Below are 57671 nucleotides of genomic sequence, written 5' to 3' on the forward strand. Positions count from 1 at the left end.
TGGTCGCCGTCGGGATTGTTGTCGGGGCCGGGGCTGCGGCAAAACTGGTGACGCTGGAAACCGTCGCGCGCTGCATGCCTGCGGGGATCCTGATCGGCGTCGGCGTTCTGTTCTTCTCCCTGCAACATGCCCTATTGCCTGCCTATGCCCTGCTGTTGCTGATCGGCATGTTAGGCGGTTTCTTTGTGGTGCCGCTAAACGCGCTGTTACAGGAGCGCGGCAAGCAAACCGTTGGGGCGGGCAACGCCATTGCGGTGCAAAACCTTGGTGAAAACATGGCGATGTTACTGATGCTGGGGATTTACTCGCTGGCGGTAAAAGCAGGTGCGCCGGTCGTGGCAATCGGGGTGGGATTCGGCGCGCTGTTCGCGCTGGCGATTACCGGGCTGTGGGTCTGGCAGCGTCGTCGTTGAATTGTGCGGCCTGATGCCCTCACCCCGGCCCTCTCCCACAGGGAGAGGGTGAAAACCCTAAAAACGGCAACGTGCGTTGCCGTTTTGCTTTTATTACGGTGCCGGGTAGGTGTATACCTGATGCACCGCTTCAATCTCCGCTAATACCTCTTCACTCAGGTTCAGATGGAAACTCTCAATATTGGTTTTCAACTGATCCATCGTCGTTGCGCCGAGCAGGGTACTCGCCACAAACGGCTGACGACGCACGAAGGCCAGCGCCATCTGCGCCGGATCGAGTCCGTGGCGTTTCGCGATATCCACGTAGGCCGCAACGGCTTTTTGCGTCTGCTCGCCGCTATAGCGGGTGAAGCGGCTGAAAAGGGTGTTACGCGCGCCAGCTGGTTTCGCGCCGTTCAGGTATTTGCCCGTCAGGGTACCGAAGCCCAGACAGGAGTAGGCGAGCAGCTCTACCTCTTCGTACTGCGTCACCTCCGCCAGACCCACTTCATAACTGCGGTTCAGCAGGCTGTACGGGTTCTGAATGGTCACGATGCGCGGCAGGTCGTGTTTATCGGCCAGATGCAGATAGCGCATCACGCCAAACGCCGTCTCGTTGGAAACGCCGATGTAGCGGATCTTACCCGCCCGCTGACACTCCGTGAGCGCTTCCAGCGTTTCCAGCAGGGTAACGGCCGGAGCACTTTCGTTCCAGGTGTAGCCAAGCTTACCGAAGCAGTTCGTCGGACGCTGCGGCCAGTGCACCTGATAAAGATCGAGATAGTCGGTTTGCAGGCGCTTGAGGCTCGCATCCAGCGCGGCACGGATATTCTTGCGATCGAGGATCTGGTTAGGGCGGATCCCGGCATCGTTATTACGGGAAGGGCCGCTGACTTTAGAGGCGATGACCAGCTTTTCGCGATTGCCGCGTTTCGCCAGCCAGTTGCCGACATAAGTTTCAGTAAGACCTTGTGTTTCCGGGCGGGGAGGAACGGGGTACATCTCCGCCACGTCAATCAGGTTAATGCCCTGGCTGACGGCGTAATCGAGTTGTGCATGGGCATCGGCTTCGCTGTTTTGTTCACCAAAAGTCATGGTGCCCAACCCCAGTTGGCTGATCTCCAGAGCGCTGTGGGGGATACGGTGATAATGCATAGCCGGTTTCCTTTTTTTGACATACAGACTGCGTCAGGAACCTCCCGACAAAGGAATATAAACATGGCAGAGGGAAGGCAAAAGGGGAAGGAAAAAATCAAAAAGGCCAGCAAGCTACTGACCTTTATCTGTTTAACGCTCGATGATCTGGGAGACTTCGTCGCGATTAATCTGCATTTGATTGCCTTCGCGATCGCGGTAACTCACCAGACCGGTATCGTCGTCGACTTCGGGTTTGCCATCGGTCAGGATCATACGACCATCTTTCGTTGACATGACATAGTCGCTGCTACAACCCGATACCGCAAACGCTAAACCGACTGCTGAGATAATTACTGCCCATTTTTTCATCGTTCTCATCCTCACCTGGCTCGTATCAAATCATAGTGTAGTAATAACCTGATATTACGACAGGTGAAAGGGGGGAAATCTTAAAAAGGAGGAGATTATGTTAGCCGGAGCGCAAAATTAGTAAAAAACTATGTTTTCAACAGGAAGTGGCGTGCCAGCAGCGCCCCGGTGAAATTCTTTTTAAGATAGAAACCGCGCGGCAGCGTCAGGATCGGTTCGCCCTGTGCGCCTACCGCTTCAGTGAGCGCTTTGCTGTTGGCGGCTTTAGGGCGAAGTTGCAGCACTTCGCCATGCCGGGCGGTGATCCGCTCAACCTGTCCCAGCACAATCATGTCCATCAGCTCTTCCCAGTCCTGGGAAAGCTGTCTCTCTTCTTCTTCATTCGGGCTCCAGAGCAGCGGGGCGCCAACGCGACGCTCTGCCAGCGGGATCTGCCTGTCGCCCTCAACGGGTACCCACAATACCCGCTTCAGCTTATGCCTGACGTGGCTGGTTTCCCAGGTCACTCCGCTGTTACCCGTGAGCGGCGCAACGCAGACAAAGGTGGTTTCCAGCGGCCGCCCCTGGCTATCGATGGGGATCGTCTTCAGTTCCACCCCCAGCGCCGCAAAATCTTGCTCGGGTTTACTGCCCGCGCTTGCGCCCAGCCAGCGTTCCAGCAATACGCCGATCCAGCCCTTATCACGCTTTAGATCGTTGGGTATCGTCAACCCCGCCATCACGGCCAGCTCGCCCAGTGAATAGCCTGCCAGACGTTGCGCCTGCTGGAACAACTGGGCTTCACTGACGGGAGGGGAGAGCAGTGGGGCGAGAGAATGCATGCTAACAACCTTTTGATTAAAAAATGAGCTGATATTTTATCCCTTGTGGACAGAGTTTACCTTTTTCTGAGTGAATATCCCATGCGTATGATTTATTTCATCTTTTTTAGACTACAACCTGTCGCGCGGCGGCTAAAAAACAGGTTGTGCAATTCTGGTCACTGACAATAAACAGGATCTTACACCATGTTATCCACAGAAAAATGGGATAACTGGGAATAACTGCCACTACTGTTTCAATTTACAGCCTTGACGTGCGATGAAAATCGAATTTTCACACAAATTGTGCCTAACTTATTGGCACAATCTGTGGATAAAACCGACGCTGTTCGATCTTTCATCAGCAGGAGGATCTTTGATGTGACGATCGTCACGTTAATCGCCTCTGGCACCCTTAATTCCAATATAATGTTTTGAATTTAAATGATTAATTATAAGCAGGGTAAATTGTCGTTTCGTCGTGTTACAAGGTTGTTCATCGGTAATTCCGTACTTCTTCACAACTATATCCACAGAAAAGGTGAATAAAAATGGTCTCTGTCGCCCCCATCTGTTTATAACTCCTCACTAAATTGTGAGTTATTCAAATGTTATTAGGTTGCAGGCCTGTAAGAGAGTGGTTTACCGCCTCCCTGTAGTGTGAAACAATCATTCATATATCAGATTTAGTTTGGGGTAGTCCGGTGATTGATGACGATGGCTACCGCCCAAACGTAGGAATAGTAATTTGTAATCGTCAGGGCCAGGTGATGTGGGCCCGGCGATATGGTCAGCACTCCTGGCAGTTCCCGCAAGGCGGGATCAATCCTGGAGAGTCCCCAGAACAAGCGATGTACCGGGAGCTGTTTGAAGAGGTTGGTTTAAGCCGAAAAGATGTTCGCATCCTGGCTTCGACCCGCAACTGGTTGCGTTACAAGTTACCGAAACGTTTGGTGCGTTGGGACACAAAGCCGGTTTGTATCGGCCAGAAACAGAAGTGGTTTCTTTTGCAGTTGGTGGGCAACGATTCAGATATCAATATGCAAACCAGCAGCACGCCAGAGTTTGATGGCTGGCGCTGGGTAAGCTACTGGTATCCGGTTCGTCAGGTCGTGTCATTTAAGCGCGATGTATATCGTAGGGTGATGAAAGAGTTCGCAAGTGTCGTGATGCAGCTTCAGGAGACGCCTCCGAAGCCACAGAGCGCACCTGCCTGGCGACGTAAAAGAGGTTAAGCTACGCAAATCATGCTCACCCGCTTGCGAGAAATAGTTGAAAAGGTTGCCAGTGCGCCTCGCCTCAACGAGGCGCTGAATATTCTGGTAACGGACATCTGTCTTGCGATGGAAACCGAGGTCTGTTCGGTCTACCTGGCCGACCATGACCGACGTTGCTACTACCTGATGGCAACCCGCGGTTTAAAAAAACCACGGGGACGCACCGTCACGCTCGCGTTTGATGAAGGTATTGTTGGCCTGGTCGGGCGACTGGCGGAGCCAATCAACCTTGCCGATGCGCAAAAACACCCCAGCTTCAAATATATCCCTTCCGTCAAAGAGGAGCGGTTCCGCGCTTTCCTTGGCGTGCCGATTATTCAGCGCCGTCAACTGCTTGGCGTGCTTGTTGTCCAGCAGCGAGAGTTGCGTCAGTACGACGAAAGCGAGGAGTCCTTCCTCGTCACGCTGGCAACGCAAATGGCTGCGATCCTCTCTCAGTCTCAGCTGGCAGCCCTTTTTGGGCAGTATCGTCATACCCGCATCCGCGCGCTTCCGGCCTCGCCGGGCGTCGCGATTGCCGAAGGCTGGATGGATGCCACGCTCCCGCTGATGGAGCAGGTCTACGAAGCCTCGACGCTGGATGAAGCGCTTGAGCGCGAACGGCTTACCGCTGCGCTGGAAGAGGCGGCGAATGAGTTTCGTCGCTACAGCAAACGCTTTGCCGCTGGCGCGCAAAAAGAGACGGCAGCCATTTTCGACCTCTACTCACACCTGCTTTCCGATGCGCGTTTGCGTCGTGAGTTATTTGCCGAGGTCGATAAAGGTTCGGTGGCAGAGTGGGCGGTTAAAAAGGTCATTGAAAAATTTGCCGAGCAGTTTGCGGTGCTGACTGACGGTTATCTGAAAGAGCGCGCCGGCGATTTACGCGCGCTTGGGCAACGTCTGCTGTTCCACCTTGATGATACTATTCAGGGGGCGAATGCCTGGCCGAGCCGGTTTGTACTGGTGGCCGATGAACTCTCAGCGACGACGCTGGCGGAATTACCGCAGGACAGGCTGGCGGGCGTAGTGGTGCGCGATGGCGCAGCTAACTCCCATGCCGCCATTATGGTGCGCGCGCTCGGTATTCCGACCGTGATGGGGGCGGATATTCAGCCCTCCGTACTGCATCGCCGTACGCTGGTGGTGGACGGATACCGCGGTGAGTTGCTGGTGGATCCTGAGCCGGTGCTCCTTCAGGAGTACCAGCGCCTTATCAGCGAAGAGAATGAATTAAGCAAGCTGGCGGAAGATGACGTCAACCTGCCCGCGCAGCTCAAGAGCGGTGAGCGGGTGAAGGTGATGCTCAATGCTGGCTTAAGCCCTGAGCATGAAGAGAAGCTCGGCAGCCGCATCGATGGCATCGGCCTCTACCGCACCGAAATACCGTTTATGCTGCAAAGCGGCTTCCCGTCAGAAGAGGAGCAGGTGGCGCAGTATCAGGGCATGTTGCAGATGTTTAACGACAAACCCGTCACGTTGCGCACCCTGGATGTCGGCGCGGATAAGCAACTGCCCTATATGCCCATTAGCGAAGAGAATCCCTGCCTCGGCTGGCGTGGGATCCGCATAACCCTCGATCAGCCGGAAATCTTCCTTATCCAGGTTCGTGCCATGCTGCGTGCCAACGCGGCCACGGGGAATCTCAGCATTTTGCTGCCGATGGTCACCAGTATTGACGAGATCGACGAAGCGCGGCGGTTGATAGAACGTGCAGGGCGCGAAGTGGAAGAGATGATCGGCTATGCGATCCCTAAACCCCGTATCGGCGTGATGCTTGAAGTGCCTTCGATGGTCTTTATGTTGCCGCAGCTGGCGACCCGCGTTGATTTTATCTCCGTTGGCACCAACGACTTAACGCAATACATTCTGGCGGTCGATCGCAACAATACGCGCGTTGCCAGCATCTACGATAGCCTGCATCCGGCGATGCTTCGTGCCCTGGCGATGATCGCCCGCGAAGCCGAGCAGCATAATATCGACCTGCGCCTGTGCGGTGAAATGGCCGGCGATCCGATGTGCGTGGCGATCCTGATTGGTCTCGGTTTCCGTCACCTGTCAATGAACGGACGTTCCGTTGCGCGTGTGAAATACCTGTTACGTCACATCGAACAAGATGAGGCGCGCGAACTGGCCGCGCGTAGCCTGGAAGCACAGCTGGCAGCCGAAGTGCGCCATCAGGTGGCTGCGTTTATGGAGCGACGCGGCATGGGCGGTTTGATCCGCGGCGGCCGCTGATCCCCACAAAATAATGACGGCTCGGACGACCCCCTCTCCCTTGAGGGAGAGGAATGGGGTGAGGGGGGAACAGCGCGCATGAAACCCTATACACATCTTTTACATCTCAGGCGCATCCTCCGCGCCTGCCTTATGCTATGATTCGCAACTTTGGAGCACCTGCCAACGGCGGGAATGCAATTCACCCGCTGTCCACTTTCAGCGGAATAACAACATCTTGTGGTGACAGATGAACAGTGGTTATCTGCATTTTCCGGAATTCGATCCGGTTATTTTCTCAATAGGACCTGTAGCGCTGCACTGGTACGGTCTGATGTACCTGGTGGGCTTCGTTTTTGCCATGTGGCTTGCTGGCCGTCGCGCCAGTCGTCCGGGCAGCGGCTGGACGAAGAACGAAGTGGAAAACCTGCTTTATGCCGGTTTCCTCGGCGTGTTCCTGGGTGGTCGCATCGGTTATGTCCTGTTCTATAATTTCCCGGTATTCCTGAACGACCCGCTCTATCTGTTCCGCGTCTGGGACGGCGGCATGTCCTTCCACGGCGGGCTGATTGGTGTGATCCTGGTCATGGTGATCTTCGCCAGACGCACTAAACGCAACTTCTTCCAGGTGGCTGATTTTATTGCGCCGTTAATCCCGTTTGGGCTGGGCGCAGGGCGTCTGGGCAACTTCATCAACGGTGAGCTGTGGGGGCGTGTCGATCCGAGCGTGCCGTTTACCATGCTGTTCCCGGGCTCCCGCGCGGAAGATATCGCGCTGCTGCCTTCGCATCCTGAGTGGCAGTCCATTTTCGATACCTACGGCGTTCTGCCGCGCCATATGTCACAGCTCTATGAGCTGGCGCTGGAAGGCGTAGTGCTGTTCATCATCCTGAATCTGTATATCCGCAAACCGCGCCCAATGGGGGCTGTCTCTGGTCTGTTCCTGATTGGCTACGGCGCGTTTCGTATCATCGTCGAGTTCTTCCGCCAGCCGGATGCGCAGTTTACCGGTGAATGGGTACAGTACATCAGCATGGGGCAGATCCTCTCCATCCCGATGATTGTCGCGGGTGCCATTATGATGATTTGGGCGTATCGTCGTCGTCCACAGCAACAACATTCCTGAGGAATCATGAAACAGTATCTTGAATTGATGAAAAAAGTGCTCGACGAGGGCACGCCGAAAAACGACCGCACCGGCACCGGTACGCTCTCCATTTTTGGCCACCAGATGCGCTTCAATCTGCAAGAAGGCTTTCCTCTGGTGACAACGAAGCGCTGCCATCTGCGCTCGATCATTCATGAACTGCTCTGGTTCCTGCAAGGCGATACCAACGTTGCTTATCTGCATGAAAACAATGTCTCCATCTGGGACGAGTGGGCAGATGAGAACGGCGACCTGGGGCCGGTCTACGGCAAGCAATGGCGTGCGTGGCCTACCCCGGACGGCCGCCATATTGACCAGATCACGACCGTCATGAACCAGCTGAAAAATGATCCGGACTCGCGCCGTATCATTGTTTCTGCCTGGAACGTGGGTGAACTGGATAAAATGGCGCTGGCGCCTTGCCACGCGTTTTTCCAGTTCTACGTGGCGGACGGCAAGCTCTCCTGCCAGCTTTATCAACGCTCATGCGACGTGTTCCTCGGCCTGCCGTTTAACATCGCCAGCTACGCGCTATTGGTGCACATGATGGCGCAGCAGTGCGATCTTGAAGTGGGCGATTTTGTCTGGACGGGCGGTGATACCCACCTCTACAGCAATCATATGGAACAGACGCATCTCCAGCTGACCCGCGAACCGCGTGCATTGCCGAAGCTGGTGATCAAACGTAAACCGGAATCGATCTTCGATTACCGTTTTGATGATTTCGAGATTGAGGGTTACGACCCGCATCCCGGCATTAAAGCTCCTGTCGCCATCTGATACGGCAAATCCTGACACAACCGGTGCTCTTTAGCGCCGGTTTTTTTTCATGTCCGTTTTGTTTTTCGAGCCTGTTTCCAGAGATGATGCAACACGTTGCAACGGGCGAAAATCTCCGGAAAGCGGCTCGTAAAGTTCTGGTTTGACGCTCGCACCGTTTCTGCTATTCCGCCACACTCCCGCCATGAAAAATGAACAAGGCTTTACGCTTATCGAAACCCTTATCGCCGTTTCGCTGACAGTGATCCTCAGCGCCACAGGGCTCTATGGCTGGGACAGCTGGCAGCAGCGGCAGCGGCTTTGGCAAACCGCCTGCCAGGTGCGGGATTACCTGGTGCTTTTGCGCAATGACGCCAACCGTCACAACAGCGAGCACAGGATCGCGCTGCATAAAGACGGTGAAAAGGAGTGTCTGGCCAGTTCAGCGGTGACCGGTTGTGACAGCGGCGGACCGTTCGTGATGAAGCCGATGTGGCCCGGGGTCACGATAAGCGACATAACGCCTGCGCTGGGATTTTACGGTTTAAGGGATACCGCGTGGGCCGGACATATCCGCGTGCAGAGCCGCGCCGGTGCGTGGTGGGTTATTGTCTCAAATGGCGGACGTATCAGGTTGTGTAATGCCGCAGGAGAAGGTGCATGCCAGTAAATCGAAGAGGGTTTTCCCTGCTGGAAGTGCTGATTGCAATGACGATAAGCAGCATTCTGTTACTCAGCACGTCACGTTTTTTACCGGGGCTACAGCGGGGTGTTTTACTGCAATCCGGGCAGCAGGAGCTGGAGGATGAGGTCTGGCAACGTCTGTTCGCGATCGGTAAACAGTTTCAGAGGGCAGGATACTGTGCCGGGCATTGCCAGGGGCAGGGGATGATCATCGGCAGGCAAGGACGATGTGCGATTGTGCAATGGGATGCAAACAGCAACGGCCAGTGGGATAGCACCGCGTCAGAAAATGACAGTACGGGATTCCGGCTTGAGTCCGGATCGCTCGAAACGCTGCGGGGCGCCACATCCTGTGACGGTAAGGGATGGGATAAGCTCACCGACCCGGATCGGGTCCTGATAGAGCAATTTATGGTCACTAAAACCGATCGTGCTGGCTTTGCGCCGGTCATCAGTATCGAGCTGCGTGCCCGCCGCAAAGGTGAACTGACCGCACCCTTTTCGGCTCGCCATACCGTAACGGGGTTTAATCTGTGAATCGTCAGTGGGGCATGTCATCGCTGGCGCTGGTCTTGCTATTGCTGGTGCTCGGCACGCTGATCCTCACCGGATTAAATCAGCAGCTGCAAACCTTTAGCACGCTGGTGAGTGGCGAGAGTTTGTCTGTTCGCCAGCAGGCTGTCGTGCAATCTGCACTGGAGTGGGGGCGCGTTCAGGAATGGGCTTTACAGCCAGAGGTTCAGTGCAAACAGACACAGCGTTTGCGGGTCTGTGTAAGGCTGTTTGGGGAGCGTGTGTTGCTTATTGCCGGCAATGACGATCTGTTGCTATGGCGAGGCGGGGACATCGCGGAAGGGCAGATACGCTTTTCCGCCCACGGCTGGAGTGATTTCTGCCCCCTTAAGGAAAGTACGCTATGTCAGTTACCCTGAGCAGACAAAAAGGATTTAGCATGGTTGAGGTTTTGCTGGCAATGATGTTGCTGGTTGTGGTTGTGACGGCGTTATCCGGCTATCATCGCGCGCTGGCAGCCCGGTATGCGGCGCTTAGCCAGTATCGTCAGCTATGGCATCATGCGTGGAATCAGTCGCAGATCTCAACATTAACGCTCCCGCCGGGCTGGCAGGTCAGTCGGGGGCAGACAACACAGTCCGGATGTGTCAGCATCACGGTCACACTAATTTCTCCTATGGGGCGGCAGGGCGCGTTGACGCGTCTGCACTGCCCGGTTAGCCGCTAGTCGGGAGCGTTTATGCTAAGGGTTTACCACTCAAATCGTCTGGATGTGCTGGAAGCACTGATGGAGTATATCGTTGAGCAAGAGCGTCTTGACGATCCGTTTGAGCCAGAAATGGTGCTGGTGCAGAGCACCGGTATGGCGCAGTGGCTGCAAATGTCCCTTTCGCAGAAATTTGGCATTGCGGCGAACATCGATTTTCCGCTGCCCGCGAGCTTTATCTGGGAGATGTTTGTTCGCGTCCTGCCGGATATCCCTGAGCAGAGCGCCTTCAACAAACAAAGCATGGCCTGGAAACTGATGACGCTGCTGCCGGACATGCTGGCGCATGATGAGTTTGCCATGCTGCGGCACTACCTGAATGACGACACCGATAAGCGTAAACTTTTCCAGCTGGCCTCACGCACTGCCGACCTCTATGACCAGTATCTGGTTTACCGTGCAGAATGGCTGATTCGCTGGGAAGCGGGAGAATTAGTCGATGGGTTACCGGAAGCGCAAATCTGGCAGGCGCCGCTCTGGAAAGCGCTGGTCGAGCATACCGGGAAACTCGGTCAGCCTAAGTGGCACCGTGCTAACCTGTACGATCGCTTTATCTCAATACTTGAGAACAGCGCAGAACGGCCAGCCCGTTTGCCGTCACGCGTGTTCATTTGCGGTATCTCCGCGCTGCCGCCTGTCTACCTGAACGCGCTAAAAGCGCTCGGTAAGCACACTGATATCCATATCCTCTTTACCAACCCGTGTCGACACTATTGGGGGGATATTCAGGATCCGCGCTGGCTATCACGGCTGGTCACCCGTCAGAGAAAACGCCTCTTTGAGGAACGCGCCGTGCCGCTGTTTAAAGACAGTGAAAATGCGGCGCAGCTTTTTGATGAAGAGGGGATTCAGAACCTGCCGAACCCGCTGCTTGCCTCGTGGGGCAAGCTCGGACGCGACTATATTTATCTGCTTTCTGAAATCACCTCCTCGGGAGAAGGGGATGTGGATGCGTTTGCGGATATTACGCCGGACAGCCTGCTGCACAATATTCAGCTTGATATTCTGGATTTGGAAAACCGTGCCGTTGCAGGGATCACTGCCGAAGAGTTTGCGCGAAGCGATAAGAAGCGAAAACTGGATCCTGACGATCGCAGTATCGCGATCCACGTTTGCCACAGCCCACAGCGTGAAGTTGAAATTCTTCATGACCGCCTGCTGGCCATGTTGCAGGACGATCCAACCCTGACGCCGCGCGATATCGTGGTGATGGTGGCGGATATCGACAGCTACAGCCCGTTTATTCAGGCGGTATTTGGCAGCGCAACGGGCGACCGCTATCTGCCCTACGCCATCTCTGACCGTCGCGCTCGTCAGTCACACCCGGCGCTACAGGCCTTTATCAGCCTGCTTTCGCTGCCTGATAGCCGGTTTATCTCTGAGGATGTGCTGGCACTGCTGGATGTGCCAGTTCTGGCCGCACGTTTCAATATTAACGAAGAGGGGTTGCGCTATCTGCGCCAGTGGGTCAACGAATCCGGTGTCCGCTGGGGTATCGACGATGATAACGTCCAGGAGTTCGAACTCCCTGCGACCGGCCAGCATACCTGGCAGTTTGGCCTGACGCGTATGCTGCTGGGGTATGCAATGGAGAGCATCCACGGCGAATGGAATGACGTGCTGCCGTACGATGAATCCAGTGGTTTGATCGCAGAACTGGTTGGTCACTTAGCCTCGCTGCTGATGCAGCTCAACCGCTGGCGCCGTGCGTTGATGCAGCCCCGCCCGCTCGAAGAGTGGCTGCCAGTTTGCCGCGAAATGCTGAATGACTTCTTCCTGCCGGACAGCGAAACTGAAGCCGCTATGGCGCTTATCGAGAAGCAGTGGCAGGCCATCGTTGATGAGGGGGTTAATTCGCACTATCACGAAGCGGTTCCCCTTTCGCTTCTGCGTGATGAGCTGACGCAACGTCTCGATCAGGAACGCATCAGCCAGCGCTTTCTTGCGGGGCCGGTGAATATTTGTACCCTGATGCCAATGCGTTCAATCCCGTTCAAAGTGGTCTGTCTGCTTGGCATGAACGACGGTATTTATCCGCGTGCGCTTCCACCTCTGGGTTTTGATCTCATGAGCGCACAACCGAAGCGGGGCGACCGCAGCCGCCGCGATGATGACCGTTATCTCTTCCTTGAGGCGCTGATGTCTGCGCAAAGCAGGCTGTATATCAGCTATATCGGACGTTCAATTCAGGATAACAGCGAGCGTTTCCCGTCTGTGTTGGTGCAGGAACTGGTGGACTACATTGGACAGAGCCACTATCTGCCGGGCGATGAAGCCTGCAACTGTGACGAAAGCGAACGTCGGGTGAAAGCGCATATCACCTGTCACCATAGCCGTATGCCGTTTGATCCTGTCAACTACGTTCCTGATGAACTGCAAAGCTATGCCCGCGAGTGGCTTCCCGCCGCGAAGAAAGCGGGGACACCGCAAACCGATTTTATTCAGGCGCTCGAACCGCTCGCCATAGACACCCTCACGTTTGAGCAGCTACAGCGCTTTTGGGCGCACCCGGTTCGGGCGTTTTTCCAGCAACGCTTGCAGGTGAATTTCCGCTCTGAAGAGAGCGAAATCCCCGATGCGGAACCGTTTATTCTTGATGGGCTGGAGCGTTTTAAGCTTAATTCCCAGCTTCTGAATGCGCTGGTTGACGAAGAAGACGCCAGTAAACTGTTCCGACGTTACAGGGCGTCGGGATTACTTCCGTATGGTGCATTCGGCGAAATCGTCTGGGATGCCCAGTGCGAGGAGATGCGAGCGCTTGCTGACCGCGTTATCGCGTGTCGGCAGCCGGCGAGCAGCATTGAAATCGATCTCGATTGTAACGGTATGCACCTCAGCGGCTGGCTCACGCACGTGCAGTCTGACGGGCTGCTGCGCTGGCGCCCATCCATGCTCAGCGTTTCACATGGCCTGCAACTCTGGCTCGAACATCTTGTCTACAGTGCGAGTGGTCACGAAGGTGAAAGCCGGTTGTTTGTCCGTAAGGACGGCGAATGGCGTTTCCCGCCGATGGAGCCTGAGCAGGCGTTGACGTATCTGTCGCTTTATATTGAAGGTTACCGTCAGGGCATGAACAAACCTCTGCTTTTGCTGCCTGAAAGTGGGGGTGCATGGATAAAAGCCTGTTATGACACGCAGAATGATGCCATGTTAACGGATGAGGCTTCGCTCCAGAAAGCGCGCAGCAAGTTTTTGCAGGCCTACGAAGGGAACATGATGGTACGTGGCGAAGGTGACGATGTCTGGTATCAACGTTTATGGCGAACGCTGGAGCCAGACTATTTCGACATTATCACCCAGGAGGCGCAACGCTACCTGTTACCGTTATACAAATTTAATCAGTCCTGAGCGTTGTATAAAAATTGCGCAGTATGAGGTGTTCATTTATGATGCACCTCTTATCACGGACTGATGTACCCAAAGAAAGAGATGCTGGCGTGTCCAGCACGCACGTTGTTAATGATGTAGCCGTGATAAAGAGGTCGTAATGCCAGGCAGCACCTTGTTCAAAGCGTTTGTTTTGTTTATCGCCCTTTGGGCTCCCGTCACTCAGGCCGATTCCGGTTGGCAACCTGTCAAGGAAACAATCCGTAAGAGCGATAAGGACACCCGTCAGTATCAGGCGATTCGTCTTGATAACGGGATGACCGTGCTGCTGGTTTCCGATCCTCAGGCGGTGAAATCGCTCTCCGCGCTGGTTGTGCCGGTGGGTTCGCTGGAAGATCCTGACGCCCATCCGGGACTGGCGCACTACCTTGAGCACATGACGCTGATGGGCTCTAAAAAATACCCACAGCCTGACAGCCTGTCCGAATTTCTGAAAATGCATGGCGGCAGCCACAACGCCAGCACTGCGCCGTATCGCACCGCGTTTTACCTGGAAGTGGAAAATGATGCGCTTGACGGGGCGGTGGATCGTCTGGCGGATGCCATCGCCGCACCGCTGCTGGATAAAAAATACGCTGACCGTGAACGCAATGCCGTGAACGCCGAACTGACGATGGCGCGCACGCGAGACGGTATGCGCATGGCGCAGGTTAGCGCTGAAACCATCAATCCGGCACACCCGGGTTCGCGCTTCTCAGGCGGCAACCTTGAAACGCTGAGCGACAAGCCAGGTAGCCCGGTGCTCGATGCGCTACATGCGTTTCGTGAAAAATACTATTCCGCCAATCTGATGAAAGCGGTTATCTACAGCAATAAACCGTTGCCGACACTGGCAAACATGGCCGCGCAGACCTACGGCAGGGTGCCAAATAAAAATATCGATCTGCCGCAGATTAACGTGCCGGTTGTCACGGACGCGCAAAAAGGCATTGTTATTCACTATGTGCCGGCCTTGCCGCGCAAGGTGTTACGCGTTGAATTCCGTATTGATAACAACACGGCACAGTTCCGCAGCAAAACCGACGAGCTGGTGACTTATCTTATCGGCAACCGCAGCCCGGGTACGCTCTCCGACTGGCTGCAAAAGCAGGGGCTGGTGGAAGGTATTCGCGCTGACTCCGATCCCGTCGTAAACGGGAATAGCGGCGTACTGGCCATCTCCGCGACGCTGACCGATAAAGGGCTGGCTCACCGGGACGACGTCGTTGCGGCCATTTTCAGTTATCTCTCTCTGCTGCGCGACAAAGGGGTCGATAAACGCTACTTTGACGAGCTGGCGCACGTGCTGGATCTCGATTTCCGCTATCCCTCTATCACGCGTGATATGGACTACGTTGAGTGGCTGGCAGATACCATGATCCGCGTGCCGGTGGAACATACGCTGGATGCGGTAAATATTGCCGACAAGTATGATGCCGGAGCGCTCAAAGCGCGTCTGGCGATGATGACTCCGCAAAATGCCCGCGTCTGGTATATCAGCCCGAACGAACCGCATAACAAAATGGCCTACTTCGTTGATGCCCCGTATCAGGTTGAAAAAATCAGCGAACAGACCTTCGCGGGCTGGCAGAAAAAGGCCGGGGAAATTGCGCTGAAGTTACCGGAGCTTAACCCCTACATCCCGGACGATTTCTCGCTGATCAAACCCGCAAAGGCGTATCCGCATCCGGAGCTGATTGTTGATGAGCCGACGCTGCGCGTGGTCTACACCCCAAGCCGCTATTTCGCCGACGAGCCAAAAGCGGATGTCAGCGTGGTGTTGCGTAACCCCAAAGCAATGGACAGCGCCAGAAATCAGGTGCTGTTTGCGCTTAACGATTATCTGGCCGGTATTGCCCTCGATCAGCTCAGCAATCAGGCTGCCGTTGGCGGTATTAGTTTCTCCACTAACGCCAATAACGGCCTGATGGTGAATGCCAACGGCTATACCCAGCGTTTGCCGCAGCTGTTCCAGGCACTGCTGGACGGTTATTTCAGCTATACGCCTACGGAAGAACAGCTTGATCAGGCTAAGTCCTGGTATGCCCAGATGATGGATTCTGCCGAGAAGGGTAAAGCCTACGATCAGGCGATTATGCCAGCACAGATGCTGTCGCAAATTCCGTACTTCCAGCGCGAAGATCGCCGCGCGTTATTGCCCTCAGTCACCTTAAAAGAGGTGCTGGCTTACCGTGATGCGCTGAAAACCAATACCCGTCCTGAGTTCCTGATTGTAGGGAATATGAGCGAAGATCAGGCTAAAACGCTGGCGCAAAACGTCCGGGCGCAACTGGGTTCAAAAGGCGATGAGTGGTGCCGTAACCAGGATGTGCTGGTCGAGAAAAAGCAGAACGTGATCTTCGAAAAAGCGGGAAGCAGCACGGATTCCGCGCTGGCCGCGGTGTTTGTCCCTGTCGGTTATGACGAATTTACCAGCTCTGCCCAGAGTGCGGTGCTTGGCCAAATTATTCAGCCGTGGTTTTACAACCAGCTGCGCACCGAAGAGCAGCTGGGCTATGCGGTGTTCGCTTTCTCTATGAATGTGGGCCGTCAGTGGGGGCTGGGCTTCCTTCTGCAAAGCAGCGACAAGCAACCCGCTTACCTGTGGCAACGTTATCAGGCATTCTTCCCGCAGGCGGAAGCAAAACTGCGCGCCATGAAGCCGGAAGAGTTTGCCCAGATCCAGCAGGCGGTTATCGCCCAGGTGATGCAGCCGCCGCAGACGCTGGGTGAAGAGGCCTCGCAGCTGAGCAAAGATTTTGATCGCGGTAATATGAAATTTGATTCGCGTGATAAAATAGTGGCCGAAATAAAACAGCTGACGCCACAAAAGGTTGCCGATTTCTTCCATCAGGCGGTGGTAAAACCGCAGGGTATGGCCATCCTGTCTCAGGTTTCTGGCAGCCAGAACGGGAAAACGGACTACGTAAAATCAAAAGAGTGGACCGTCTGGAAGAGCGTCAGCGCGCTGCAACAAACTATGCCCTGGAGTAAGAAAGAATGACCCATACCGCTGAGCCGCTTGATCCCCTAAGTTTACCTCTACAGGGTGAGCGACTGATTGAAGCCTCAGCGGGAACGGGAAAAACCTATACCATCGCCGCGCTCTATCTGCGTCTGCTGTTGGGGCTCGGCGGCAACGCCGCTTTTTCGCGCCCGTTAAGCGTGGAAGAGCTGCTGGTGGTAACCTTCACCGAAGCGGCCACTGCCGAGCTGCGTGGCCGTATTCGCAGCAACATTCATGAGCTGCGCATCGCCTGTCTGCGTCAGACGACGGATAACCCCCTCTACGCCAGCCTGCTGGACGAGATTGCGGATAAACAACAGGCTGCGCAATGGCTGCTGCTGGCCGAGCGGCAAATGGATGAAGCGTCCGTTTTCACCATTCACGGTTTTTGTCAGCGCATGCTGAGCCTGAATGCGTTTGAATCCGGCATGCTCTTTGAGCAGCAGCTTATTGAAGATGAATCCGAGCTTCGCTATCAGGCCTGTGCGGATTTCTGGCGTCGTCACTGTTATCCGTTGCAGCGCGACATTGCCGAAGCGGTTCACGCCCTGTGGAAAGGTCCGGAAGAGCTTCTTCGCGCCATCGACCGTTACCTGCAAGGCGAAGCGCCGGTCATTAAATCTCCGCCGCCTGCCGATGAAACGCTGGCCTCGCGCCATGAAAAGATCGTCGCCAAAATTGCCGCGCTTAAGCAGAAGTGGAATGAGTCGGTTGGTGAAATTGATGCAATCATCGAAAACTCAGGCATCGACAGACGCAAGTTCAACCGTGGGAACCAGGGGAAGTGGATCGAAAAGATCAGCGCCTGGGCCCAGGAGGAGACGCGGGGCTACCAGCTTCCGGACGCGCTGGAAAAATTTTCGCAGCGCTTTTTGACTGAGCGAACCAAAGCCGACGGCATTGTGCCTGAGCATCCCCTGTTTGTGGCGATTGAAGCGCTGCTAGCGGAGCCATTAACGCTCAATGACCTGATGATCACCCGCGCCATGACGGAGATCCGCCAGGCCGTCGCGCGCGAAAAACGTCGCCGGGGCGAGCTGGGGTTTGATGACATGCTAAGCCGCCTGGACGAGGCGCTGTCCAGCGAGAATGGTGAAGCGCTCGCCAGCGCGATCCGTACCCGTTTTCCGGTGGCGATGATTGACGAATTTCAGGACACCGACCCTCAGCAGTACCGCATTTTTCGCCGCATCTGGCGACAGCAGCCCGACACGGCCCTGTTGTTGATTGGCGACCCTAAACAGGCGATTTATGCCTTCCGTGGGGCAGATATCTTCACTTATATGAAAGCCCGTAGTGAGGTTGTCGCGCATTACACGTTAGACACCAACTGGCGTTCCGCGCCGGGGATGGTTGAGAGCGTCAATGCGCTGTTCAGCCGTATGGAGACGGCGTTCATGTTCAATGAAATCCCTTTCCTGCCGGTGAAATCCGCCCCAAAAAACGCATCCCTGCGCTTCGAAGTCAGTGGCGCGGTGCAACCCGCCATGACCTTCTGGCTGCTGGAAGGAGAAGGCTATGGCGTTGCCGACTATCAGGCGGCGATGGCGCAGCACTGCGCCGCGCAAATCCGTGACTGGCTGAGCGCAGGCGCGCGCGGCGAGGCGCTGCTGTGGAAGGGGGAACAGGCGAATCCTGTTAAAGCCTCTGATATTACCGTGCTGGTGCGCAGTCGTCAGGAAGCGGCGCTAATCCGCGATGCGCTAACGCTGCTGGATATTCCGTCAGTGTATCTCTCTAACCGCGACAGCGTGTTCGACACGCTGGAAGCCCAGGAAATGCTCTGGCTGCTTCAGGCGGTGCTGGCCCCCGAGCGCGAAAATACGCTTCGAAGCGCGCTGGCCAGCTCTATGCTGGGGTTGAACGCGCGCGATATTGATGAGCTCAACCATGACGAAAACGCATGGGATGCGGTGGTGGAAGAGTTTGTCCATTACCGTGAACGCTGGCAAAAACGCGGCGTCATGGCGATGCTGCGCGACTTGATGACGCGGCGCCAGATTGCCGAAAATATGCTGGCGTCATCCGGCGGTGAAAGACGTCTTACCGATATTTTGCACATCAGCGAACTGTTGCAGGAAGCTGGCACCCAGCTTGAAAGTGAACATGCCCTCGTGCGCTGGCTGGCGCAGCAAATCGCAGATCCAAACAGTAACGCCTCAAGCCAGCAGATGCGTCTTGAGAGCGATAAGCATCTGGTGCAAATCGTCACCATTCACAAATCGAAAGGTCTCGAGTATCCGCTGGTCTGGCTGCCCTTTATCGCCAACTACCGCGTTCAGGATCAGGCCTATTATCATGACCGCGAGACTTTCGATGCGGTGCTCGATCTCAGCAAGGCGGAAACCAGCGTTGAGCTGGCGGAAGCGGAGCGTCTGGCGGAGGATTTGCGCCTGCTTTACGTGGCGCTGACCCGTTCTGTCTGGCATTGCAGCCTGGGCGTCGCGCCGGTTTTCCGCCGTCGCGGGGAGAAAACAGGAGAGAGCGATTTCCATTTAAGCGCCTTAGGGCGGCTTATTCAGCGTGGTGAGCCTAAAGATGCGGCGGGGTTGCGCCTCTGTATTGAGTCGCTTTGCGGAGACGATATCGCCCTGCATATCCCTTCTCTGCCAGACAACAGCCGCTGGGAAATGGCGCAAGAGCCCGCGACCGATCTTAACGCGCGCCAGATCACACGGGTGCTTGCCGACGACTGGCGCGTCACCAGCTACTCTGGCCTGCAACAGCACGGGCAAAGTATTGCGCAGGATCTCATGCCGAAGCTGGACGTGGATGCCGCAGGGGTGGGCAATGTTCCGGTTGAACCGACGTTAACTCCGCATCAGTTCCCACGCGGCGCGTCGCCGGGCACCTTTTTGCACAGCCTTTTTGAAGAGCTTGATTTCACCCAGCCTGTCAGTGAGGAGTGGGTGCTGAAGATGTTGCAGAGCGGAGGCTATGACGCGCACTGGCAGCCCGTTCTCACTGGCTGGATCAACGCCATTTTGCAGGCGCCGCTGACGGCACAGGGCTTCTCGCTTCGCCAGTTAACGGCCAAAAATAAGCAGGTTGAGATGGAGTTTTATCTGCCCGTCGCAGGCCCGCTTAAGGCCGACGCGCTCGATGCGCTTATCCGTCAGTACGATCCGCTGTCAGCCGGTTGCCCGCCGCTGAACTTCCGTCAGGTGCAGGGCATGCTGAAAGGGTTTATCGACCTGGTCTTCCGTCACGAAGGACGGTACTACCTGCTGGATTACAAATCGAACTGGCTGGGCGAGAACAGCGAAGCCTATACCCAGCAGGCGATGGCGGCCGCTATGCAAATGCATCGCTACGATCTGCAATATCAGCTCTATACCCTGGCGCTGCACCGCTATTTGCGCCACCGTATTGCGGATTACCGCTACGACGATCATTTTGGCGGCGTCATCTACCTGTTCCTGCGCGGGGTCGACGCTGCCGATCCGCGCTCCGGGATCTTCAGCACCCGTCCGGATGCGGAATTGATTAATAAAATGGATAACCTGTTTGCAGCAAACGCGGAGGAGATGGCATGACGATGCAGGACTTATTGCTGGATGCGGTAGAGCAACGCGTGCTGCGTCAGCTGGACGTGCAGTTTGCCATGATGATTGCCGCTGACCAGCCCGCCGTGATGCTTGCCGCTGCCCTGTTGAGTAAAGACGCCGGAGAGGGGCATGTGTGTCTGCCGCTCTCGCGCCTGATGGTTGACGAGAAAATGCCGCCTGTCCTCCAGTCCTGCTTTGCGCTGCTGGGGGAAAGGGTGGACTGGCAGAAAATTTTGCGTGAATCGTCAGCCGTCGGGCCGGGAGACAACCAGGCACCGCTGATCCTCACGGGGGAGCGCTTATACCTGAACCGCCTGTGGCGAAACGAACTGACGGTAGCGCGTTTCTTTAGTGAGACCAATGCGCCGCTTCCCTGCGACGAAGCACAGCTTCGTCAGACGCTGGACAGGCTGTTTGACTCCGGTGAGGCCACTGACTGGCAGAAAGTGGCGGCAGCCGTCGCCCTGACGCGGCGGATCTCGGTGATATCCGGCGGCCCGGGAACGGGGAAAACAACGACCGTCGCAAAGCTGCTGGCAGCCCTGATACAGCTTTCAGGCGAGCAGCGATGCCGTATTCGTCTGGCGGCGCCCACCGGGAAGGCTGCGGCGCGTCTGACCGAATCACTGGGCGGCGCGATGCAACAGCTGCCGCTCACTCAGGAGCAGCTTGCGCTTTTCCCGGGTGAAGCGAGTACTCTGCACCGTCTGCTCGGCGCGCAGCCGGGTAGCCAGCGGCTGCGCTACCATGCGGGTAATCCGCTGCATCTGGACGTGCTGGTGGTGGATGAAGCCTCCATGATCGACCTGACTATGATGTCGCGCCTGATCGATGCGCTGCCACCCCATGCGCGCGTGGTTTTCCTGGGCGATCGCGACCAGCTCGCCTCTGTAGAAGCCGGGGCGGTGCTGGGAGATATCTGTACCTACGCCAGTTACGGTTATACCGCCGCGCGGGCGCAGGAGCTCGCCCGTCTGACCGGTTGCTCGCTTGAACCCGATCACACGCCGATCGCGGGCGCACTGCGTGACAGCCTGTGCCTGCTGCAAAAAAGCTACCGTTTCGGCAGCGACTCCGGCATCGGCCAGCTGGCTGCGGCGGTCAACCGTGGCGACAGGCACGCCACGCGTACGGTGTTTGACGGTTCCTTCACTGACATTGAAAAGAAATCGCTGCAAAGCGGGGAAGAGTATCAGGCTATGCTTGAGGAGGCTCTCCAGGGATACCAGCATTTTCTGAGCTGCGTGCAGCAACGCAGTCAGCCCGGGCAGGTCATCGCCGCATTTGGCGAATACCAGCTTCTGTGCGCATTGCGGGAAGGGCCGTTTGGCGTAACGGGCCTGAACGACAGGCTGGAGCAGCTGCTGGTGCAGAAGCGCAAAATTAACCGTCAGCTGCATTCGCGATGGTATGAGGGCCGGCCAGTGATGATCTCCCGCAACGACAGTGCGCTGGGGCTGTTCAACGGCGATATCGGCATTGCGCTCGATCGCGGTAACGGACTGCGCGTCTGGTTCCAGCTACCGGACGGCAGCGTGAAGTCCGTCCAGCCCAGCCGCCTGCCAGAGCATGAAACGGCATGGGCGATGACGGTACACAAATCTCAGGGCTCCGAGTTCAACCATGCGGCGCTGATCCTGCCGACCCAGCTGTCGCCGGTTGTGACCCGCGAGCTGGTCTACACCGCCATTACCCGTGCGCGCCAGCGTCTGTCGCTGTATGCGGATGAGCGCGTGTTGAGTCAGGCGATAGCCACCCGTACTGAGCGCAGAAGCGGATTAAGCGTGATATTTGAATCTGTCTGAGTGAACGCCCTCTCCAGCAGGAGAGGGTGACTGTTATCCCAGGTCCGCCATTAACACTTTCGAGCGGCGCTGGTAGTTGTACATCTCTTTCTTACTTTCCGGCAGGGAATCAATATCCACCGGCGTGAAGCCGCGCTCCTGGAACCAGTGAATGCTGCGCGTGGTAAGCACGAACAGCTTGCTCAGACCCATCTGGCGCGCCTGTGCCGCCACGCGTTCAAGCAGCAGCTCCCCCCGTGAGGAGCTACGGTAATCAGGATGCACGGCGACGCATGCCATTTCGCCAATCTGCTCTTCCGGGAACGGATAAAGCGCCGCACAGGCAATGGTCAGGTTATCCCGCTGAATGATGGTGAACTTGTCGATCTCCATCTCCAGCTGTTCGCGGGAGCGGCGAACCAGAATGCCCTGTTGTTCCAGCGGACGGATCAGCTCCAGAATGCCGCCGATATCGTTGATGGTGGCACGGCGGATCTGCTCGGCGCTCTCCATGACGATCTGCGTACCGATCCCGTCCCGGGAGAACAGCTCCTGCAACAGCGCGCCGTCTTCCTGATAGCTGATCAGGTGGCTGCGGCGCACCCCGCTACGGCACGCTTTAACGGCGCCGCGCAGAAAACGCACGGTACCGGAATAGTAATCGCCTTCTGCTTCCAGCGCTTCGACGCGCGCCTGGGCTTCATTCGGAAAAAGTTCTGGCACAATCACGCCCTCATCGTTCACGACACCCTGTGAGGAACAAAAGCCGATCATTTTTTCCGCTTTCAGCTTGATGGCCAGCTGGGTGGCAATCTCTTCTGAGGTCAGATTAAAACTTTCACCCGTTACGGAGACGGCAACGGGCCCCATCAGGACGATCGCGCCGTTGTCTAACTGGCGGTGAATGGCTTCTTCATCAATACGGCGGATGCGGCCGCTGTGGCAGTAATCCACGCCATCGTCCACGCCGAGCGGCTGAGCGATGATAAAGTTGCCGCTCACCACGTTGATGTGCGCGCCCTGCAACGGCGTATTATTCAGGCTCATCGACAGGCGGGCGGTAATATCGAGCTGCAACAGACCCGCCGCCTGTTTGACCAGCTCGAGGGTTTTCGCGTCCGTCACGCGGGTATGTTTGTGGTAGATCGGCTCATGGTGATGAGCGGCCAGGTTGGCTTCGATTTGCGGACGTGCGCCATACACCACCACCAGACGGATGCCGAGGCTGTGCAGCAGGCCGATATCATTGACGATGCTGGAAAAGTTTTCATGCTCAATGGCTTCGCCGCCAAGCATGATGACAAACGTTTTTCCCCGATGGGTGTTGATATAGGGAACAGAATGGCGGAATCCCTGGACCAGTTCGGTTCTGCGTTCCTTAACCATGACACAACCCTTAGTGAATGTTTATTCGTAATTTCTGTATTTTTATTCGATTGTGGCCGCGTGTGCAAGCCTAAATTTTCTGCGACCCACAGAAAATAATAAGTAATCCGTGCGTTAACGTATGATTGTTTACCCTTTTATAGATGACAGTTTATGCGTCATTCGTTAAAGTTTTCGGTCAATTTGGGCGTTTTGTTCATCAATCAGATTTCTTGCTCGGGAGAAGCATGTCGGGATCCAATTCAGCAATAAGCCGCCGCCGCCTGTTAAAAGGGGCCGGGGCGATGTGGTTGCTTAGCGTCAGCCAGGTGGGTCTTGCCGCCACAAGCCAGGTAGTCGCGGTGCGCGTCTGGCCGTCGTCGACCTATACGCGCGTGACGGTCGAGTCCAATCGCGTGCTGAAATACAAGCAATTTGCCCTCAGCAATCCTGAACGTGTGGTGGTTGATCTCGAAGGTGTGAACCTCAACTCTGTGCTTAAAGGCATGGCAGCTCAGATCCGTGGCGACGATCCGTTTATCAAATCGGCGCGCGTCGGGCAGTTCGATCCGCAAACCGTGCGCATGGTGTTTGAGCTGAAGCAGAACGTGAAACCGCAGCTCTTTGCCCTTGCGCCTGTTGCCGCCTTTAAGGAGCGTCTGGTGATGGATCTCTATCCGGCGAATGCGACGGATATTCAGGATCCGCTCCTGGCATTACTTGAGGATTACAACAAAGGCGATCTCGACAGCCAGGTTCCGCCAGCGCAAAGTGGTCCACAGCCGGGCAAGGCGGGGCGCGATCGCCCGATTGTGATCATGCTCGATCCTGGCCACGGCGGAGAAGATTCCGGCGCCGTCGGGAAATATCGTACCCGCGAAAAAGATGTGGTGCTGCAAATTGCCCGTCGTCTGAAGGCGTTGATCGACAAAGAGGGCAATATGCGCGCCTACATGACGCGCAACGAAGATGTCTTTATCCCGCTGAAGGTCCGCGTGGCAAAAGCGCAAAAGCAGCGCGCGGATCTGTTTGTCTCTATTCACGCGGATGCCTTCACCAGCCGCCAGCCGAGTGGATCTTCAGTGTTTGCCCTGTCAACGAAAGGGGCAACCAGTACCGCCGCGAGATACCTGGCGGACACGCAGAACGCCTCGGATTTAATTGGTGGCGTGAGCAAAAGTGGCGACCGTTACGTCGACCATACGATGTTTGATATGGTGCAGTCGCTGACCATTACCGACAGCCTGAAGTTTGGTAAAGCGGTGCTGGGCAAGTTGGGCCGGGTCAACAAGCTGCACAAAAACAGCGTCGAGCAGGCCGGATTTGCGGTACTGAAAGCGCCAGATATTCCATCCATTCTGGTCGAAACCGCGTTTATCAGTAACGTGGAAGAGGAACGTAAGCTCAAGACGGCTAAATTCCAGCAGGAAGTGGCGGAGTCGATTCTGGCGGGGATCCGGGCCTACTTCTCAGACGGGGAAACGCTGGCGCGGCGGGGGTAGGGCATTAAGCCGGGTATCATGCCCGGCACTTTCACAAACGCCAGATACAAAAAAACACCCTTCAGGGTGTTTATTGTTTTTAAGAAGTGTTGGTTGCGGGGGCCGGATTTGAACCGACGACCTTCGGGTTATGAGCCCGACGAGCTACCAGGCTGCTCCACCCCGCGTCCGTCTTTCTACACTTGTAGAAACTTACTTCTTCAAATTTGATTGGTTGCGGGGGCCGGATTTGAACCGACGACCTTCGGGTTATGAGCCCGACGAGCTACCAGGCTGCTCCACCCCGCGTCCGTCTTTTTGCTTCGTATTTCAAACCACATCTGCGTTGACTTTCCTCGTTCACCTCAGTCACTTACTGGAGTAAGTTCCTAAGGATTCACTGCGTCGTCGCCTTGCTGTGATTCGAACTACTTCGCAAAAACTTCTACTGTCGTAGAAGATACTTCATCAAATTTTAATTGGTTGCGGGGGCCGGATTTGAACCGACGACCTTCGGGTTATGAGCCCGACGAGCTACCAGGCTGCTCCACCCCGCGTCCGTGGAAGCGCACTATACTCGGATAGGTTTGTGATGCAACCCCTTTTTCACATAATTCATTATTTTGTATGCAAAATGAACGGCAAAAGCCACTTTGGACTATTTTTTGTGCAAAATTTGCCAAAGGGAAGGCGATTGCATTTCATTAACACGGTGGGTTTGTTATCTTCATCTCGCGGAATTGGGCAACTAAAAGACGAGATATAATGAAAGGACGTTGGGCGAAGTATCTGATGACAGGCGCAATGGTGGCGATTCTTGCGGCCTGCTCTTCCAAACCGACCGATCGCGGTCAACAGTATAAAGACGGGAAGTTATCCCAGCCTTTCTCTTTAGTTAACCAGCCAGACGCCGTGGGCGCTCCGATCAATGCCGGAGACTTCTCCGAGCAGGTCTACCAGATCCGCACTGCTTCTCCGCGTTTATACAGTTCGCAGAACAACGTCTATAGCGCCGTCCAGGACTGGCTGCGTGCAGGCGGTGATACCCGCAATATGCGCCAGTTTGGTATCGATGCCTGGCAGATGGAGGGGGCGGATAACTACGGTAACGTCCAGTTTACCGGTTACTACACCCCGGTTGTCCAGGCGCGACACACACGCCAGGGCGAGTTCCAGTATCCCATTTATCGTATGCCGCCGAAACGCGGTCGTCTGCCGTCCCGCGCCGAGATCTACGCCGGCGCGCTGAGCGAAAATTATGTTCTGGCCTACAGCAACTCGCTGATGGACAACTTCATTATGGACGTGCAGGGCAGCGGCTATATTGATTTTGGCGACGGCTCGCCGCTGAACTTCTTTAGCTACGCCGGGAAAAATGGCCATGCCTATCGCAGCATCGGTAAGGTGCTCATCGACCGTGGCGAAGTGAAACGAGAAGATATGTCGATGCAGGCGATCCGCGAGTGGGGCGAAAAACACAGCGAAGCGGAAGTGCGTGAGCTGCTTGAGCAGAACCCATCGTTTGTCTTCTTCAAACCGCAGAACTTTGCGCCGGTGAAAGGGGCGAGCGCCGTCCCGCTGATTGGCCGCGCTTCTGTGGCATCGGATCGTTCGATTATTCCGGCGGGTACCACGCTGCTGGCGGAAGTTCCACTCCTCGACAACAACGGCAAATTCAACGGCAAGTATGAATTACGCCTGATGGTGGCGCTGGACGTGGGTGGGGCGATCAAAGGCCAGCACTTCGACATTTATCAGGGCATCGGCCCGGATGCCGGCCACCGTGCAGGCTGGTATAACCACTACGGACGCGTGTGGGTGCTGAAGACAGCGCCGGGTACCGGAAACGTATTCAGCGGCTGATTGTGGTATTCTGAGCACAAGACGGATTACGGTTCAGGGTGAGGAATACCTCACCCTTTTTACATCTGAGGTTTTATGTCTGTGGTAATCAGCGATGCCTGGCGCCAGCGTTTCGGCGGCACGGCACGGTTATATGGTGAAAAAGCCCTGCAACTGTTCGCGGATGCGCATGTCTGCGTGGTGGGCATTGGTGGCGTGGGGTCGTGGGCGGCAGAAGCGCTGGCGAGAACCGGCATTGGCGCAATTACGTTGATTGATATGGATGACGTCTGCGTCACTAACACTAACCGTCAGATCCACGCCCTGCGTGATAACGTTGGTCTGGCGAAGTCCGAGGTGATGGCGGAGCGTATTCGTCTCATCAACCCGGAGTGCCGGGTGACGGTGATCGACGACTTTGTGACGGCAGATAACGTCGCGGAGTACATGAGCAAAGGCTACAGCTATGTGATTGACGCCATCGACAGCGTGCGGCCAAAAGCGGCGCTGATCGCTTACTGTCGTCGTTACAAGGTGCCGCTGGTGACAACGGGCGGTGCGGGTGGACAAATTGATCCGACGCAGATCCAGGTGGCGGATCTGGCGAAAACCATTCAGGATCCGCTGGCCGCTAAGCTGCGCGAGCGCTTAAAAAGCGACTTCAACGTGGTGAAAAACAGCAAAGGCAAGCTGGGCGTGGACTGTGTGTTCTCGACAGAAGCGCTGGTTTATCCGCAGGCGGATGGTTCGGTCTGTGCAATGAAAAGCACGGCGGAAGGGCCAAAGCGGATGGATTGTGCCTCAGGGTTTGGAGCGGCCACCATGGTGACCGCCTCCTTCGGCTTTGTGGCGGTCTCTCACGCCCTGAAGAAGATGATGGCGAAGGCGGACCGTCAGGCCTGAGCCTGGCGGGCGGCATCCAGCACCGCGTCGTTTAGCGCAATCAGTCCCTGACCGCGCGAGGCGCTAAGCTGCGCGCGAAGTCCCAGCTCATCAAACAGCGCCAGCGGAGAATGCGCCAGCAGCTCTGCGGCGCGTTTCCCTTCGATTGCGGTCAACAGCACCGCCAGCAGACCGCGAACAATGCGTCCCTCGCTGTCGCCGAAGAAATGCAGATTCTCACCGGATACGCTAAACCCAAGCCAGACGCGGTTCTCGCAGCCTGCGATCTCCTTCGCCTGTGATTTCAGCTCGTCTGACAGCGTGGGCAGCTGTTTACCCAGCAGGATCAGCTGACGATATTTATCTTCCCACTGCGTGAGCGGGACGAAGGTCTGTTTTAACGTCTCTTCGGTAATAACGGTGCCGAACGGGTGTCCGGCTAAAGCTGAACTTGTCATTAATCCACCAGTAATTCCAGGGCGCGGTCGACGGCGGAAACCAGCGCATCGACGTCACTTTTTGTATTGTACGGTGCAAACGAGGCGCGCAGGGTACCGCTCACGCCAATAGCCGCCAGCAGCGGCTGGGCGCAGTGCTGTCCGGCACGCAGGGCAATGCCGTATCCGGCAAGCAGTGTCACCATGTCGCTATGGTGCACGCCCGCGAAATCAAAGGCGAGCAGGCTGGAATCCTGGACGCGGAACGAGCGAAAACCCGGACGTTTTTTCAGTTCTTCTTCCGCCAGCGTCGCCAGACCCCGGCTCCAGCTTTCAGCCTGGACCACGTCCGTTTCTGCCAGCCATTCGAGCGCCGCGCTCAGGCCGATAACCCCGGCCACGTTCGGTGTACCGGCTTCCAGGCGGTAGGGCACATCCTGCGTTTTAAAACCGTCGAAGGTGACTTCGGTAATCATCTTGCCGCCGCCGAGCCACGGCGTCATCCGGGCCAGCAGTTCAGGTTTGCCGTACAGCGCGCCGATACCGGTTGGCCCGTAAAGTTTGTGCCCTGAGAAAGCATAGAAGTCGATATCCAGCGCCTGAACGTCAGCCGGAAAATGCACCACACCCTGCGCACCGTCGACCATCACCACCACACCGCTGGCGTGGGCAATCTCAATGGCACGCGTTAGATCCGGACAGCCGCCGGTGACGTTGGACATCTGCCCCAGCGCCAGAATACGGCTGCGCGGCGTAATCAGCTCAGGCAGACGCGCCACGTCAGGCAGGCAGTCTGCACCCAACGGGAGTTTTATAACCCGTGCCCCGGTTTGTTCGGCCACCATCAGCCAGGGCACCAGGTTGGCGTGGTGTTCCGCCTCGCTGACGATGATCTCATCCCCGGGCTGCAACAGCGGACGCGCGTAACATTGCGCCACCATGTTAATGGCCTCGGTGGTGCCCCGCGTCCAGACGATGTTCTTACCGCTGTCAGCATTGATCAGGCGCGCGACCTGATCCCGTGCGGCTTCGTATTGCGCCGTTAAGCGCTGCGCGTCGGCATACTGGCTGCGGTGCACGTTCCCGGCGCTCAGGCTGTAAAACTGGCGGGTTGCCTCAATCACCGCCTGCGGTTTAAGGGCCGTGGCAGCACTATCAAGATAAATGCCGGCATCGGCCAGCGCAGGAAACTGTGCGCGAAACTGCGCAGGACTGAAAGCGTTCATGGGATTCCTCATATCGATTCTAGGATCGTCGCGCAAATTCATCGGCAGGGCAAGGAAGTTGATATCTATCAGATTTGTCTGCTTATCCTGGCGAGTCTGAAAAAGCAGGTTATGCTAAATAGTGTTAGGCGGATGTTTTAGCCTGTTATAAATCGAGGTTTGAATAGCATTAATTGCTAAAGGAGATAAACATGAAAAAGACAGCTGCAATCATTTCTGCCTGTGCGTTGACCTTTGCCCTGAGCGCCTGTTCTGGAAATAACTACGTAATGCATACCAATGATGGTCGATCTATCGTCTCTGAAGGGAAACCGACAACCGATAATGATACCGGGATGATTTCATACAAAGATGCTAACGGGAACAAACAGCAGATCAATCGCACTGACGTGAAAGAGATGAAGGAAATCGAGCATTAACAGTTAGATAAGCGAAAAAAAAGCACCGCAAGTTGGCGGTGCTACATTAATCACTATGGACAGACAGGGTAAATGTACAGGAAGTGAAAAATTGGTAGCGTTGCTACCGTGGTCTGAATCGCAGACCAATTGCAAACACAACAACACAACATCACAACCGTAAGCCAAAAGCCCTTCAGAACACGCATTCCAAAAAAAGCTTTTCGTTCCGGCTCAGGAAGTGCCGCCACTATAGGTATTTGCTGGTAGTTCCTCAACGGACAAATTATAATGGCTCAGATAAAAAAAACTAATAGGTTAAACGTTGTTTCCTATATGTTAAATCTCGTTAACATCTAAGCCAGATAACCATGTCCAAGCGATTGCCACCCCTTAATGCATTACGTGTTTTTGATGCAGCAGCACGCCACCTCAGCTTCACCCGCGCAGCCGATGAGCTTTTTGTGACGCAGGCCGCAGTAAGTCATCAAATCAAGTCTCTGGAGGATTTTCTGGGGCTTAAGCTGTTCCGTCGACGCAACCGTTCGTTGCTGTTGACCGAAGAGGGGCAGAGCTATTTTCAGGATATTAAAGAGATTTTTTCCCAGCTGACGGAGGCCACTCGTAAACTTCAGGCCCGGAGCGCAAAAGGCGCCCTGACTGTGAGTTTATTGCCCAGTTTTGCCATTCAGTGGCTGGTGCCGCGACTCTCAAGCTTTAACTCAACTTATCCGGGAATCGATGTCCGAATCCAGGCGGTGGACCGTCAGGAAGACAAGCTTGCAGATGATGTGGATGTGGCGATTTTTTACGGTCGCGGTAACTGGCCGGGCTTGCGTGTGGAAAAATTATACGCAGAATATCTGTTGCCGGTCTGTTCACCGCTGCTGCTGACGGGGGATAAAGCGCTCAAAACGCCCGCCGATCTGGCGCAACACACGCTTTTGCACGATGCGTCGCGTCGCGACTGGCAAACTTATACCCGCCAGTTAGGTCTTAATCATATAAACGTGCAGCAGGGTCCCATTTTTAGCCACAGCGCGATGGTGCTACAGGCTGCCATTCACGGGCAGGGCGTGGCGTTGGCAAACAACGTTATGGCGCAGTCCGAAATTGAGGCAGGCCGTCTGGTTTGCCCATTTAACGATGTACTGGTCAGCAAGAATGCATTTTATCTGGTTTGTCATGACAGTCAGGCAGAACTGGGTAAAATAGCCGCTTTCCGGCAGTGGATACTGGCGAAAGCGGCAAGCGAGCAAGAAAAATTCCGCTTCAGGTATGAACAATAACGTTTGTGTGCCGGGCACGCATCAATTCAGGACTTAAACATGACCAGCCGATTCATGCTGATTTTCGCCGCGGTGAGTGGCTTTATTTTTGTAGCTCTGGGCGCGTTTGGCGCGCATGTCTTAAGCAAATCTCTGGGCGTTGTGGAGATGGGCTGGATCCAGACCGGCCTTGAATATCAGGCGTTTCACACGCTGGCGATTTTTGGGCTGGCGGTGGCGATGCAGCGCCGCATCAGCATCTGGTTTTACTGGAGCAGCGTCTTTCTGGCGCTGGGTACCGTACTGTTCAGCGGCAGTCTTTACTGTCTGGCGCTGTCGCATTTACGCCTGTGGGCGTTTGTTACACCTGTCGGCGGCGTCAGCTTCCTGGCGGGTTGGGTGTTAATGTTTATCGGAGCTATCCGTCTGAAACGCAAGGGCGTTGTTCATGAATAAGGTTGTTTTATATTGTCGCCCGGGGTTTGAGAAAGAGTGTGCCGCGGAAATCACCGATAAAGCGGCGAAGCGTGAAGTCTTCGGATTCGCTCGCGTCAAAGAGAACGCGGGCTATGTGGTATTTGAATGCTATCAGCCTGATGATGCCGACAAGCTGGCGCGCGAACTGCCGTTCAGCTCATTGATTTTCGCCCGTCAGATGTTTGTCGCGGGCGAACTGCTGAAAGATCTTCCGCCGGAAGATCGCATCACGCCGATTGTTGGCCTGTTGCAGGGCGTGGTGGAGAAGGGCGGCGATTTGCGCGTGGAAGTGGCCGACACCAACGAAAGCAAAGAGCTGATGAAGTTCTGCCGTAAGTTCACCGTGCCGTTGCGCGCGGCGCTGCGTGATGCGGGCGTGCTGACTAACTACGAAACGCCAAAGCGTCCGGTTGTGCATATCTTCTTTATTGCGCCAGGATGTTGCTACGCAGGCTACTCGTATACCACCAATAACTCGCCGTTCTTTATGGGGATCCCGCGTCTGCGCTTCCCGGCAGACGCGCCGAGCCGTTCAACCCTGAAGCTGGAAGAGGCGTTTCACGTCTTTATCCCGGCGGATGAGTGGGACGAACGTCTGGCAAACGGCATGTATGCCGTCGACCTTGGCGCGTGCCCGGGCGGCTGGACCTATCAGCTGGTGAAACGCAACATGTGGGTTTCGTCTGTGGATAACGGCCCGATGGCGCAAAGCCTGATGGATACCGGGCAGGTCACCTGGCTGCGTGAGGACGGCTTCCGCTATCGCCCGAACCGCAACAACATCTCCTGGATGGTGTGCGACATGGTAGAAAAACCGGCAAAAGTTGCGGCGCTGATGGCCTCCTGGCTGGTGAACGGCTGGTGTCGTGAGACGATTTTCAACCTCAAGCTGCCGATGAAAAAGCGCTACGAAGAGGTGTCGCAGAACCTGGCCTATATTCAGCAGCAGCTGGACGAACACGGGATTAACGCGGAAATCCAGGCGCGTCAGCTTTATCACGACCGCGAAGAAGTGACGGTGCATATCCGTCGCTGGTGGGCGGCCGTGGGTGGGCGTCGCGACGAGCGATAACGTTTGTAACGCCCGGTGGCGCTGCGCTTACCGGGCCTACAAAATCGTGTGGTTGTTTTAACGCTCTAACCTTAACTGCTGTAAATTCCCGTCCAGCTGTAAATCCGTCTGTAGCGTCGCCACCTCCCGGCAGATAAACGCCATCTCTTTATGCGCCTCCAGCTTCTTGCGCCATTTTTCCGGCACTTCATCAAGCCTGGCGTAAATTCCTTCCAGACTCTGAAACTCCGTCAGCAGCTGTGCGGCGCTTTTGGGTCCAATACCGGCGACACCCGGCACTTTAGAGCTGCTGATCCCCGCCAGCCCCCAGTAATCCGGCAGTTGCGCAGGCGATACGCCAAACTCGCTGGCAATGAATGGCGCGTCCAGCCAGCGTTTTTGAAAGTAGTCCCGGATGCGGATCGTTGGAGAGAGCAGCTGGCAGTAGCCTTTGTCGGTTGAAACGATAGTCGCCTGATGCCCGGCGCTCGCGACTTTAACCGCCAGCGTTGCGGCTAAATCGTCAGCCTCATTACCGTGGGCGCCCCAGCACGGAACGCCGCGCTGCTCAAAGGCCGCGCGGATAGCGGGCATTTCTGCGTGCAGATCGTCCGGCATCGGCGCACGTCCGGCTTTGTAGTCCGGCAGGCGCTGGTGCCGCCAGCCGGTATTGCGTGCTTCATCGTCGAATACGGCAACAGCGTGGGTGGGTTCGCTATGGCGAATGAGCTGCTCCAGCGCGTGTAAACAGATGTCCTTGCAGGGGGTGCCCTGTACCGCATGAATACGGCGAATCAGGTTAAGTGCATCGACGATAAGCAAATGAACGGCCACAGATAATCTCCCTTCTGTCTGATAGGTGAAGGGTAACACTGAGCGCAGCATGAAACTATGAATGGTGAGGAAAACAGGAAGAAGCCTCGCAAAACGAGGCTTCCTGAGAGGCTTAATCGCAGGTGACGATCTTCATCGCCAGGCCACCGCGGGAGGTTTCGCGGTATTTGGCGTTCATATCTTTACCGGTTTCGTACATGGTTTCGATAACCTTGTCGAGGCAGACGCGCGGTTCGCTGGTACGACGCAGCGCCATACGGGCCGCGTTCACCGCTTTCACCGAGGCGATGGCGTTACGCTCGATGCAGGGCACCTGGACCTGTCCGCCGACCGGATCGCAGGTCAGCCCCAGGTTATGTTCCATGCCGATTTCCGCCGCAATACAAACCTGCGCAGGGCTTGCGCCCAGCAATTCGGCCAGACCCGCCGCCGCCATAGAGCAGGCGACGCCCACTTCACCCTGACAGCCTACTTCCGCGCCAGAAATTGAGGCGTTCATCTTGTACAGTGAGCCAATCGCACTGGCGACCAGCAGGTAGCGCGCGAGTGAGTTTGCGTTCACTTCACGGATAAACTTGTCGTAATACGCCAGAACCGCCGGAACAATGCCGCACGCACCGTTGGTTGGCGCGGTGACAACGCGGCCACCCGCGGCGTTCTCTTCGTTCACCGCCAGCGCGAACATGTTGATCCAGTCGACGACGGCCATCGGGTCGGTGGTGGTTTTGTCGGTGCTGACCAGCATGCGGCGCAGCGCAGCCGCACGACGCGGAACACGCAGTTTACCCGGCAGCACGCCTTCGGTGGTGATCCCGCGCTCAATGCCGCTGCGCATCACTTCCCAGACGTTAGCGAAGTGCTGTTCCAGCTCCTCTTTACTGTGCAGGGCCAGCTCGTTTTTCATCATCAGGCCGGAGAGAGAAAGGCCTGTCTCCTGGCAGTGACGCTGTAAGTCGGCCGCGTTTTTGTACGGGTACGGCACGTCAACGGCAGAATTAGTGCTTTGACCAAAATGGTCCTCGTCGACGATAAACCCGCCGCCGATGGAGTAATACGTCTGGCTGTAAACCGCTTTGTCGCCGGCCAGCGCGGTAATGCGCATGCCGTTTTCGTGCAGCGACAGGTTATCTGCATGGAAATTCATGCAGTGATCAACCGGGAATTCAACCTCATGCTCGCCGTTCGCCAGCAGCAAACGACCGTGGGTGTTCACGTCCTGGATAAAGCCAGGTATTGCATCAATATCTACGGTATCCGGCAGATTACCCGCCAGCCCCATGATAATGGCAATATCGGTATGGTGGCCTTTACCGGTCAGGGAAAGGGAACCATATACATCGACAACCACGCGGGTGATGTCGTGCAAAATGCCGCGTGCAATCAAGTCATCCGTGAATTGTTTACCGGCTTTCATTGGTCCGACGGTGTGAGAGCTGGAAGGACCAATACCGATTTTGAAGATATCGAATACGCTAATCATGATGCGTCCATTGCTTCAGTCAGAGGGGAGAAGTGCGCCGTCCGCAGACGGCGCAGGAGGTATTAGCTGAACAGCGAGTAGAAAATAGCGGAGATGGCAATCAGGCCCATCACAACAACGAACACGTTGCTGATATGGCCGCTGTATTTACGCATCGCAGGCACTTTCTGAATCGCGTACATCGGCATCAGGAACAGGATCATCGCGATAATCGGGCCGCCCAGGGTTTCAATCATGCCCAGAATGCTTGGGTTCAGGGTGGCTACCGCCCAGGTGGTCACCAGCATGAACAGCGCAGTGATTTTGTTCAGACGGTTGATTTCAATGGTCTTGCCTTTACCGCGCAGAGATTTAATCACCATGCCGTTGAAGCCTTCACGTGCGCCCAGGTAGTGGCCCAGGAAGGATTTGGTGATGGCGATAATTGCGATGATCGGCGCCATCCACGCAATCAGCGGTGCGTTAAAGTGGTTTGCCAGGTAAGACAGAATAGAGATGTTCTGCTCTTTCGCCGCCGCCAGATCCGCCGGGGAGAGGCTCAGCACGCAGCTGAACACGAAGAACATGACGGTCAGTACCATCATGATGTGCGCGCGAGCCAGGATGCTGGAGCACTTCTTCTCAGCGCCATTGCCGTACTCTTCACGTTTCGCTACCGCGAAGGAAGAGATGATTGGCGAGTGGTTGAAGGAGAACACCATCACCGGGATCGCCAGCCACAGGGTCAGCAGCAGACCGTTGCCGGTCGTGGATGCGCTGCTCAGAGACAGGGTTTCCAGCGCAGCGCCGTTCCACTGTGGGATCAGGTACAGAGCCAGCACCATCAGGGCCGCAACAAACGGGAATACCAGCACGCTCATCGCTTTCACAATCATCTGCTCGCCGAAGCGCACGATGGTCATCATACCGACGATCAGGATCAGGGACAGAATCGCACGCGGCGGCGGGGTCATCTGAAGCTGGTGCATCATAAAGCTTTCAACGGTGTTGGTGATAGCAACGCTGTACACCAGCAGAATCGGGTAAATCGCGAAGAAGTAGAGCAGGGTAATCAGCTTACCTGCGCCGACGCCGAAGTGTTCTTCAACGACTTCAGTGATGTCTTCGCCCGGGTTTTTACCGGACAGCACGAAGCGGGTCAGGCCGCGGTGTGCAAAGAAGGTCATCGGGAAGGCGATGAGAGCCATGATGATCAGCGGGATCATACCGCCGACACCTGCGTTGATAGGAAGGAACAGTACACCAGCGCCGATTGCTGTGCCGTACAGGCCAAGCATCCACATGGTATCCGTTTTGCGCCAGGCGCTTCGGGATTCAATCGAAGCAACGGTGCTGGTTTGAGTGGTTTCCATCTGTATCTCCTGGAGGAAGCAAATTGTCAGGTTTTTAGTCAAATCCGATGAAAAAGTGCCTGACGGTAATATGAAATTCGTTCAGTGACGGTTTTTTAATAATTTTTGCCCGTAACTATTGGCGGGCGGAAAGATACATTCTAGTTATGAATCTATCAGTGATCGCGATCCCAAATGCAATAATCCACTTGTGATGTGGGTATCTTTAGACCATTTATCTGTTAAAAAAACATCAAAGAGAATTTACGGGCGCGAAGGCTACCATTAACGACATGTTTTCGAAAAGGTCGAGCCGCGATATAGGTGTCTTTCGCTGTAAAGAAATGGGATTTTAGGATTTTCTGGCGGGTAATTTCGATTAAGGCTGATTATTTACGGTTTTAAAAACGAGGTAATCGTTTGCGCAGGCGTCAGGTTTGTTAATAACATTGAAGATCGCTATGAATTGCATCACGAATAAAAAAGCCGGATGACGATCCGGCTTGAGAGGAGAGAAATGTCGCTTTACTTGATGATTTCGTAACACGGAATATAGGCAGAGCCCGGAAGCTTCATGCGGTGCTGAGCGACAAAGCCCTGCAACATGTCATCCATGCGGCGCATCATCTCCGGGTCACCGTGGATCTTATACGGGCCAAACTCTTCAATTGCGCGTATCCCCACCTCTTTCACGTTCCCCGCCACGATGCCAGAGAAGGCGCGACGCAGATCGGCAGCCAGCACTTCCACCGGCTGATCCGGATAGAGTTTAAGGTTCGCCATGTTCTCATGCGACGGCTCGAAGGGGATCTGAAGATCCGGTGCGATACGGATGGACCAGTTAAAGCTGTAGGCATCCCCGGTATCACGACGATTCTCTTTCACCAGCGGCATCGCTTTTTTCATCTGACGGGCCACTTCTGCGGCATCGTCAATAATAATGCGGTAGTGACGGCGCGCGTCTTCGCCCAGCGTATGCACGATAAACTCGTCCAGCACGCGGAAGTAGTCGGCGCTCTCTTTCGGGCCGGTCAGGATCAGCGGCAGGACCTGATCTTTGTTGGCCGGGTTCATCAGGATCCCGAGCAGATAAAGCAGCTCTTCCGCCGTACCTACGCCGCCCGGGAAGATAATAATGCCGTGCGCGATACGGACAAACGCCTCAAGACGTTTTTCGATATCCGGCATAATAATCAGTTCGTTAACCAGCGGGTTAGGCGGCTCAGCGGCGATGATCGACGGCTCGGTCATGCCGATAAAACGGCCTTCTTTATAGCGTTGCTGCGCGTGTCCTACTGCCGCGCCTTTCATCGGCGCTTCCATCGCGCCAGGACCGCAACCGGTACAGATATTCAGTTCGCGCAGGCCGAGCTGCGTCCCCACGCGGCGGGCATACAGGTATTCGGTTTCGTTAATGGAGTGACCACCCCAGCAGACGACCATGTTCGGCGCTTCACCCACGTGCAGGGCACGGGCGTTACGCAGAATAGAGAAGACCAGGTTGGTGATATGAACGGAACTTTCCAGGTCAAGATGCTGGAAACGACCGGCGTTGCTGATTTGTCCGTTAACAAACAGGATGTCGCGCAGCACGGCAAACAGGTTGGCCTGAAGTGAGCGAATAATACGCCCGTCGACAAAAGCGTCTTCCGGCGGGTTGATCACTTCCAGCTTCACCCCGCGCTCGCGGCGCAGCACATTGATATCAAAACTTTCGAAGCGGGACAGCAGCTCTTTACTGTTGTCGGTCAGGCTTCCGGAGTTCAGTACGGCAAGTGAACAGTTACGAAACAGTTGATAAAGGTCGCTACTGGCGGTGCGTTTAAGCATGTCCACTTCCAGCTGCGACAACATATCCATAGAGCCAAGCGGGCTAATATGTGTAATCAAGTGAGCTCCTTATGGGACGATTATCGTCTTTCCCTGTTGATTACAATAGCCCTGGCTTATGACGTTTCACAACACTTCGGGCGGAATACCGCCCGCATATTGTGAAAATATTTATCTTACTGGCGCACCAGCCGTCCGGTGGCAGGCACAAAATCGCTATTGGTGCGCCACGGGTTGATATCCAGGCCGCCGCGACGGGTGTAGCGGGCGTAAACGCTCAGCTTTTCGGGCTGGCAGAAACGCTGGATGTCGTTGAAGATGCGCTCCACGCACTGCTCGTGGAATTCGTTGTGATGACGGAATGACACCAGGTAACGCAGCAGCTTTTCACGGTCAATCTGCGGGCCGCGGTACTGGATCTGTACCGAGCCCCAGTCCGGCTGATGGGTGATAAGGCAGTTGGATTTCAGCAGATGGCTGACCAGCGTCTCGTTGACCACTTTTCCGCCCGCCGCGTTTTCCAGGTAGTCGGTGCTAAATTCATAGCTTTCCACCTCAATGTCCTGATCGTCGATGCAGGTGCCGTGGAAATGGGCAATGGGCTGTCCTTCCAGCTCATGCAGACGGTATAACGAGACGGTTACGTTCCCCTGCGCGCACGCGCTTAAATCCCGTTCAAGCGTCTGTTGTACCTCGTCCCAGCTGTTAAATTTGGTCTGGTTAAAGCTGTTGAGATAGAGCTTAAAGCTCTTGGATTCGACCAGGTTTACGCTGGCGTAATCCAGCTCGACGTGGCCCACGGCCACCTGCGGCAGACCGCGCGCATTCAGCCAGGAGAGTTCGTACAGCGTCCAGATGTCGCCGCCGACAAACGGCAGCGCGTCAGCGTGCAGCCCGAGCGGATCGCGGTTCAGACTGCGCGGCACGCCCTGCAACAGGCTTGCATCGTAGGTGTCGCGGTAATCGGTCGATTTACCCAGCGTTAAGCCCGTTAACGCCTGATGATTTTCGTAAGACATGTTTCATAGCCACTTTACAGGTACACTTATGGGCTGAGTTTATCCTGTCTTACAAGAAGAGAGAAATCGGTGGATATCGAAACTGCAAATGCCCTGACGTCCTTCACGACCCGCTATTGCGATGCCTGGCATGAAAAGCGGGGGACGTGGCCGCAAAGTGCTGACTTATATGGCGTGCCGTCACCGTGCATTATCGCTTCGCAGGATGATTACGTTATCTGGCAACCGAAACCGTTCACGGTCGAGCAGAATGTAAATGCGGTTGAACGCGCGATGGACCTTGTGATACAACCTGCGCTTCATGCAATTTATACCACGCAGTTTGCCGGGGATATGACTGCATGTTTTGCAGGACAGCCGCTGACGCTGCTGCAAACCTGGAGCGAAGACGATCTGCAACGCGTTCAGGAAAACCTCATTGGTCACCTGGTCACGCAAAAACGCCTTAAGCTCTCTCCGACTCTCTTTATTGCGACGCTCGACAGTGAACTGGACGTCATTTCAGTCTGCAATCTGTCTGGCGAGGTCATCAAAGAGACGCTCGGCACCCGCAATCGCGACGTTCTCGCGCCTTCACTTGCGGATTTTCTTACCCGAATTGAGCCGCTTCTGTAATCCATGATGCTACTGGGCGTGTGAGAGATCTCTTACACGCTCTGTGAGACATCGCCGAAACAATTAGCATTGTCTTAGGAATTTCAGATTAATATTAACTTCTCTTTCAATAAATTAGTGGTTTTCTGAAAGGGAATCCCCCGTTTCGCCTGGCTTACATTGCTCACAAGGTGGGTTGTAAGACGAAGCAGAATAGCGGATTCTATCTGTGTCGACAGGATGCCGACACGAGAAACGAACATCAGGATGATGGCGTTTCTTACCAGGAACACGTCAGGATGACGCCGCAGGAAGGCTTCAGGATGAAGCAAAGTGGATCACGCAGGATGCGTAAGGGACACCTCCAGGAAGGAGAACGAGAGCCGGTCAGGATGGTCGGTGGGTCAGGATGGCCAGGACGTTTCAGGATGAAACCTACACATCAGGACGATGTGAGCAGGAAGCAAAAGGTAAAGGGATGACCAGGCCTTCGGGCATCAGGAAAAGTTGTCACGGATGAGCAGGGAGCACGTATTGTAGCTGGAATGCTGCGAAACGAACCGGGAGCACTGTTTTTACAGTGCTCCCTTTTTTTATTTCTGTCTTCCGCAATGCTATGCTTCGCGCCATTCCGTTTTTCAGTTGAGGTATATATGTCGCATCACGACAACGTTCGTGCGCAGTTGCACGCCATCGAAGCCCTTATGCGCCAGCATCAGCTGTGGCAGGATAACGCGCCGCAGCCAGACGCGTTCGCCAGCACCCAACCGTTTTGTCTGGATACGCTGGCCCCGTTCGAGTGGCTCCAGTGGGTCTTAATTCCGCGTATGCACGCGCTGCTGGAAGGCGGTCACGCGTTGCCCGCGTCTTTCGCCGTCTCTCCCTATTACGAAATGGCGCTGGAAGCGACCCACCCGGCGCGTGCCATGATGCTGGTGGAGCTGGAAAAGCTGGATGCGCTTTTCGCCGGTGACGATGCATGACGCTTGAGATCCTTTATCAGGATGAGTGGTTAGTGGCGGTGAATAAACCGTCCGGCTGGCTGGTGCACCGAAGCTGGCTCGATCGCGATGAGAAAGTGGTGGTCATGCAAACCGTGCGCGATCAAATCGGTCAGCACGTTTTTACTGCCCACCGTCTGGATCGGCCAACCTCTGGCGTTCTGCTGATGGGGCTTTCCAGTGAGGCCGGGCGCCTGCTGGCGCAGCAGTTTGAACAGCATCAGATCCAGAAACGCTACCACGCCATCGTGCGTGGCTGGCTGACGGATTCCGCCACGCTTGATTATCCGCTGGTGGAGGAACTGGATAAAATCGCCGATAAATTTGCCCGCGACGATAAAGGCCCGCAGCCTGCGGTGACCGACTATCGCGGTATGGCGACCACAGAACTGCCGGTGGCGACCAGCAAATTTCCGACCACGCGATACAGTCTGGTTGAGCTTTTGCCCAAAACCGGGCGCAAGCACCAGCTTCGCCGTCACCTTGCACATCTGCGCCACCCGATTATCGGCGACAGCAAGCACGGCGATCTGCGCCAGAACCGCAGCGCGGCAGAGCACTTTGGCTGTAACCGGCTGATGCTGCACGCCAGCGAGCTACGCCTGACGCACCCGTTTACCGGCAAACCGCTGACTATTCGCGCGGGGCTGGACGAGGTCTGGATGCAGGCGCTGTCACAGTTTGGCTGGCTGGGACAACTCCCCGAAAATGAAAGGGTTGAGTTTGCCGCAGGCAACGTTCAGGATGAACAGCAAGCGCAATAATTACGGGAGCAAAGCATGGCTGAAGTAGGCATTTTTGTCGGCACGATGTACGGCAACTCGCTGCTGGTGGCGGAGGAAGCGGAAGCAATCCTCGTAAACCAGGGCCATAAAGCAACGGTCTATGAAGATCCGGAGCTGGCGGACTGGGAAAAGTATAAAGATAAATACATCCTGGTGGTGACCTCCACCACCGGGCAGGGCGATCTGCCGGACAGCATCGTCCCGCTTTTCCAGGGCATTAAAGACCAGCTCGGCTATCAGCCAGATGTTCACTATGGCATCATCGCCCTTGGCGATAGCTCTTACGCCAATTTCTGCGGCGGCGGTAAGCAGTTCGACGCGCTGTTGCAGGAACAGCGCGCTCAGCGCGTCGGAGAGATGTTGCTGATTGATGCGGGTGAACACCCTGAGCCAGAAAGCGAGTCAAATCCCTGGGTTGAACACTGGGCCACGCTGCTTAAATAACCCTGCATTATACCAATGCCAGGCCGGGTCAGGCGTAGCCGCCACCCGGCATTACACCCCGCCCCAAACGCCATTTCCGTGAACCACCTTCCACTCCTCTGGGCTTATGCCCTAAACAACCTCCCTCACACCCTTCAATACTGTGTTTTTGCACGGTGAGGTGAAGAGGCACTCCTTCATATACTTTTCCCGTCACTATAAAACGGCTTCGGGCCGTACCAAAACCAAACACAAATCTCTCATTCTGATTACCCTACAGGTGCTGTACAGAATGAACCAGGCGAAAGCTATGTTTCAGGAGTGCAACAATGAGTACATTAAGCCACGCGGCGAGCAGCGCTGAGAAGCGCACCAACGCCCGCTACTGGATAGTGGTGATGCTGTTTATCGTCACCTCTTTCAACTACGGCGACCGTGCCACGTTATCCATTGCCGGCTCTGAGATGGCAAAGGACATCGGACTTGATCCGGTGGGTATGGGTTATGTTTTCTCCGCATTTTCATGGGCCTACGTAATCGGCCAAATCCCTGGCGGCTGGCTGCTGGACCGCTTTGGCTCAAAACGGGTCTATTTCTGGTCCATTTTCATCTGGTCGATGTTTACCCTGTTACAGGGCTTCGTGGATATCTTCAGCGGCTTCGGCATTATCATTGCGCTCTTTACCCTCCGCTTCCTGGTGGGCTTAGCGGAAGCGCCATCGTTCCCTGGCAACAGCCGCATTGTGGCCGCCTGGTTCCCGGCGCAGGAGAGGGGAACGGCGGTAGCCATCTTTAACTCGGCGCAATACTTTGCGACGGTTATTTTCGCGCCAATCATGGGCTGGCTGACGCATGAGGTGGGCTGGTCGCACGTCTTCTTCTTTATGGGCGGGCTGGGGATCGTCATCAGCTTCATCTGGCTGAAAGTGATCCACGAACCAAACCAGCATCCGGGCGTGAACAAGAAAGAGCTGGACTACATTGCTGAAGGTGGGGCGCTGATCAACATGGATCAGAAAACCCAGAAAGCAAAAGTCCCGTTCAGCCAGAAATGGGGGCAGATCAAACAGCTCGTCGGCTCACGGATGATGATCGGTATCTATCTCGGCCAGTACTGCATTAACGCCTTAACCTACTTCTTCATCACCTGGTTCCCGGTTTACCTGGTGCAGGCGCGCGGGATGTCGATTCTGAAGGCGGGGTTTGTCGCCTCCGTGCCGGCCATCTGCGGCTTCGTGGGCGGGGTGCTTGGCGGGGTCATCTCCGACTGGCTGATGCGTCGTACCGGTTCGCTGAATATTGCGCGTAAAACGCCAATCGTACTCGGCATGCTGCTCTCCATGACCATGGTGTTCTGTAACTACGTCAGCGCGGAGTGGATGATTATCGGCTTTATGGCGATGGCCTTCTTCGGTAAAGGCATTGGCGCACTGGGCTGGGCGGTGATGGCAGATACCGCGCCGAAAGAGATCAGCGGCCTGAGCGGCGGTCTGTTCAACATGTTTGGCAACATTTCCGGTATTGTCACCCCAATCGCTATCGGTTACATCGTCGGCAGCACCGGCTCCTTCAACGGCGCGCTGATTTATGTAGGCGTCCATGCGCTGGTGGCGGTACTCAGTTACCTGGTGCTGGTGGGTGACATCAAACGAATCGAACTGAAACCTGTTGGGGAGCGCGGATGATGACAACGCAATCAAGCCCGATCGTGACGGAGATGAAGGTCATTCCGGTGGCGGGGCAGGACAGCATGCTGCTCAACATTGGTGGCGCGCATAACGCCTGGTTCACCCGCAACATTGTGGTGCTGACCGACAGCGCAGGGAATACCGGCGTCGGGGAAGCGCCTGGCGGAGAGGTGATTTACCAGACGCTGGTCGACGCCATCCCGCAGGTGGTTGGGCAGGAGGTCGCCCGCCTGAACAAGGTGGTTCAGCGGGTGCATAAGGGCAACCAGTCGGCGGATTTTGATACCTTCGGCAAAGGCGCCTGGACGTTTGAACTGCGCGTTAACGCGGTGGCGGCGCTGGAGGCGGCTCTCCTCGATTTACTGGGCAAGGCGCTGAACGTGCCGGTCTGCGAACTGCTGGGGCCAGGCAAACAGCGTGATGCGGTAACGGTGCTGGGCTATCTGTTCTACGTTGGCGACCGGACGAAAACCGATCTGCCGTATCTGGAACGCTCGCCGGGCAGCCACGCGTGGTATCACCTGCGTCATCAGGAGGCGCTCTCTGGCGAAGCGGTGGTACGCCTGGCAGAGGCGGCGCAGGATCGCTACGGCTTTAAAGACTTCAAGCTGAAAGGCGGCGTTCTGCCGGGCGAGCAGGAGATTGACAGCGTGCGCGCGTTGAAAAAACGCTTCCCGGAGGCACGCATCACCGTCGATCCGAACGGCGCCTGGCTGCTGGATGAAGCTATCGCGCTGTGCAAAGGGCTGGGCGACGTGCTGACCTACGCGGAAGATCCGTGCGGCGCCGAGCAGGGCTTTTCTGGCCGCGAGGTGATGGCCGAATTCCGCCGCGCTACCGGGCTGCCGGTTGCAACCAACATGATCGCCACCAACTGGCGCGAAATGGGCCATGCGGTGATGCTGAATGCGGTGGACATACCGCTGGCGGACCCGCACTTCTGGACCCTTTCCGGCGCGGTGCGCGTGGCGCAGCTGTGCGATGACTGGGGGCTCACCTGGGGCTGCCACTCCAATAACCATTTTGACATTTCGCTGGCGATGTTTACCCACGTTGGCGCGGCGGCGCCGGGCAACCCGACCGCCATCGATACGCACTGGATCTGGCAGGAAGGCGAAGCGCGCCTGACCAAAAATCCACTTGAAATCAAAAATGGCACCATTGCCGTACCGGATGCGCCGGGGCTGGGCGTGGAGCTTGACTGGGATCAGATCCACAAGGCGCATGAAGCGTATAAAAAACTACCGGGCGGCGCGCGCAACGACGCAGGCCCGATGCAATACCTTATCCCCGGCTGGACATTTGACCGTAAGCGCCCTGTATTTGGACGTCACTGATAAAAGGATCGAACGATGAGCACATTTTCTACCCCTGTAGTCACCTCCATGCAGATCATTCCTGTCGCGGGACATGACAGCATGCTGATGAACCTGAGCGGTGCCCATGCGCCGTTCTTCACCCGTAATATTGTGGTGATCAAGGACAACTCAGGGCATACCGGTGTCGGTGAAATCCCGGGCGGGGAGAAGATCCGTAAAACGCTGGAGGACGCCATTCCGCTGGTGGTGGGTAAAACGCTGGGCGAGTACAAAAATGTGCTGACTCGCGTGCGAACGACCTTTGCCGATCGTGATGCGGGTGGCCGTGGTCTGCAAACGTTTGATCTGCGCACCACTATCCATGTGGTCACGGGCATTGAAGCCGCGATGCTGGATCTGCTGGGCCAGCATCTGGGCGTCAATGTCGCCTCCCTGCTGGGAGACGGCCAACAGCGCAGCGAAGTGGAAATGCTCGGCTACCTGTTCTTTATCGGCAACCGCAAACTCACCCCGCTGCCGTACCAGAGCCAGCCGGACGAAAAATGCGACTGGTATCGTGTGCGTCACGATGAAGCGATGACCCCGGACGCGGTAGTGCGCCTGGCGGAAGCCGCGTATGAAAAATATGGCTTTAATGACTTCAAGCTGAAAGGCGGCGTACTGGCGGGTGAAGAAGAAGCAGAGGCGATCGCCGCGCTGGCGAAGCGCTTCCCGCAGGCGCGCGTCACGCTGGATCCGAACGGTGCCTGGTCGCTTGATGAGGCGATAAAAATCGGTAAGCAGCTCAAAGGCGTGCTGGCCTACGCGGAAGATCCGTGCGGCGCAGAGCAGGGTTTCTCCGGACGTGAAGTGATGGCGGAGTTCCGTCGCGCCACCGGGCTGCCAACAGCTACCAACATGATCGCGACCGACTGGCGTCAGATGGGGCACACGCTCTCGCTGCAATCGGTGGACATTCCGCTGGCAGACCCGCACTTCTGGACGATGCAGGGCTCGGTTCGCGTGGCGCAGATGTGCCATGAGTTCGGACTGACCTGGGGCTCGCACTCCAACAACCACTTCGACATCTCGCTGGCGATGTTCACCCACGTGGCGGCCGCTGCGCCGGGCAACATTACCGCCATCGACACCCACTGGATCTGGCAGGAGGGCAACCAGCGCCTGACCAAACAGCCGTTTGAAATCAAAGGCGGCATGGTGCAAGTTCCTGCTACGCCGGGGCTGGGCGTTGAGCTGGATATGGATCAGGTTATGAAAGCGCATGAGCTGTACCAGAAACACGGCCTGGGCGCGCGTGATGACGCGCTGGCGATGCAATACCTGATCCCTGAGTGGACATTCGACAATAAACGTCCGTGCATGGTACGATAAGCGCATTGGGACCGCTCCCATGAGTGGTCCCTTACGTGGTGTATGCTTAACGTAACTAACATGCGTAAGGATGGCTTATGAAAATTGTTATCGCTCCGGACTCGTATAAGGAAAGCTTGAGCGCGCTGGAGGTGGCGACGGCGATAGAGGTCGGTTTTCGCGAAATTTTCCCGTCAGCGGACTATGTCAAATTACCGGTTGCCGATGGTGGCGAAGGGACGGTGGAAGCGATGGTGGCTGCCACGCATGGGCGTCTTGTCCATGTTCCCGTTACCGGACCTTTGGGTGAACGGGTGGAAGGGTTTTTCGGGTTATCCGGAGACGGGAAAAGCGCCTTTATCGAGATGGCGGCAGCGAGCGGTCTGGAGCTTGTTGCTCCCGCAAAGCGTAACCCGTTAATCACCACCTCCTGGGGAACCGGAGAACTGATCCGTCATGCGCTGGATGCGGGCGTTAAGCATATCATTATTGGCATTGGAGGCAGCGCGACCAATGACGGTGGCGCAGGCATGGTGCAGGCGCTGGGCGTAAAACTGCTGGATGCGAAAGCACAGCCCGTTGGGCCGGGCGGCGGCGAACTGGCAAGCCTTGCGCATATCGATCTTAGCGGGCTGGATAAGCGGCTGGCAGACTGTCGAATTGAAGTGGCCTGCGATGTGACCAACCCCCTGATCGGCGAGACTGGCGCTTCTGCGGTATTTGGTCCGCAGAAAGGGGCGACGCCGGAGATGGTCAGGACGCTGGACAACGCGCTGGCGCATTACGCAAAAATTATCGCCCGGGATCTGGATATTGACGTCTTAAACCTGGCGGGCGGCGGTGCGGCTGGCGGAATGGGGGCGGCGCTGTATGCATTTTGCGGCGCACAGCTCCGTCAGGGGATTGAGATTGTCACTGATGCCCTGCATCTTGATGAACAGGTCGCGGACGCCGATCTGGTAATCACGGGCGAAGGGCGTATCGACAGCCAGACGATCCACGGCAAAGTGCCCGTTGGCGTGGCGAGAGTCGCGAAACGCTATAACAAGCCGGTTATCGGCATTGCCGGCAGCCTGACGGCGGATGTTGGCGTGGTGCATGAGCACGGACTGGATGCCGTATTCAGCGTGATTTACACCATCTGCTCGCTGGAAGACGCGCTGGAAAATGCGCAACAGAATGTACAGATGGCCGCAAGGAATATTGCGGCGGTGATAAAGATGGGGCAGGGGATGTCGCGTTAACGTTCGTGCTTCTGTAGGCCCGGTAAGCGAAGCGCCACCGGGCTTTGGTCTTAGCTCCCCAACACCTTCATTGCTTCCCGGGTCACGTTGTCCATCTCGTCCAGCAGCTCCAGGAACTCCGGTTCGAGATCGGATTCTGGCGTACCCGCGCGGAGTTGCTGTTCAAGCAGCTGGCAGAGATTTTTCAACCGCGGTACGCCGCTGTAGCCGCAGCTGCCGTGCAGTTTATGAATGGCTTCCAGCAGTCCTTCGGGGTTTTCACCCACCAGCTGTTCTTCAACCTTGTTACGGATCTCAGGCAGGAAGTCCACCAGCATTTGCAGCATATCGCGGGCCAGATCGGGTTTGCCCGCCGCCTGGCGCAGCGCCAGTTGCCAGTCAAACGTGGCATTCTGGTTAACGCTGATCTCTGGCGATTCAGTTGTAATGGTGTATGTCCCGCCAATGTGCCCCGGCTTGTAGCGCAGCAGCAGGCTGTGCAGCTTCTCTTCATCGATCGGTTTTGCCAGATAATCGTTCATGCCCGCACCCAGCAGTTTCTCCTTTTGCCCCGCCATCGCGTGCGCCGTCACGGCAATCACCGGCGTCTGCTGCTGGTGTGGAAGCTGGCGAATCAACTCGCAGGCGCGGATGCCATCCATGCCCGGCATCTGAATATCCATCAGGATCAGGTCGAACTGCATCTGTTTGGCTTGTTCCACGGCTTCGGCGCCGCTGGTACACAGCTCAACATGCTGAACCTGATCCTCAAGCAGCACGCCAATCAGCTTCAGGTTCGCCGGGTTGTCGTCCACGGCCATCACCGTCATCGGCAGCTTATGTTCGTCGTTTTCCAGCGGCAGGGACTGATGCGTCAGGCGGCAATATTCGGTCAACGCAGGTAACAGCCGTGTGGCGGTGAGGGGTTTCAGCAGACACGCCGCCGCCCCGTCGTTTTTCAGCTCTTCGGCGTTGATTTGGGCGTGGCACGGCAGCGCCAGCAGCAGGTAGTCCGTCATTGAGGCCGCCTTCGCCAGGCGTTCCTGCTGCATGGTCAGTTCTCCGGTAAACGTCACCGGAATTCCTAACAAAAGAATATCGTAATGATCGTTCGCCAGCGCGGAGAAGGTCGGGCTGTAGATGACCTCCAGCGGCGTGCTGCTTAATACATCCAGCGTACACTGCGCCGCCGCGGCGTTCGGTTCCACATAGGCCAGACGCATCCCCTTCAGGCAGCCGGTGACCGGGCCGTCGGTCTGCACGTTCGGGTTAAGATCAAGGTTGATATGGAACCAGAAGGTTGAGCCCCGGTTAGGCTGGCTGTGGAAGGAGATATCGCCTCCCATCTCTTTCACCAGCTTTTGGGTGATCACCAGCCCCAGGCCCGTTCCGCCGTGACGACGGGAAATGCTTGCATCGGCCTGGCGGAAAGCCTGGAACAGACGCGTCTGATCGCGCTCCGGAATACCAATGCCGGTATCCCGGATCTGCACTTCAATCTGGACTTTGTTATTACTGAGCGCCCTTTTTTCAACCAGAATGTCGATGTTGCCGCTCTCGGTGAACTTAATCGCGTTGCCCACCAAATTGGTAATGACCTGTTGCAGGCGCAGCGGGTCGCCAATGACGTTATCCGGCACATCATTTTTAATATTGAGCGTCAGTTCCAGACCCTTATCATGCGATGAGTGGGCAAGAAGCGTGACCACGTCATCCAGCGTGCTGCGCAGCGGGAAGGGGATACTCTCCAGAATCAGCTTGCCCGCTTCCAGCTTCGAGAAGTCCAGTACGTCGTTAATAATGGTTAGCAGGTTGTTGGCTGAGCGTTCAATGGTATGCAGATGGTCACGCTGGGTCGGGTTCAGCTCGCTTTTGAGCGTCAGACGGGTGAAGCCAATCACCCCGTTCAGCGGCGTGCGCAGCTCGTGCGACATGTTCGCCAGGAACTCAGACTTAATACGTGCCGCCTCCTGCGCACGTTTTTTCGCCAGATCCAGCTCCACGTTCTGGATCTCCATCTGCTCCAGCGTTTCGCGCAGGTCAGAGGTGGCCTGGTCAACGTTGTGCTGCATCTCTTCGTGATAAGCCGCCAGCGACATCGCCATTGAGTTGATGCCGTTTTTCAGCATATCCAGCTCGCCGAGCATAAAGCCTTCCACGCGGCTGTCGAGCTGACCCCGGCGGATCCGGTCAACGGTATTCACCATGTTGCGGATAGGCCCCGTGACGTCGCGCATCAGTCGCCAGCCGAAGATCAGCGCGATGCCGATACAGAACAGCATCATCACGCCGGAGATGAAAATTTCTTTGTACTGCTGGAGCCGCACCGACTTGAGATCCAGCTCCAGCGCCACATATCCCAGCATATTATTGCTGGACTTCGCATCGGACTGGGCGGATTCGTCGGGTGAATAGCTTTCGGAGATAATCGGCGTGCGCAGGATCATGATATCGCCGCGCCGCAACACCGTAAGATGACGCGGGAAGGGGGTACCTTCCGGGATTTTCAGCGACGTGGGATCCAGATGGAAATTCGAGGTGACGAACAGACGGTTATGCTCATCGTAAACGGAAATGGCGCGCACGATCTCTGAATGACGGCGGTGCAGCACGCTGATTAACTGACCAATGGATTCACGGTTTTGCAGGTTCATGCCGTACTCGCTGGAGACGGCCAGCGGTTCGATAATGCTGGCCCCGGCATCTTCAAGCTGTCTCTGCAAATCGTTATAGCGATGCACCACAAAGAAAATGCTCAGCAGCAAACCGATAAGAACGGTAGGAGCGAGGATCAAAATCATCATGCGCGCGCGCAGGCTGTAGTTGGTCATGGAGTTCCGTTATGGGACAATCAGGCTAATTATGTTTATTTGAGAACAATCTCGGCGATGGCGCAATTCTACTCTGCAAAACGACGCGTGACGACGCGTCAGATCATAACTGTTGAAGCCACGGACCTCGATCCTTTTGGACAGGGGGTGGCGCGTCACAAGGGTAAGACACTGTTTATCACAGGTTTGCTGCCAGGAGAACGCGCAGATATTACGCTGACGGAAGACAAACGTCAGTATGCGCGCGGTCAGGTCAAGCGCCGTCTTAATGATAGCCCGGAGCGCGTGACGCCTCGCTGCCCCCATTTTGGCGTCTGCGGTGGCTGCCAGCAACAGCATGCCAGCACAGAATTACAGCAAAAAAGTAAAAGCAGCGCGCTGGCCCGCCTGGTCGGGCACGACGTGAATGACATCATTGCCGATCGGCCCTGGGGCTACCGTCGGCGCGCTCGCCTGAGCCTCAGCTACCAGCCCAAAACCGAGCGGCTGGAGATGGGTTTTCGCAAAGCCGGCTCCAGCGATATCGTCTCTGTTACGCAGTGCCCTGTTTTGGTGCCCCATCTTGAGGCGTTGCTCCCGGACGTGCACCACTGTCTTGCATCGCTGGATGGCGTGCGTTCGCTGGGCCATGTCGAACTGGTGCTGGCCAACAGTGGCCCGCTGATGGTGCTGCGCCACACCGCGCCGCTGTCAACGGCGGATCGCGAAAAACTGGAACGCTTTTCGCATTCTCATGAGCTTGCGCTTTTCCTCGCGCCGCAAAGCGAGATACTTGAGCAGGTCAGCGGAGAAGCGCCCTGGTATGCGTCAGACGGGCTACGCTTAACGTTCAGCCCGCGAGATTTTATCCAGGTTAACGACGGCGTGAACCAGCAGATGGTGGCGAACGCGCTGGCGTGGCTGGACGTAAAGCCCACTGACCGGGTGCTCGATCTGTTCTGCGGCATGGGGAACTTTACCCTGCCGCTGGCCCGCAGAGCAGCCAGCGTGGTCGGGGTGGAAGGCGTTGAGGCGCTGGTGGCGAAAGGCCAGGAGAACGCCCAACAGAACGGTTTGCAAAATGTGACATTCTTTCATCAAAATCTTGAGGATGATGTCACTCGGCAACCGTGGGCTAAGCAGGGCTTTGATAAGATCCTGCTCGATCCGGCGCGCGCAGGTGCGCCGGGCGTGATGCAGCATATAATTAAACTCGCGCCTGAACGCGTGGTCTATGTTTCCTGTAACCCGGCGACGCTTGCCCGTGACAGCGAAGCATTATTGAGCGGGGGTTACCAGATTCGGCGTCTGGCAATGCTGGACATGTTCCCGCACACTGGTCATCTGGAATCGATGGTGTTGTTCGAGCACATCTAATGAGTTTGGCTTGTCGACTTCGACAGGCCCTTGTCCCTAAAGGAGAGGACGATGGTTGCGGTAAGAAGTGCACATTTAAATAAAGCTGGTGAGTTTGACCCTCAAAAATGGATCGCAAGTCTGGGGATTTCCAGCCAGCAGTCGTGTGAACGCTTAACCGAAACCTGGGCCTATTGTTTACGCACAACGCAGGGGCATCCGGACGCTGAACTGCTGTTGTGGCGCGGCGTGGAGATGGTTGAAATTCTCTCCATGCTGAACATGGATATCGAAACGCTACAGGCCGCACTGCTGTTCCCCCTGGCGGACGCCGACGTGGTGACGGAAGACGTCCTGCGTGAAAGCGTCGGCCAGTCCGTCGTGGCGCTCATCCACGGCGTGCGTGATATGGCTGCCATTCGTCAGCTGAAAGCCGCGCAAACGGACTCTGTCTCTTCCGAGCAGGTGGATAACGTCCGCCGCATGCTGCTGGCGATGGTAGATGATTTCCGCTGCGTGGTGATCAAGCTGGCCGAACGGGTTGCCCATCTGCGTGAAGTGAAGGATGCGCCGGAAGACGAGCGCGTTTTGGCCGCCAAAGAGTGTACGAATATCTATGCGCCGCTGGCGAACCGTCTGGGTATCGGGCAACTGAAGTGGGAGCTGGAAGATTACTGCTTCCGCTATCTGCATCCGGCGGAATACAAACGCATTGCAAAATTGCTGCACGAACGCCGCATTGACCGCGAGCACTATATCGAGGAATTTGTCAGCGGGCTGCGCCAGTCGATGAAAGAGGAGAATGTGCGCGCCGAGGTCTACGGGCGTCCAAAGCACATCTACAGCATCTGGCGCAAAATGCAGAAGAAACATCTCGCCTTTGACGAGCTGTTTGACGTGCGCGCCGTACGTATCGTGGCGGAGCGTCTCCAGGACTGCTACGCCGCGCTGGGGATCGTGCACACCCATTTCCGCCATCTGCCGGATGAGTTCGATGACTACGTCGCCAACCCCAAACCAAACGGCTATCAGTCTATTCATACCGTGGTGCTCGGCCCTGGCGGTAAAACGGTGGAAATTCAGATCCGTACCAAACAGATGCACGAAGACGCCGAGCTGGGCGTGGCGGCGCACTGGAAATACAAAGAGGGTACCTCCGGCGGCGGTCGCTCCGGTCACGAAGATCGTATCGCCTGGCTGCGTAAGCTGATTGCGTGGCAGGAAGAGATGGCCGACTCCGGCGAAATGCTCGACGAAGTGCGCAGTCAGGTCTTCGACGATCGCGTCTACGTCTTTACCCCGAAAGGGGATGTAGTTGATTTGCCGGCAGGCTCCACGCCGCTCGATTTCGCCTACCATATCCACAGCGATGTGGGACACCGTTGCATCGGGGCGAAGATCGGCGGACGTATCGTACCGTTTACCTACCAGCTCCAGATGGGCGACCAGATTGAAATCATCACCCAGAAGCAGCCAAACCCAAGCCGCGACTGGTTGAATCCGAACCTCGGTTACGTTACCACCAGTCGTGGGCGCTCTAAAATTCACGCCTGGTTCCGCAAGCAGGATCGTGACAAGAACATCCTTGCCGGTCGTCAGATCCTGGACGACGAGCTGGAACATATTGGCATCAGCCTGAAAGAAGCGGAGAAGTTCCTGCTGCCGCGCTACAACTTCAACGAGCTCGACGAACTGTTAGCGGCGATTGGCGGCGGCGATATCCGCCTGAACCAGATGGTGAACTTCCTGCAAGCGCAGTTCAACAAGCCAAGCGCAGCGGAGCAGGATGCGGCGGCGCTGAAACAGCTCCAGCAGAAAACCTACGCTCCGCAGCAGCGCAGCAAGGACAATGGCCGCGTGGTGGTTGAAGGGGTGGGTAACCTCATGCACCATATTGCCCGCTGCTGCCAGCCGATCCCGGGAGACGATATTGTCGGCTTTATCACCCAGGGGCGCGGGATCTCGATTCACCGCTCCGACTGCGACCAGCTTGCAGAGCTGCAATCGCATGCGCCGGAACGTATCGTGGAAGCCGTCTGGGGGGAGAGTTACTCGGCGGGTTACTCGCTGGTGGTGCGCGTCACTGCCAACGACCGCAGCGGCCTGCTGCGCGACATCACCACCATTCTCGCCAACGAGAAGGTCAACGTGCTGGGCGTTGCCAGCCGCAGCGATACCCGCGAGCAGCTTGCCACCATCGATATGACTATCGAAATCTATAACCTTCAGGTGCTGGGCCGCGTACTCGGCAAACTGAACCAGGTGCCGGATGTGATTGACGCGCGTCGTCTGCACGGCGGCTAAACATCCTCTTCTGTAGGCCGGGTAAGGCAACGCCGCCACCCGGCTCAGGCATTTAATGGAATCTGTTATGACTCAAATCGACCGCCTGCTTGGCATCATGATACGCCTGCGCGACCCGGAAAACGGCTGCCCGTGGGATAAAGAGCAGACTTTCGCCACCATTGCGCCTTACACGCTGGAAGAGACCTACGAAGTGCTAGACGCGATTTCGCGCGAAGATTTCGATGACCTGCGCGGTGAGCTGGGCGACCTGCTGTTCCAGGTGGTGTTCTACGCGCAGATGGCGCAGGAAGAGGGGCGCTTTAACTTTGACGATATCTGCGCCGCTATCAGCGACAAGCTGGAGCGTCGTCATCCGCATATTTTTGGCGATGCCTCCGCAGGCAACAGTGCGGAAGTGCTGGCGCGCTGGGAGCAGATAAAAAGCGCCGAACGCGCTGAAAAATCCCAGCACTCGGCGCTGGACGACATTCCCCTGAACCTTCCCGCGCTGATGCGCGCGCACAAAATTCAAAAGCGCTGCTCGGCGGTAGGGTTTGACTGGACCTCTCTCGGCCCGGTGCTGGAAAAGGTGCACGAAGAGATCGACGAAGTGATGCATGAAGCGCAGCAGGCCGTTGTGGACGAAGCAAAGCTGGAAGAGGAGATGGGCGATCTACTGTTTGCGACCGTCAACCTTTCGCGCCACCTTGGTGTAAAAGCGGAAACCGCCCTGCAAAAAGCGAACATTAAATTCGAACGACGCTTTCGCGAAGTTGAGCGGATTGTCGCCTCGCGCGGCCTGGAAATGAGCGGGATTGACCTCGACGCGATGGAAGAAGTCTGGCAGGAAGTAAAACGCCAGGAACATGATCTCTAACGAGATTTTGCGATCAAGCGCAATTTGTGTGATTTTTTAAATGACAAGCGCTTGATTTGCGTCAAAAACATTTACCCAAAAGGGGCTATTTTCTCACTCCTTATGTTTGTCATGGCCTGAAGTGGAGACGGAGAATGAAAGTTTGTGGCGCTCGTCGTGTTCGGGTATACTACTTTCCCGTCCTGGTTATTCCATCGTTTCACCCTAACTTCTCAGGTTCAGCATGACAACGAACTATATTTTTGTGACCGGCGGGGTCGTATCCTCTCTGGGTAAAGGCATTGCCGCAGCCTCCCTCGCAGCCATTCTTGAAGCCCGTGGCCTCAATGTGACCATGATGAAACTGGATCCGTACATCAACGTCGATCCTGGCACCATGAGCCCAACCCAACACGGGGAAGTGTTCGTTACTGAAGACGGCGCTGAAACCGATCTGGATCTTGGCCACTACGAGCGTTTCATCCGTACCAAAATGACCCGTCGTAACAACTTTACGACTGGCCGTATCTACTCTGACGTTCTGCGTAAAGAGCGCCGTGGTGACTACCTGGGCGCGACCGTGCAGGTTATCCCACACATCACTAACGCCATCAAAGAACGTGTCCTTGCCGGTGGCGAAGGGCATGACGTTGTGCTGGTTGAAATCGGCGGTACCGTAGGGGATATCGAATCCCTGCCGTTCCTCGAAGCGATTCGTCAGCTGGCGGTAGATATTGGTCGTGAGCACGCGCTGTTCATGCACCTGACGCTGGTGCCTTACATGGCGGCAGCAGGTGAAGTGAAAACCAAACCGACTCAGCACTCTGTTAAAGAGCTGCTCTCCATCGGTATTCAGCCTGACATCCTGGTTTGCCGTTCCGATCGCGCGATTCCGGCGAACGAACGCGCGAAAATTGCATTGTTCTGTAACGTGCCTGAAAAAGCCGTTATTTCAATGAAAGATGTCGATTCCATTTATAAAATCCCGGGCCTGTTGAAATCACAGGGTCTGGACGATTATATTTGTAAACGATTCAGCTTGAACTGTCCGGAAGCTAACCTGTCTGAATGGGAGCAGGTGATTTACGAAGAAGCCAATCCGGGCGGCGAAGTGACTATCGGTATGGTCGGCAAGTACATCGAACTGCCAGATGCCTATAAGTCAGTTATCGAAGCGCTGAAACACGGTGGTCTGAAGAATCGCGTCTCTGTGAACATCAAGCTGATTGATTCGCAGGATGTGGAGACGCGCGGCGTCGAAATTCTTAAAGATCTGGATGCTATCCTCATCCCTGGCGGCTTCGGCTACCGTGGTGTTGAAGGCAAGATCGCCACTGCACGCTATGCGCGTGAAAACAATATTCCATACCTCGGTATCTGCCTGGGTATGCAGGTTGCGCTGATTGAATTTGCGCGCAACGTAGCGGGAATGGAAAACGCGAACTCTACGGAATTTGTGCCAGACTGTAAGTACCCTGTTGTGGCGCTGATTACGGAATGGCGCGACGAAGACGGTAACGTCGAAGTCCGTACCGAGAAGAGCGATCTGGGTGGCACCATGCGTCTTGGCGCACAGGCCTGCCAGCTGTCCGACGATAGCGTGGTACGCAAGCTGTACGGCGAGCCGGTCATCACCGAACGTCATCGTCACCGCTATGAAGTCAACAACATGTTGTTGAAACAAATTGAAGCTGCGGGTCTGCGTGTTGCGGGCCGTTCCGGGGATGATCAGTTAGTCGAGATCATCGAAGTGCCTAACCATCCGTGGTTCGTGGCCTGCCAATTCCACCCGGAATTTACTTCAACGCCGCGTGACGGGCATCCGCTGTTTGCAGGCTTCGTGAAAGCCGCCAGCGAGTACCAGAAGCGTCAGGCGAAGTAAAAAAAGTTAGAACGGCAACGCGTACCTTTGGTACGCGTTGTTTGTCTGGAGTTTTAGTTTAACTTGTACTGAGGAAAATCTAATGTCCAAAATCGTTAAAGTCATCGGTCGTGAAATCATCGACTCCCGTGGTAACCCGACCGTTGAAGCTGAAGTTCATCTGGAAGGTGGTTTCGTCGGTATGGCAGCGGCTCCATCAGGTGCTTCTACAGGTTCCCGCGAAGCGCTGGAACTGCGTGATGGCGACAAATCCCGTTTCATGGGCAAAGGCGTACTGAAAGCGGTTGGCGCTGTTAACGGTCCTATTGCTCAGGCTATCGTTGGCAAAGATGCTAAAGATCAGGCTGGCATCGACAAGATCATGATCGATCTGGACGGTACTGAAAACAAATCTAACTTCGGTGCGAACGCAATCCTGGCCGTTTCCCTGGCGAACGCCAAAGCGGCAGCGGCAGCTAAAGGCATGCCACTGTTCGAGCACATCGCTGAACTGAACGGCACCCCAGGCAAATACTCCATGCCTGTACCAATGATGAACATCATCAACGGTGGTGAGCACGCAGACAACAACGTTGATATTCAGGAATTCATGATTCAGCCAGTTGGCGCGAAAACCCTGAAAGAAGCGGTTCGTATGGGTTCTGAAGTGTTCCACAACCTGGCTAAAGTTCTGAAAGCTAAAGGCATGAACACGGCTGTTGGTGACGAAGGCGGCTACGCGCCAAACCTGGGTTCTAACGCAGAAGCACTGGCTGTTATCGCTGAAGCGGTTAAAGCAGCAGGCTACGAGCTGGGCAAAGACATCACCCTGGCGATGGACTGCGCAGCATCTGAATTCTACAAAGACGGTAAATACGTTCTGGCTGGCGAAGGCAACAAAGCGTTCACCTCTGAAGAGTTCACCCACTTCCTGGAAGACCTGACCAAACAGTACCCAATCGTTTCTATCGAAGACGGTCTGGACGAGTCTGACTGGGATGGTTTCGCATACCAGACCAAAGTACTGGGCGACAAAATCCAGTTGGTTGGTGACGATCTGTTCGTAACCAACACCAAGATCCTGAAAGAAGGCATCGAGAAAGGCATCGTTAACTCCATCCTGATCAAATTCAACCAGATCGGTTCTCTGACCGAAACGCTGGCTGCGATCAAAATGGCGAAAGACGCTGGCTACACCGCGGTTATCTCTCACCGTTCTGGCGAAACTGAAGATGCTACCATCGCTGACCTGGCTGTGGGTACCGCTGCTGGCCAGATCAAAACCGGTTCTATGAGCCGTTCTGACCGTGTTGCTAAATACAACCAGCTGATTCGTATCGAAGAAGCGCTGGGCGAAAAAGCACCTTACAACGGTCGTAAAGAGATCAAAGGCCAGGCATAAGCCTGAACCTTCGTTCTTATGAAAAAACCCGCTTCGGCGGGTTTTTTGTTT

45 protein-coding genes and 3 tRNA genes (1 of these 48 cut by a window edge) are annotated in these 57671 nt (G+C 55.9%); 33 read left to right on the forward strand and 15 right to left on the reverse strand.

From position 1 onward, the window contains the following. Window positions 1-413, forward strand: the final stretch of a protein-coding gene (gene lplT / locus RHN82_RS14255; protein ID WP_047051814.1) for a lysophospholipid transporter LplT. 781 nt of this gene lie to the left of the window's left edge; 413 of the gene's 1194 nt are visible here — the last part of the coding sequence; the start codon falls outside the window, past its left edge; the stop codon is at window positions 411-413. Window positions 414-506: 93 nt separating this feature from the next. Here lplT and RHN82_RS14260 read toward each other — a convergent pair whose 3' ends face one another. From RHN82_RS14260 to mutH, 3 genes are all read right to left on the reverse strand, one after another. Continuing rightward, complete coding sequence (locus RHN82_RS14260; protein WP_015571754.1) at window positions 507-1547, reverse strand: NADP(H)-dependent aldo-keto reductase; 1041 nt, start codon at window positions 1545-1547, stop codon at window positions 507-509. A 132-nt stretch (window positions 1548-1679) separates the two neighbouring features. Continuing rightward, the gene (locus tag RHN82_RS14265; protein ID WP_003862794.1) at window positions 1680-1898 is read right to left on the reverse strand and encodes a YgdI/YgdR family lipoprotein; all 219 of its coding nucleotides are present in this window, start codon (window positions 1896-1898) and stop codon (window positions 1680-1682) included. Window positions 1899-2026: 128 nt separating this feature from the next. Next, window positions 2027-2719 carry a DNA mismatch repair endonuclease MutH gene (gene mutH, locus RHN82_RS14270; protein WP_047051813.1) on the reverse strand — a complete coding sequence of 231 codons (693 nt, stop codon included), beginning with the start codon at window positions 2717-2719 and terminating at the stop codon, window positions 2027-2029. 683 nt (window positions 2720-3402) lie between these two features. Between mutH and rppH the strand changes: the two genes are divergently transcribed. The 12 genes from rppH to recD all read left to right on the forward strand — a co-directional run bounded on the left by rppH (window position 3403) and on the right by recD (window position 21766). Further along, the gene (gene rppH / locus RHN82_RS14275) at window positions 3403-3933 is read left to right on the forward strand and encodes an RNA pyrophosphohydrolase (protein WP_003862791.1); all 531 of its coding nucleotides are present in this window, start codon (window positions 3403-3405) and stop codon (window positions 3931-3933) included. Window positions 3934-3945: 12 nt separating this feature from the next. Beyond that, on the forward strand, window positions 3946-6192 hold the full coding sequence (ptsP, locus tag RHN82_RS14280; RefSeq protein WP_015571752.1) for a phosphoenolpyruvate--protein phosphotransferase: 2247 nt from the start codon (window positions 3946-3948) through the stop codon (window positions 6190-6192). A 229-nt stretch (window positions 6193-6421) separates the two neighbouring features. Then, window positions 6422-7297 (forward strand): prolipoprotein diacylglyceryl transferase, encoded by an 876-nt coding sequence (gene lgt, locus RHN82_RS14285; protein ID WP_047051812.1) that lies wholly within the window; start codon window positions 6422-6424, stop codon window positions 7295-7297. A gap of 6 nt (window positions 7298-7303) precedes the next feature. Continuing rightward, the gene (gene thyA, locus RHN82_RS14290) at window positions 7304-8098 is read left to right on the forward strand and encodes a thymidylate synthase (protein WP_015571751.1); all 795 of its coding nucleotides are present in this window, start codon (window positions 7304-7306) and stop codon (window positions 8096-8098) included. A 184-nt stretch (window positions 8099-8282) separates the two neighbouring features. Then, window positions 8283-8747: a prepilin peptidase-dependent protein gene (locus tag RHN82_RS14295; protein WP_047051811.1), complete on the forward strand. Its 465-nt coding sequence runs from the start codon at window positions 8283-8285 to the stop codon at window positions 8745-8747. Then, window positions 8738-9298: a prepilin peptidase-dependent protein gene (locus RHN82_RS14300; RefSeq protein WP_032649363.1), complete on the forward strand. Its 561-nt coding sequence runs from the start codon at window positions 8738-8740 to the stop codon at window positions 9296-9298. Before RHN82_RS14295 ends, RHN82_RS14300 begins: the two co-directional genes overlap by 10 nt. Then, window positions 9295-9693 carry a DUF2509 family protein gene (locus RHN82_RS14305; RefSeq protein WP_047051810.1) on the forward strand — a complete coding sequence of 133 codons (399 nt, stop codon included), beginning with the start codon at window positions 9295-9297 and terminating at the stop codon, window positions 9691-9693. Before RHN82_RS14300 ends, RHN82_RS14305 begins: the two co-directional genes overlap by 4 nt. Beyond that, window positions 9678-10001 (forward strand): prepilin-type N-terminal cleavage/methylation domain-containing protein, encoded by a 324-nt coding sequence (locus tag RHN82_RS14310; RefSeq protein WP_003862776.1) that lies wholly within the window; start codon window positions 9678-9680, stop codon window positions 9999-10001. The genes RHN82_RS14305 and RHN82_RS14310 overlap by 16 nt, the downstream gene beginning before the upstream one ends. Before the next feature lie 12 nt (window positions 10002-10013). Then, complete coding sequence (recC, locus tag RHN82_RS14315; RefSeq protein ID WP_047051809.1) at window positions 10014-13388, forward strand: exodeoxyribonuclease V subunit gamma; 3375 nt, start codon at window positions 10014-10016, stop codon at window positions 13386-13388. Between the two features lie 139 nt (window positions 13389-13527). Beyond that, a complete protein-coding gene (gene ptrA / locus RHN82_RS14320) occupies window positions 13528-16410 on the forward strand; it encodes a pitrilysin (RefSeq protein ID WP_047051808.1) in 2883 nt (960 codons plus the stop codon). Further along, on the forward strand, window positions 16407-19949 hold the full coding sequence (gene recB, locus RHN82_RS14325) for an exodeoxyribonuclease V subunit beta (protein WP_047051807.1): 3543 nt from the start codon (window positions 16407-16409) through the stop codon (window positions 19947-19949). The genes ptrA and recB overlap by 4 nt, the downstream gene beginning before the upstream one ends. Then, a complete protein-coding gene (gene recD / locus RHN82_RS14330) occupies window positions 19946-21766 on the forward strand; it encodes an exodeoxyribonuclease V subunit alpha (RefSeq protein WP_047051806.1) in 1821 nt (606 codons plus the stop codon). The genes recB and recD overlap by 4 nt, the downstream gene beginning before the upstream one ends. A 33-nt stretch (window positions 21767-21799) precedes the next feature. Here recD and argA read toward each other — a convergent pair whose 3' ends face one another. After that, window positions 21800-23131, reverse strand: coding sequence for an amino-acid N-acetyltransferase (gene argA, locus RHN82_RS14335; RefSeq protein WP_015571744.1), 1332 nt, complete (start codon window positions 23129-23131; stop codon window positions 21800-21802). A gap of 227 nt (window positions 23132-23358) precedes the next feature. Between argA and amiC the strand changes: the two genes are divergently transcribed. Then, window positions 23359-24612: an N-acetylmuramoyl-L-alanine amidase AmiC gene (gene amiC, locus RHN82_RS14340; protein WP_017382840.1), complete on the forward strand. Its 1254-nt coding sequence runs from the start codon at window positions 23359-23361 to the stop codon at window positions 24610-24612. A gap of 90 nt (window positions 24613-24702) precedes the next feature. Here amiC and RHN82_RS14345 read toward each other — a convergent pair. The 3 genes from RHN82_RS14345 to RHN82_RS14355 all read right to left on the reverse strand — a co-directional run bounded on the left by RHN82_RS14345 (window position 24703) and on the right by RHN82_RS14355 (window position 25148). Then, window positions 24703-24779, reverse strand: a tRNA-Met gene (locus RHN82_RS14345). A 44-nt stretch (window positions 24780-24823) separates the two neighbouring features. After that, window positions 24824-24900: transfer RNA gene (locus tag RHN82_RS14350), tRNA-Met, on the reverse strand. Window positions 24901-25071: 171 nt separating this feature from the next. After that, window positions 25072-25148: transfer RNA gene (locus RHN82_RS14355), tRNA-Met, on the reverse strand. A 208-nt stretch (window positions 25149-25356) separates the two neighbouring features. On the opposite strand from RHN82_RS14355, the gene mltA reads away from it, so the two are divergent. Together mltA and tcdA are read left to right on the forward strand one after the other, a co-directional pair. After that, the gene (gene mltA, locus RHN82_RS14360; RefSeq protein ID WP_047050219.1) at window positions 25357-26454 is read left to right on the forward strand and encodes a murein transglycosylase A; all 1098 of its coding nucleotides are present in this window, start codon (window positions 25357-25359) and stop codon (window positions 26452-26454) included. A gap of 75 nt (window positions 26455-26529) precedes the next feature. Continuing rightward, window positions 26530-27336: a tRNA cyclic N6-threonylcarbamoyladenosine(37) synthase TcdA gene (tcdA, locus tag RHN82_RS14365; RefSeq protein ID WP_047050218.1), complete on the forward strand. Its 807-nt coding sequence runs from the start codon at window positions 26530-26532 to the stop codon at window positions 27334-27336. On the opposite strand, the gene csdE is transcribed toward tcdA, so the two are convergent. Continuing rightward, complete coding sequence (gene csdE / locus RHN82_RS14370) at window positions 27327-27773, reverse strand: cysteine desulfurase sulfur acceptor subunit CsdE (protein ID WP_047050217.1); 447 nt, start codon at window positions 27771-27773, stop codon at window positions 27327-27329. The two genes, tcdA and csdE, sit on opposite strands and share 10 nt — an antisense overlap. Beyond that, window positions 27773-28978: a cysteine desulfurase CsdA gene (gene csdA / locus RHN82_RS14375; protein ID WP_047050215.1), complete on the reverse strand. Its 1206-nt coding sequence runs from the start codon at window positions 28976-28978 to the stop codon at window positions 27773-27775. The genes csdE and csdA overlap by 1 nt, the downstream gene beginning before the upstream one ends. A gap of 191 nt (window positions 28979-29169) precedes the next feature. On the opposite strand from csdA, the gene RHN82_RS14380 reads away from it, so the two are divergent. The 4 genes from RHN82_RS14380 (at window position 29170) to rlmM (ending at window position 32193) form a co-directional block, all read left to right on the forward strand. Next, a complete protein-coding gene (locus RHN82_RS14380; protein WP_003862759.1) occupies window positions 29170-29397 on the forward strand; it encodes a YgdI/YgdR family lipoprotein in 228 nt (75 codons plus the stop codon). A 350-nt stretch (window positions 29398-29747) separates the two neighbouring features. Continuing rightward, window positions 29748-30665 (forward strand): glycine cleavage system transcriptional regulator GcvA, encoded by a 918-nt coding sequence (gene gcvA, locus RHN82_RS14385; RefSeq protein WP_003862758.1) that lies wholly within the window; start codon window positions 29748-29750, stop codon window positions 30663-30665. Between the two features lie 39 nt (window positions 30666-30704). Further along, on the forward strand, window positions 30705-31100 hold the full coding sequence (locus RHN82_RS14390) for a DUF423 domain-containing protein (RefSeq protein WP_003862756.1): 396 nt from the start codon (window positions 30705-30707) through the stop codon (window positions 31098-31100). Next, complete coding sequence (gene rlmM / locus RHN82_RS14395) at window positions 31093-32193, forward strand: 23S rRNA (cytidine(2498)-2'-O)-methyltransferase RlmM (protein ID WP_003862754.1); 1101 nt, start codon at window positions 31093-31095, stop codon at window positions 32191-32193. Before RHN82_RS14390 ends, rlmM begins: the two co-directional genes overlap by 8 nt. 57 nt (window positions 32194-32250) lie before the next feature. Here rlmM and xni read toward each other — a convergent pair whose 3' ends face one another. The 5 genes from xni to queF all read right to left on the reverse strand — a co-directional run bounded on the left by xni (window position 32251) and on the right by queF (window position 38666). Further along, a complete protein-coding gene (gene xni / locus RHN82_RS14400; protein WP_047050214.1) occupies window positions 32251-33006 on the reverse strand; it encodes a flap endonuclease Xni in 756 nt (251 codons plus the stop codon). Between the two features lie 112 nt (window positions 33007-33118). Further along, window positions 33119-34486: an L-serine ammonia-lyase gene (locus RHN82_RS14405; protein WP_047050212.1), complete on the reverse strand. Its 1368-nt coding sequence runs from the start codon at window positions 34484-34486 to the stop codon at window positions 33119-33121. A gap of 62 nt (window positions 34487-34548) precedes the next feature. Further along, complete coding sequence (locus RHN82_RS14410) at window positions 34549-35838, reverse strand: HAAAP family serine/threonine permease (RefSeq protein ID WP_045907382.1); 1290 nt, start codon at window positions 35836-35838, stop codon at window positions 34549-34551. A 504-nt stretch (window positions 35839-36342) separates the two neighbouring features. After that, window positions 36343-37707, reverse strand: coding sequence for a nucleotide 5'-monophosphate nucleosidase PpnN (gene ppnN / locus RHN82_RS14415; protein ID WP_003862748.1), 1365 nt, complete (start codon window positions 37705-37707; stop codon window positions 36343-36345). Between the two features lie 116 nt (window positions 37708-37823). Beyond that, a complete protein-coding gene (queF, locus tag RHN82_RS14420; protein WP_047050207.1) occupies window positions 37824-38666 on the reverse strand; it encodes an NADPH-dependent 7-cyano-7-deazaguanine reductase QueF in 843 nt (280 codons plus the stop codon). A gap of 69 nt (window positions 38667-38735) precedes the next feature. On the opposite strand from queF, the gene syd reads away from it, so the two are divergent. The 8 genes from syd to RHN82_RS14460 all read left to right on the forward strand — a co-directional run bounded on the left by syd (window position 38736) and on the right by RHN82_RS14460 (window position 47070). After that, complete coding sequence (syd, locus tag RHN82_RS14425; RefSeq protein ID WP_047050205.1) at window positions 38736-39281, forward strand: SecY-interacting protein; 546 nt, start codon at window positions 38736-38738, stop codon at window positions 39279-39281. Window positions 39282-39913: 632 nt separating this feature from the next. Further along, a complete protein-coding gene (locus RHN82_RS14430) occupies window positions 39914-40243 on the forward strand; it encodes a YqcC family protein (RefSeq protein ID WP_017382834.1) in 330 nt (109 codons plus the stop codon). Continuing rightward, window positions 40240-41025, forward strand: coding sequence for a tRNA pseudouridine(65) synthase TruC (gene truC / locus RHN82_RS14435; protein ID WP_047050202.1), 786 nt, complete (start codon window positions 40240-40242; stop codon window positions 41023-41025). Before RHN82_RS14430 ends, truC begins: the two co-directional genes overlap by 4 nt. Before the next feature lie 15 nt (window positions 41026-41040). Continuing rightward, window positions 41041-41490: a flavodoxin gene (locus tag RHN82_RS14440; protein WP_032619131.1), complete on the forward strand. Its 450-nt coding sequence runs from the start codon at window positions 41041-41043 to the stop codon at window positions 41488-41490. Window positions 41491-41798: 308 nt separating this feature from the next. Beyond that, the gene (gene gudP / locus RHN82_RS14445) at window positions 41799-43154 is read left to right on the forward strand and encodes a galactarate/glucarate/glycerate transporter GudP (protein WP_017692746.1); all 1356 of its coding nucleotides are present in this window, start codon (window positions 41799-41801) and stop codon (window positions 43152-43154) included. Continuing rightward, complete coding sequence (locus tag RHN82_RS14450; protein ID WP_026094263.1) at window positions 43154-44494, forward strand: enolase C-terminal domain-like protein; 1341 nt, start codon at window positions 43154-43156, stop codon at window positions 44492-44494. Before gudP ends, RHN82_RS14450 begins: the two co-directional genes overlap by 1 nt. A gap of 15 nt (window positions 44495-44509) precedes the next feature. After that, complete coding sequence (gene gudD, locus RHN82_RS14455) at window positions 44510-45847, forward strand: glucarate dehydratase (RefSeq protein ID WP_032619132.1); 1338 nt, start codon at window positions 44510-44512, stop codon at window positions 45845-45847. Window positions 45848-45924: 77 nt separating this feature from the next. Continuing rightward, window positions 45925-47070, forward strand: a complete 1146-nt coding sequence (locus RHN82_RS14460; protein WP_047050198.1) for a glycerate kinase — start codon at window positions 45925-45927, stop codon at window positions 47068-47070. Between the two features lie 50 nt (window positions 47071-47120). Here RHN82_RS14460 and barA read toward each other — a convergent pair whose 3' ends face one another. Next, entirely contained in the window at window positions 47121-49880 is a 2760-nt protein-coding gene (gene barA, locus RHN82_RS14465) for a two-component sensor histidine kinase BarA (RefSeq protein ID WP_047050197.1), read from the reverse strand. 57 nt (window positions 49881-49937) lie between these two features. Between barA and rlmD the strand changes: the two genes are divergently transcribed. From rlmD to eno, 5 genes are all read left to right on the forward strand, one after another. Next, the gene (gene rlmD, locus RHN82_RS14470) at window positions 49938-51236 is read left to right on the forward strand and encodes a 23S rRNA (uracil(1939)-C(5))-methyltransferase RlmD (RefSeq protein ID WP_047050195.1); all 1299 of its coding nucleotides are present in this window, start codon (window positions 49938-49940) and stop codon (window positions 51234-51236) included. A gap of 51 nt (window positions 51237-51287) precedes the next feature. Beyond that, window positions 51288-53519, forward strand: coding sequence for a GTP diphosphokinase (gene relA / locus RHN82_RS14475; RefSeq protein ID WP_003862722.1), 2232 nt, complete (start codon window positions 51288-51290; stop codon window positions 53517-53519). 67 nt (window positions 53520-53586) lie between these two features. Further along, window positions 53587-54378, forward strand: a complete 792-nt coding sequence (mazG, locus tag RHN82_RS14480; RefSeq protein WP_047050194.1) for a nucleoside triphosphate pyrophosphohydrolase — start codon at window positions 53587-53589, stop codon at window positions 54376-54378. Window positions 54379-54601: 223 nt separating this feature from the next. Next, entirely contained in the window at window positions 54602-56239 is a 1638-nt protein-coding gene (gene pyrG / locus RHN82_RS14485; RefSeq protein WP_003862718.1) for a glutamine hydrolyzing CTP synthase, read from the forward strand. An 82-nt stretch (window positions 56240-56321) separates the two neighbouring features. Beyond that, window positions 56322-57620, forward strand: coding sequence for a phosphopyruvate hydratase (gene eno / locus RHN82_RS14490; protein ID WP_006811784.1), 1299 nt, complete (start codon window positions 56322-56324; stop codon window positions 57618-57620). Window positions 57621-57671: the final 51 nt, after the last annotated feature.

The sequence above is a fragment of the Enterobacter cloacae complex sp. EB5 genome (assembly GCF_031432835.1).
GTDB lineage: Bacteria > Pseudomonadota > Gammaproteobacteria > Enterobacterales > Enterobacteriaceae > Enterobacter > Enterobacter hormaechei_C.

Bases quoted from the DNA above. Each gene is read 5' to 3' on its own strand.
- RHN82_RS14260 (WP_015571754.1), bottom strand. From the start codon at position 1,547: ATGCATTATCACCGTATCCCCCACAGCGCTCTGGAGATCAGCCAACTG.
- RHN82_RS14265 (WP_003862794.1), bottom strand. From the start codon at position 1,898: ATGAAAAAATGGGCAGTAATTATCTCAGCAGTCGGTTTAGCGTTTGCG.
- mutH (WP_047051813.1), bottom strand. From the start codon at position 2,719: ATGCATTCTCTCGCCCCACTGCTCTCCCCTCCCGTCAGTGAAGCCCAG.
- ptsP (WP_015571752.1), top strand. From the start codon at position 3,946: ATGCTCACCCGCTTGCGAGAAATAGTTGAAAAGGTTGCCAGTGCGCCT.
- lgt (WP_047051812.1), top strand. From the start codon at position 6,422: ATGAACAGTGGTTATCTGCATTTTCCGGAATTCGATCCGGTTATTTTC.
- thyA (WP_015571751.1), top strand. From the start codon at position 7,304: ATGAAACAGTATCTTGAATTGATGAAAAAAGTGCTCGACGAGGGCACG.
- RHN82_RS14295 (WP_047051811.1), top strand. From the start codon at position 8,283: ATGAAAAATGAACAAGGCTTTACGCTTATCGAAACCCTTATCGCCGTT.
- RHN82_RS14300 (WP_032649363.1), top strand. From the start codon at position 8,738: ATGCCAGTAAATCGAAGAGGGTTTTCCCTGCTGGAAGTGCTGATTGCA.
- RHN82_RS14310 (WP_003862776.1), top strand. From the start codon at position 9,678: ATGTCAGTTACCCTGAGCAGACAAAAAGGATTTAGCATGGTTGAGGTT.
- recC (WP_047051809.1), top strand. From the start codon at position 10,014: ATGCTAAGGGTTTACCACTCAAATCGTCTGGATGTGCTGGAAGCACTG.
- ptrA (WP_047051808.1), top strand. From the start codon at position 13,528: ATGCCAGGCAGCACCTTGTTCAAAGCGTTTGTTTTGTTTATCGCCCTT.
- recB (WP_047051807.1), top strand. From the start codon at position 16,407: ATGACCCATACCGCTGAGCCGCTTGATCCCCTAAGTTTACCTCTACAG.
- recD (WP_047051806.1), top strand. From the start codon at position 19,946: ATGACGATGCAGGACTTATTGCTGGATGCGGTAGAGCAACGCGTGCTG.
- argA (WP_015571744.1), bottom strand. From the start codon at position 23,131: ATGGTTAAGGAACGCAGAACCGAACTGGTCCAGGGATTCCGCCATTCT.
- amiC (WP_017382840.1), top strand. From the start codon at position 23,359: ATGTCGGGATCCAATTCAGCAATAAGCCGCCGCCGCCTGTTAAAAGGG.
- mltA (WP_047050219.1), top strand. From the start codon at position 25,357: ATGAAAGGACGTTGGGCGAAGTATCTGATGACAGGCGCAATGGTGGCG.
- tcdA (WP_047050218.1), top strand. From the start codon at position 26,530: ATGTCTGTGGTAATCAGCGATGCCTGGCGCCAGCGTTTCGGCGGCACG.
- csdE (WP_047050217.1), bottom strand. From the start codon at position 27,773: ATGACAAGTTCAGCTTTAGCCGGACACCCGTTCGGCACCGTTATTACC.
- csdA (WP_047050215.1), bottom strand. From the start codon at position 28,978: ATGAACGCTTTCAGTCCTGCGCAGTTTCGCGCACAGTTTCCTGCGCTG.
- RHN82_RS14380 (WP_003862759.1), top strand. From the start codon at position 29,170: ATGAAAAAGACAGCTGCAATCATTTCTGCCTGTGCGTTGACCTTTGCC.
- gcvA (WP_003862758.1), top strand. From the start codon at position 29,748: ATGTCCAAGCGATTGCCACCCCTTAATGCATTACGTGTTTTTGATGCA.
- RHN82_RS14390 (WP_003862756.1), top strand. From the start codon at position 30,705: ATGACCAGCCGATTCATGCTGATTTTCGCCGCGGTGAGTGGCTTTATT.
- rlmM (WP_003862754.1), top strand. From the start codon at position 31,093: ATGAATAAGGTTGTTTTATATTGTCGCCCGGGGTTTGAGAAAGAGTGT.
- RHN82_RS14405 (WP_047050212.1), bottom strand. From the start codon at position 34,486: ATGATTAGCGTATTCGATATCTTCAAAATCGGTATTGGTCCTTCCAGC.
- RHN82_RS14410 (WP_045907382.1), bottom strand. From the start codon at position 35,838: ATGGAAACCACTCAAACCAGCACCGTTGCTTCGATTGAATCCCGAAGC.
- queF (WP_047050207.1), bottom strand. From the start codon at position 38,666: ATGTCTTACGAAAATCATCAGGCGTTAACGGGCTTAACGCTGGGTAAA.
- RHN82_RS14430 (WP_017382834.1), top strand. From the start codon at position 39,914: ATGTCGCATCACGACAACGTTCGTGCGCAGTTGCACGCCATCGAAGCC.
- truC (WP_047050202.1), top strand. From the start codon at position 40,240: ATGACGCTTGAGATCCTTTATCAGGATGAGTGGTTAGTGGCGGTGAAT.
- RHN82_RS14440 (WP_032619131.1), top strand. From the start codon at position 41,041: ATGGCTGAAGTAGGCATTTTTGTCGGCACGATGTACGGCAACTCGCTG.
- gudP (WP_017692746.1), top strand. From the start codon at position 41,799: ATGAGTACATTAAGCCACGCGGCGAGCAGCGCTGAGAAGCGCACCAAC.
- RHN82_RS14450 (WP_026094263.1), top strand. From the start codon at position 43,154: ATGACAACGCAATCAAGCCCGATCGTGACGGAGATGAAGGTCATTCCG.
- gudD (WP_032619132.1), top strand. From the start codon at position 44,510: ATGAGCACATTTTCTACCCCTGTAGTCACCTCCATGCAGATCATTCCT.
- RHN82_RS14460 (WP_047050198.1), top strand. From the start codon at position 45,925: ATGAAAATTGTTATCGCTCCGGACTCGTATAAGGAAAGCTTGAGCGCG.
- barA (WP_047050197.1), bottom strand. From the start codon at position 49,880: ATGACCAACTACAGCCTGCGCGCGCGCATGATGATTTTGATCCTCGCT.
- rlmD (WP_047050195.1), top strand. From the start codon at position 49,938: ATGGCGCAATTCTACTCTGCAAAACGACGCGTGACGACGCGTCAGATC.
- relA (WP_003862722.1), top strand. From the start codon at position 51,288: ATGGTTGCGGTAAGAAGTGCACATTTAAATAAAGCTGGTGAGTTTGAC.
- mazG (WP_047050194.1), top strand. From the start codon at position 53,587: ATGACTCAAATCGACCGCCTGCTTGGCATCATGATACGCCTGCGCGAC.
- pyrG (WP_003862718.1), top strand. From the start codon at position 54,602: ATGACAACGAACTATATTTTTGTGACCGGCGGGGTCGTATCCTCTCTG.
- eno (WP_006811784.1), top strand. From the start codon at position 56,322: ATGTCCAAAATCGTTAAAGTCATCGGTCGTGAAATCATCGACTCCCGT.